Origin of the sequence: Streptomyces sp. NPDC045431 (assembly GCF_040646655.1) — a bacterium.
GTDB lineage: Bacteria > Actinomycetota > Actinomycetes > Streptomycetales > Streptomycetaceae > Streptomyces.
Genome location: NZ_JBEZAQ010000002.1, coordinates 507631 through 563959, shown reverse-complemented (window position 1 = coordinate 563959; position 56329 = coordinate 507631). Strand labels below are relative to the sequence as shown.

Genomic DNA, 56329 nt, shown 5'->3' with positions numbered 1-56329 from the left:
CACACCAGCGCCGCCCTGCGCAACGGCCTGTCGCCCGCCGAGATCATGGAGGTGCTCCTCCAGACCGCCGTCTACTGCGGCGTCCCGGCGGCCAACTCGGCCTTCAAGGTGGCCCAGCAGGTGATCCGCGAGGAGACGACACCACCCGAGGCGTAATCGTCCGAGGCGTAAGAGGATGCCCTCATGGAGCCGAAGCTGAAGCTGACCAAGAAGTCCCACGCCTGCGTCCGGCTGGAGAAGGACGGGCGGACGCTCGTCATCGACCCGGGCGGGTTCAGCGAGCACGACGCCGCGCTCGGCGCCGACGCGATCCTGGTCACCCACGAGCACCCGGACCACTTCGACGAGGACCGCCTCCGCGCGGCCCTGGAGGCGCACCCCGGCGCAGAGATCTGGACGCTGCGCAGCGTGGCGGAGCAGATCTCGGCGGCCTTCCCCGGCCGGGTCCACACCGTCGGCCACGGTGACACCTTCACCGCGGCCGGCTTCGACGTGCAGGTGCACGGCGAGCTGCACGCCGTGATCCACCCGGACATCCCGAGGATCACCAACATCGGGTTCCTGGTCGAGGACTCCCTCTTCCACCCCGGCGACGCGCTCACCGTGCCCGACCGGCCGGTCGAGACGCTGATGCTCCCCGTCATGGCCCCCTGGAACAAGATCTCCGAGGTCATCGACTACGTCCGCGAGGTCAAGCCGCAGCGCGCCATCGACATCCACGACGCCCTGCTCACCGACCTCGCCCGGCCGATCTACGACCGCCAGATCGGCGCCCTGGGCGGCACGGTCCACGGCCGGCTGACCCCGGGGGACTCCACCGACCTCTGACGGCCGCCGCCGGGTCCACCACCGGCTCCACCGCCGTCTGTCGGTGCCCCCGGTTAGGCTTGCCGTCATGCGCATCGCCACCTGGAACGTCAATTCGATCACCGCCCGGCTGCCCCGGCTGCTGGCCTGGCTGGAGAGCAGCGGCACGGACGTGCTGTGCATCCAGGAGACCAAGTGCACCGCCGAGCAGTTCCCCACCGAGGAGCTGCGCGCCCTCGGCTACGAGTCGTCGGTGCACGCGACCGGGCGGTGGAACGGCGTGGCCCTGGTCTCCCGGGTCGGCCTGGAGGACGTCGTCCACGGCCTGCCCGGCGGGCCCGAGTACGAGGGCGTCGCCGAGCCCCGCGCCATCTCCGGCACCTGCGGCCCGGTGCGCGTCTGGTCGGTGTACGTGCCCAACGGCCGCGAGGTCGCCCACGACCACTACGCGTACAAGCTGCGCTGGCTGGAGGCGCTCCAGGCGGCGGTGGCCGAGGACGCGGCGGGTCCGCGCCCCTTCGCGGTGCTCGGCGACTTCAACATCGCGCCGACGGACGACGACGTCTTCGACGCCGCCGCCTTCGAGGGCTCCACGCACGTCACCCCGCCGGAGCGCGCCGCGCTCGCCGGGCTGCGCGAGACCGGGCTCGACGACATCGTGCCGCGCCCGCTCAAGTACGACCACCCGTTCACGTACTGGGACTACCGCCAGCTCTGCTTCCCGAAGAACCGCGGCATGCGCATCGACCTGGTGTACGGCAACAAGCCGTTCGCCGACGCGGTCAAGGACGGCTACGTCGACCGCGAGGAGCGCAAGGGCAAGGGCGCGTCCGACCACGCACCGGTCGTCGTCGACCTCGACGTGTAGCGACGTGTAGCGGCGCGTGGCCCGACGCGTAGCGCGCGCCCTGTAGTGCCGCCGACCGGTTCGGTGCGACGCTGGTCGGTATGAACATCCCCTTCCTGGACACCTGGCGCAAACGGCGCGGCGATGGGCGCGCCCCCTCCGCCGCGGACGGCGGCGACCCGGACGGCGTGGCGAACATGCTCGCCGAGTGCGCGCTGCTGCGCGCCAGGGTCCAGGAGTTGGGGGTCCGGCTCGACGACACCCCGCGCTCCCTGGAGGCGATCGACCAGCTGCCGCCGCGCTGGCGCGACGACCCGGAGGAGCTGCCCTGGCTCGGCAACGACGCGGGCCTGTACCTCGGTACGGTCATCGTACGGACGGTGCCCGGCGCGTCCTGGCACCTGACGCCGGCCGGCCACCCGGTGGTCACGCTCGCCTCGGGGCGGGAGATCCATGTCGTCGAGGCCGGATTGGAATGGGCGATGAGCGGTTCGCCCCAGTTGTCCCAGGTGTACGCCGAAGCGGCCGAGGCCTGACAGCGCACCGCTCTGTGTAAATACGGCTTATGAGGCTTACGCCGTCTTTATGCGTGTCGGTGGTGTGAAGTCCCTTTCGCGGCTGGATAGTTTGCGCTGACCTCGACACAGCGAGCAAGGGGCAGGGCAGCGCATGGCCGTCGATCCGTTGATCGAGCTGCGGGACGTCAACAAGTACTACGGGCAGTTGCACGTCCTGCAGGACATCAATCTCACCGTCGGCCGCGGGGAGGTGGTGGTGGTCATCGGCCCGTCCGGCTCGGGCAAGTCGACCCTCTGCCGGACCATCAACCGGCTGGAGCCCATCGAGTCGGGCACCATCACCCTCGACGGGGAGAAGCTCCCCGAGGAGGGCAAGGCCCTGGCCGCGCTGCGCGCCGATGTCGGCATGGTCTTCCAGTCGTTCAACCTCTTCGCGCACAAGACCGTGCTGGAGAACGTCTCCCTCGCCCCGATAAAGGTCCGCCGGCGCAGGAAGGAGGACGCCGACCGCCGCTCCCGCGAACTGCTGGACCGCGTCGGCCTCGCCGCCCACGCCGAGAAGTACCCGGCGCAGCTCTCCGGCGGCCAGCAGCAGCGGGTGGCCATCGCCCGGGCCCTCGCCATGGACCCCAAGGTGATGCTCTTCGACGAGCCGACCTCCGCCCTCGACCCCGAGATGATCAACGAGGTCCTGGAGGTCATGCAGCAGCTCGCGCGCGACGGCATGACCATGGTCGTCGTCACCCACGAGATGGGCTTCGCCCGCTCCGCCGCCAACCGCGTCGTCTTCATGGCCGACGGCCGGATCGTCGAGGACCGCACCCCCGAGGAGTTCTTCACCGCCCCGAGCAGCGAGCGCGCCAAGGACTTCCTCTCCAAGATCCTCAAGCACTGACAGGGGGTGTACGACGATGACGCGCGCGCGACACGCCCTCGTGGCCCTCGTGCTGGTGGCGCTCGCCACCGCGGCCACCGCCTGCGGCAAGGACGGCAGCCCGCCGGTCAAGGGGCCGCAGCCCGATGAACTGCCCGTCTACCGGGTGGCGACCGGCTTCCGGCTGCCCGACTCGCCGACCTGGAACCGCGCCAAGCGCCGCGGCCACCTGGTCGTCGGTGCCAAGGAGGACCAGCCGTACCTGGGGGAGAAGGACCCGGCCACCGGCCGCTACTTCGGCTTCGACATCGAGATCGCCCGGATGACCGCCGCCTCCCTCGGCTTCGACCCGGACACCATCGAGTTCCGGACCATCGCCTCCGCCAACCGCGAGACCGCCCTCCAGAACGGCCAGGTCGACTACTACGTCGGCACCTACACCATCAACGACAACCGCAAGAAGCTCGTCGGCTTCGCCGGGCCCTACTACATGGCCGGCCAGTCCCTCCTCGTCCGCACCGACGAGGACGACATCAAGGGCCCCCGGGACCTCGCCGGCAAGCGGGTCTGCTCGGCCGCCGGCTCCACCCCCTACCAGCGCATCGCCGCCGAGTACCCCGAAGCCGACCTCGTCGCGTACGACACGTACGCCGTCTGCGTCGACAACCTGCTGACCTTCCAGGTCGACGCCGTCACCACCGACGACACCATCCTGCTCGGCTTCGCCGCCAAGGCCCCCGACGAGCTGAAGGTGGTCGGCAAGCCCTTCTCCCAGGAGCCGTACGGTATCGGCGTCCCGCGCTCCGACAACGCGCTGCGGTTCGCCGTCGACGACGCCCTCGCGGCCAACGAGAGGAACGGCAACTGGAAGAAGGCGTACGACGCCACGCTCGGCCTCTCCGGCGTCCCGGCGCCGAAGCCGCCGGCCATCGACCGCTACCCGGCGAGCTGAGGAGGCAGCAGTCATGGACGTACTGACAGAGAACTGGTCCGTCTACGGTGAGGGGTTCCTCGGCACCGTCGAACTCACCGTCTACTCCTCGCTCCTCGCCCTCGTGCTCGGCTTCGTCATGGCGTCGTTCCGCGTCGCGCCCGTCCGCGCGCTGCGCGCCTTCGGCGCCGCGTGGGTGACGGTCCTGCGCAACACCCCCCTCACCCTCCTCTTCTTCGCCGTCCTCCTCGGCCTGCCGCGCTTCGGACTGGTCCTGCCCTTCACGCTCTTCGCGGTCATCGCACTCGGCTGCTACACCTCCGCCTTCATCTGCGAGGCGCTGCGCTCCGGCATCAACACCGTGCCGACGGGCCAGGGCGAGGCGGCCCGGAGCCTGGGCATGACCTTCGGCCAGACGCTGGGCAACGTCGTCCTGCCGCAGGCCTTCCGCACGGTCATCCCGCCCGTCGGCTCCACCCTCATCGCCCTCGCCAAGAACTCCGCGATCGCGGGCGCGTTCAGCGTCACCGAGCTCCTCGGGACGTACCGCACCCTCAACGAGCTGGGCTACAGCATCATCTGGACCTTCGTCTGGATCGCCGTGGGGTACCTGATCGTCACCCTCACCATCAGCGCGCTCTTCAACGTGCTGGAGAAGCGCTGGGGAGTCGCCCGATGACCACCACCGCCCTCTATGACATCCCGGGGCCCAGGGCCCGGCGCCGGCACCTCACCTACGGGCTGGTCGCCACCGCCGCGATCCTCGCCCTCGTCGGCTGGGTCGTCCATCTCCTCTTCGACACCGAGCAGTTCACGTACGCCAAGTGGAACCCGTTCGCGTACGAGGGCATCCAGGAGCTCCTGCTGCGCGGGCTGGGCAACACGCTCAAGGCGTTCGCGCTCGCCGCGGTGCTGTCGCTCGCGCTGGGCGCGGTGCTCGCCCTCGGGCGCCTCTCCGAGCGCCGGGTCTTCCGCTGGGCGGCCACGCTCGTGGTCGAGTTCTTCCGCGCCATGCCCGTCCTGGTGATGATCTTCTTCATCTTCGTGGCGCTGCGGGTGCACCCGCTGCCCGCGCTCGTCGCCGGACTGACGCTCTACAACGGCTCGGTCCTCGCCGAGGTGTTCCGTACCGGCGTCAACTCCGTGGAGCGCGGGCAGCGCGAGGCCGCGTACTCGCTCGGCATGCGCAAGACGCAGGTGATGATGTACGTCCTGGTACCGCAGGGCGTGCGCGCCATGCTGCCCGCCATCATCAGCCAGCTGGTGGTCGCCCTGAAGGACACCTCGCTCGGCTTCCTCATCACCTACGAGGAGTTCCTCCACGCGGGCAAGCTGATCGCGTCCAACCTCGACTACGATCTGCCGTTCATCCCCGTGGTGATGGTGATCTCGCCGATCTACATCGGGATGTGCATGCTGCTCTCCTGGTTCGCCACCTGGGTGGCGCGCAAGGAGCGCCGCAGCCCCAAGACCGAGGGAGTGGAGGTCGCACCGCCGTCCGAACCGGGACCCCTGCTGCCGGGGAGGCCCGCCAAGCCCTAGGGGGTGTCTTGCCGATCTTGCCGGGCTCGCGACGCCTGGCACCATGCCTCGCCGCGTTGTCGTCGGTCGCCAATGCTCCGCAGTGGCTCCCTCCTCCGCCTTGCGATGCACGGCACCAGACGCCGCTCCCTGATCCAGCCTGATCGACAAGACACCCCCTAGCCAGAAGGGCCAACCCCGCCCGGCGGCGGCCGGAGATCACTCCTCGCGCAGCGGCACCGACACGTACGACGGGTCGGACGCCGGCGAGGAGAAGGTCAGCCGCGCGCCGGACGGGTTGTGCTCGATGTACAGCGGGTCGACCGTGTCGACGACCAGCGCGAGCCGGTGGCCGGCCGGCACGTCGTACGCCGTGGAGAACAGCTCCAGGTCCACGGCGAACGGCTCGCCGGGCACCTTGTCGTGGAAGGTGTACGGCGCGTTGCTGACCAGCTTGCCCACGCCGAGCGGGCCCACGTCGTAGAGGTACGCGACGAGGGTGCCGCTCGACGCGGTGCTGGTGACCGTGGTGTGCAGCTTCGCCGTGCCCCGGACGCGCTGGGCGGAGTCGTACCGCTCGGACTGCCACACGCCGGCGAAGGCGCGGGGGAGGAGCGGGATGGAGGCGAGCGGCGGGAGCTTGAGGAACTGGTCGAGGGCGTTGGACAGCATGACGATGCCGCCGTTGGCGCCCGAGTCGACGTTCGCGTACACCTTCTGGCCGTCCGCCAGGGTGATCTTGCGCTCGGTCGCGCCGACCGACTTCCAGTCGGGGTAGCCCTCGTAGCCGCCGCCCGTGCGGGACTTCAGCTGGACCGGCCGCTCCCGGTCGATGCCGTTGGCCGCACCCTTGAGGTGGTGGTCGAACCAGCGGTGGGCGTTGGTCCAGGTGTCGTTGGGCAGGCCCAGCAGGCCGGTCGCCTCGGCCGTGGCGTGGTCGCCGGGGCGCAGTTCCAGGCGCTTGGGGCCGGTGAGCTTCTCGTAGAAGGAGGCGTACTGGTTGGGCGGGAAGATGGTGTCGCCCCAGGCGTTGCCGAGCATGATGGCGGTGCCGTTGGCGTTGAACCGGTCGAGGTACGTGACGGGGGAGCGCTTGGCACCCCAGGCGATCATCTCGTCCTCGCGGTCCAGGTTGGAGGCGAGGAAGTCCCTGAGCGTCTGCTGCAGTTCGGCGCTGGGGCGGCCGGTGAGGTAGCCGGTGCCGCCGAGCATCGCGGCGGCCTGGAGGTGCTGCGTACGGCCGCTGTAGATCGAGTCGATGAGGTCGGCCCAGCCGCTCATCGCCACCACGGCCTTGACGCGCTTGTCGTGGGCGGCGGCGAGCAGGCTGATGCCCGCGCCGTAGCTGACGCCCGCCATGCCCACGCGCTCGGGGTCGGCGGGGGTGTGGGCCAGCGCCCAGTCGATGACCTTGGAGGCGTCGGCGACGTCCGGCGGGCCCGCGACCTCGACGTGTCCGCCGGACTGCCAGAAGCCGCGCGAGTTGTAGGCGACCACCACATAGCCGGCGTCGGCGAGCTTCTTCGCCTGGGCGAGGTACTCGATCTGGGGCATGGACCAGCTGGTCGGCAGCACGATCACGGGGTAGCGGCGGGTGCCGTCGGAGTCCGCGGGCGTGACCACGTTGGCCTTGAGCACGGTGCCGCCGTCACCGGTGATGTCGACGAACCGTATACCGCCGGTCGTCTCGCCGGCGGCGGCGGTGGGCGCGAACCCCAGGGCCGTTCCGGCCAGCAGGGCGGCCGAGACGGCGCCGGTCGTCGTGGTGCGCAGGGATGTACGCAGGGCGGTGCGCGGCTTTCCCACGGTTCGTTCCCCCATCGTCGGTCAACGCTTGAAAGGTGAACCGAAGGAAAACACGGCGGGCTTACCCGAAGTAACCCGTCGGTAAGTTACGCACTGGTAACGATATTGGACCTCGTGTCAACGAGGGCCGCGGCGGGCCCGCCCCCGCCGGTCAGCGCAGGGCGCTCTTCGCCTGCCACTCGGCCCAGGAGAGGTTCCACTCGCCGTAGCCGTTGTTCAGCGCCTGCGTGCCCTTGGCGTCGCCGCCCGTGACCTCGAACGGGTCGCCGACCTGCACCTGCTCGTACAGCGACCGGGCGTCGGCGGTCGTCATGCCGAGGCAGCCGGAGCTCTTGTTGGCGTTGCCCATGTAGCGGGCGTTCCACGGCGCGGCGTGCGCGTACATCCCCGACCAGGTCAGCCGCATCGAGTAGTCGACCATCTTGTCGTACGCGTCGCCCAGGCCGACCGTCTCGGAGCGCATGTTGATCGTGCCCTCCTTCGACATCAGGACCGTCTTGCCGCGCCACGACGCCTTCTCGCCGCCCGGCGTGCCGCCCGACATGGGCAGGTCCTCGACCACCCGGCCGTCCCGCAGCAGCTTCAGCCGGTGGGTGTCGAGGTCGGCCTTCACCACCTGGTTCCTGCCGATGGTGAAGGTCGTCGCGTAGTCGCGTACGAACCAGCCGCCGGACCCGCCGGTGTCGATGCCGTTCAGCTCCGCGTTCAGGGTGACCTTGGTGCCGGGCTGCCAGTACTGCTTCGGGCGCCAGTCGACCCGGTCCTTGCCCGACCAGTCCTGCATCCAGCCCCACGAGCCGGTGGTGTTGTTCGACGTCGTCACCTTGAGGTGCTTCTCCACCTCGGCCTTGTTCTTCACCGGGTGGTCGAAGACGATCGACAGCGGCTGGCCGATGCCGACCGTGGTGTTCTTGCCCGGGGCCAGCGTCAGCTTGTTCACCTTGCCGGCGGCGGCGGTGGTGAAGCCCGCCGTGGCCGTGCCGCCGTTCGCGTCCCGCGCCTGGACCGTGTAACCGGTGCCGGGGGCGGCCCTCCGCGCCGACGTCCAGGACCTCCCGTCGGCGGAGAGCGTGCCCGTGAGCGTGGCGCCCTGGGAGTCGGTGACCGTGACCTGCTTCAGGGTGCCCTCGGCGAGCGTGACGCGGACCGGCTCACCCGCGCGGGCCTGCTCGCCGGAGAGGTTCACCGAGATACGGGTCGCGGGCTTGGCGCCCTTGCCGCCCCCGTCGTCGGCCTGGGCGGCGCCGGAGCCGCCCGAGCACGCGGTCAGGGCGGCCATGGCCAGACCCGCGGTACCGGACAGGACGGCGGTGCGGAAGGGGCGGCGGCGCGGGCAGGTGCGGCGGAGCAGGGTCAACGGGAACCTCCGGTGCGATCTTTCGTCCCCGAGTGAGAGGGCGATCGGAGGCGACCGGTTGCGTTAAATCGGAAGATTTCCGCCCGTGCCGGATGTGACGTATGCCGCGGTTTCGCCGGCGGTCCGCGCCGCCCGCGTCACATCGGCGACCAGCTCCACCACGTCGGGACCGTACGCCTCCGAATTGACCACCTTCAGCAGGAGCACGAACGATCCGTCGGCGCCGTACGTGCGGGCCAGCTTCTCGTGGTGGCGCACCAGGTAGCGAGTGGCCGCCTGGTTGGTGATCGCACGCTGCCCGCAGAAGAGGAACACCGGCCTCCGGCCCTCGCCCGCCGTCAGCCGGCCGAGGAGCACGTACTCGCTCACGCCCGGGTCCGCGCGGTAGCGCTCGGAGCCGATGGTGAACATCGCCCGGTCCTCGACGGGCTCCGGAGCCGTGGAGACCGAGAGGCCCGGCAGCAGGGTGCGCAGATGTGCCTCCATACGGCGATTCGACCCCGGCCCGCCGACGCAGAACTCGGTGCGCTCGCCGAAGCCCTGCTGCGCCGAGTCGTGCGACACGATCCGCGCGTGGGCGCCGCAGTCCTTGATGAGCGCCGCCAGTTCGAGCAGCGCGAACACGTCGAAGCGCCGGACGGCGCCGTCGGTGCCCGCGTCGCGGTTGACGACGAGCAGGCACTCGGCGTTCCCCGGCAGCCCGAAGAAGGTCTGCTTGCGGCGGAGCCCGCGGCGCCACAGGGCCGTGCGGGCCACCCAGCCGAGCCCCGCGCTGACCCCGGTGGCTATCACACCGAGCACGATGTTGAGCACGTCGTCATACATGGGCGCGCATGCTACTGGCACCGTGTCGGCGGGGTCCTGGCGAGGGGCCTTCCCCGAAGTTACGCTCGCCGGACGGTCGTTCGACGGTCGTCTGACTGGAGGTACGGATGCGTCGCACCACGGTACGGAACCTCTCGCTCGTCGCGGTCACCGCGACGACCCTCACGGTGGGCGCGGCCGCGCCACCGACACCCGCGTCCGGTACGACGACACCCGTCAAATCACCGGTGGCGGTGGGGTACGGAGGCGCCGTCGCCAGCGTCGACCCCGACGCCTCGGCCGCCGGCATCGAGGTGCTGCGGCGCGGCGGCAACGCCGTCGACGCCGCGGTGGCCACGGCCGCCGCGCTCGGCGTCACCGAGCCGTACTCGGCGGGCATCGGCGGGGGCGGCTACTTCGTCCACTACGACGCCAAGACCCGCCAGGTGCGCACCATCGACGGCCGCGAGACCGCGCCGCTCTCCGCCGACGCCTCGCTCCTCCTCGGCGCGGACGGCAAGCCCCTGCCCTTCGACGAGGCCATGACCAGCGGGCTGAGCGTCGGCACCCCCGGCACCCCCGCCACCTGGAAGGCCGCGCTCGACGCCTGGGGCACCAAGCCACTGCGCGACCTGCTGAAGCCCGCCGAGCGGCTCGCCCGCGACGGCTTCACCGTCGACGCCACCTTCCGCGCGCAGACCGCCGCCAACGAGGCCCGGTTCCGCGACTTCCCCGCCTCCGCCGAGCTCTTCCTGCCGGGCGGCCGGCTGCCCGAGGTCGGCTCGACGTTCAAGAACCCCGACCTGGCGCGGACGTACGAGAAGCTGGGCCGGCACGGCACCGGGGCGCTGTACCGGGGCGAGCTCGCCCGCGACATCGTCCGCACCGTGCAGGACCCGCCGGTACGGGAGGGCGCCCGGCGCACCGTACGGGCCGGGGACCTGACGGAGCGTGACCTCGCCCGGTACGAGACGGTGTGGCGCAAGCCCACGAGGATGTCGTACCGCGGCCTCGACGTCTACGGCATGGCACCGTCGTCGTCGGGCGGCACCACCGTGGGCGAGGCGCTGAACATCCTGGAGCGCACCGACCTGTCGTCCCTGTCCCAGGCCCGGTACCTGCACCGGTTCATCGAGGCGAGCCGGATCGCGTTCGCGGACCGGGGGCGCTGGGTCGGCGACCCGGCGTTCGAGGACGTACCCCTACGCGGGCTGCTGTCGCAGAGGTTCGCCGACGCGCGCGCGTGCCTCATCCGCGACGACGCCGTCCTGACCAGCCCCCTCGCACCGGGCGACCCGCGCCACCCGCAACCGTGCGCGGCGGCCGGCACCGCGGCCCCGACGACGTACGAGGGCGAGAACACCACCCACCTGACGGCGTCCGACAAGTGGGGCAACGTCGTCGCGTACACCCTGACCATCGAGTCCACGGGCGGCAGCGGCATCACCGTGCCGGGGCGCGGCTTCCTGCTCAACAACGAGCTGACCGACTTCTCCTTCGCCCCGGCGAACCCGGCGGTCCACGACCCGAACCTCCCCGGCCCCGGCAAGCGCCCCCGCTCCTCCATGTCCCCGACGATCGTCCTCGACGGTCACGCACGGCCGGTCCTGGCCCTCGGCTCGCCGGGCGGCGCCACCATCATCACCACCGTCCTGCAGACCCTGACCGGCGTGGTCGACCGCGACCTGCCGCTGGTCGAGGCCATCGCGGCGCCGCGCGCCAGCCAGCGCAACCAGACGACGACCGAGCTCGAACCCGCCCTCTACGGCAGCCCCCTGCGCACCGAGCTGGAGGCGCTGGGCCACCGCTTCCGCGAGAACCCCGAGATCGGCGCGGCCACCGGCATCCAGCGCCTGTCCGACGGCCGCTGGCTCGCCGCCGCGGAGACGACCCGGCGCGGCGGCGGCTCGGCGATGGTGGTCCGGCCGGCCCGATAGGGCCGGCCGTCCAGGCTGCTACCAGGCGACCGGCAGCGTCTGCGGCCCCCGGATCAGGCCCTTGCTCTGCCACACCATGTCCTCCGGCTCCACCGCGAGCCGGAGGCCCGGGAACCGGCTGAGCAGGCTGGAGAGCATCACCTCCGACTCCATGCGGGTGAGCTGGGCGCCCATGCAGTGGTGCGGCCCGTGGCCGAACGCCAGGTGGCCCAGCTCGCTGCGGTCGAAGTCGAGCGCGTCGGGGTCGTCGAAGACCTCCGGGTCGCGGTTGGCCGCCAGGTACGAGGCGTAGACCACCTCACCCGCCCGGATCAGGACGCCGCCGACCTCCAGGTCCTCCGTGGCCACGCGCGGCAGGCCCACGCCGTTGCGGTGCGGGATGAACCGCAGCAGCTCGTCCACCGCCCGCGGCAGCAGCTCCGGCTCGGCGCGCAGCCGGGCGAGGTGCGTGGGGTGTGTGAGCAGCGCGTACACCATGTTGGCGCTGTTGTTGCGGACCGCGTGCGCGCCGCTGACCTGGATCGCGGTGGTGACGGAGACGGCCTCCTCCTGGTTGAGCTCCCCGCGGTCCAGGGCCTCCGCCAGCACCGTCGCCAGGTCCTCCCGGGGCTCGCGGCGGCGCAGCTCCAGCAGTTCGTTGATGTACGCCGTCAGCTCGGCCTTCACCTGGCGGCTGCGCTCCGGGCCCGGCCCGGTCGACATGATCAGGTCGGGCCAGCCCGCCAGCCGGGACCGGTCCTCCTCCGGTACGCCGAGGAGGTCGCTGACCACCGACAGCGGCAGCGGCCCGTGGAGCATCGCCATGAGGTCCGCGGGCGGCCCGTGCCGCTCCACCTCGTCGAGCAGGCGGTCCGCGGTCCGCTGAGCCAGCGGGCGGAGCCGCTTCATGCCCTGCACGGTGAACGCCCTCGCGACGACCTTCCGCAGCCGGGAGTGGTCCGGCGGGTCGACGTAGTTGAAGCCCGCGCTGGACGCGATCTGGTGCGCCGTCATCCCGGTCGCCTTCGCCGTCCGCTCCACCAGCGCCCGCCGGCTGAACCGGGAGTCCGACGTCACCAGCCGGACGTCCTCGTACCGCGTCACGAGCCACGCCTCGCCCTCGCCGTACGGCAGGCGGATGCGGGCCACGGGCTCCTCGCGCAGCACCTCCTCCAGCAGCGGGTCGAACTCCAGGCCGGGCAGGTCGTCGATCGCCCAGAAGCGCGCGGGCGGGGTCTCCGCCGTGGTGGTCTGTGTCATCCCGGTGCTCGCTTTCCCGTAGGTCCGTTCAGGCCGGAGACATCTGTTCCCGGACCGGCCGCGGGCCCCCGCGGCACCCGGCGGGCTCCCCCCGGACGGACCAAAGGGAAAATAAACACACTTGATCGTATGAATGGGTGACTGTGCGTCGGATTCCCGTGGGACGGGTGGGCCCGCCGGGCAAGGACGAGCTCGTCGGCACGAGCAGCCACAGGAGATCAGGAATGCCCAGAACTTCCCGCACGTCCCGCGTCGCCGTGCGCGGCGCGTTCGCCGCCTCCGTCATCGCCACGTCCCTGACGGCGTTCCCCGCCCACGCCGAGGACGCCCACAGAGCCCTCCCCAGCCACCAGTGCACCGTCAACGGCAAGACCGTGGAACCCGGCGAGCGCGTCAACGGCACCAGCCGGGACGACAAGATCGAGTGCGAGAACGACATCGAGAACGTCATCATCTGGGGCGGTGGTGGCAACGACAACATCCGGGTCAAGGGACTCATCCTCGACTCCCAGGTGCTCGGCGGCGACGGCGACGACACCATCCAGACCAGCCACCTGATGCCGCGCCACGGCTACTCGACCGTCCGCGGCAACAGCGGCCACGACACCATCATCGTCGCCACCGTCCGCGGCACGGCCGACCACGGCGCCACCGTCTACGGCGACATGGGCAACGACCGCATCACCGTCGGCAGCGTCCACGGCGCCCCCGGCGACTACGCCCGCGGCGGCGGCCAGGTCTTCGGCAACGACGGCACGGACCGCATCTCCAGCGGGACCATCGACTTCGGCGGCCGGGTCCTCGGCGGCTCGGAGAACGACCTCATCGAGGCCAAGGCCGTCGGCCCCGAGGCGGGCGGCACCATCCAGGGCGGCCCCGGCGTCGACACCATCCACGGCACCGACAACTCCGTCCTCTCCGCCGGTCCCGGCTGGGGCGTCGTGGACGGCGGCCTCGACGTCGACAAGTGCCGGGTCGAGCACGCCGCGCCGGACCGCGCCCGCAGCACCATCGCCAGCTGCCCGTGAGGCGCTGACGCGACACACTCTCGCCCCCGGCCGGTGCACCGGCCGGGGGCGAGCCTTTCCGTGGCGGGGGGGCCTTCGGGCCGGCCTCCGGGCGAGCCTTTCCGTGGCGGGGGCGGTCGGGGAAGATGTGGGCAGCATCCGTCTTGAGACACCCGAGCGAGGAGCCCCCACACAGATGCCCCCCTCCGGATCCGCTCCCGGCCCCGTCTCGCGGCCACCGACGATCGCCGACGTCGCCAAGGCGGCCGCCGTGTCCCGTACGACCGTCTCGCACGCCCTCAACGGGCTGGGCAAGGTCGACCCCCGGACCCGGGAGCGCATCAAGAAGGTGGCCGCGGAGCTGGGCTACCGGCCGAACCTGCGGGCCCAGCGGCTGCGGCGCGGCGAGGCCAAGGCGATCGCCCTCGCCTCCTCCATGCCCTTCGCCGTCGCCGGCGGCCCCTCGCGCCTCGGGTTCTACATGGAGGTCGCCGCCGCGGCCGCCGAGCGGGCGCTCGTCCACGGCTACGCGCTCGTCCTCGTCCCGCCCGTGCGGACCGGTTCCCCGCTGTACTCCGTCGACATCGACGGCGCCATCGTCGTCGAGCCCGACCGGGACGACGTGGCCGTGGCGCAGCTGCGCGAGCGCGGCCTGCCGTACGTGGCGCTCGGCCGTCCCGTCGCGGCCGGCGACGAGGCGCCGTACGTCGACCTGCGCGCCGGGCTCGTCGCCGCCCTGCTCCTCGACCACCTGCGCGAGCAGGGCGCGCGCCACCCGGCCCTCATCGTCGGCGCGGGCGCGCGGCACTCCACCGTGGACGCCCGCGCCGCGTACGAACGCGCCGCCGCCGAGCACGGCTGGGCGCCGGTCGTGGCGACCGCGCCCGAGCAGGGCGGCGAGGAGGCCGGTTACGCCGCCTGCGCCGCCCTGCTCGCCGAGCACCCGGACGTCGACGCGGTCTGCGCGCTGGTGGACGTCTTCGCCGTCGGAGCCGTACGGGCCATCCGGGACGCCGGGCGCCGCGTCCCGGACGACATCATGGTCGTCACCCGCTACGACGGGCTGCGCGCCCGCACCTGCGAACCGCCGCTGACCGCCGTCGACCTGCACCTGGACCGGGCCGCCGACGACGCCGTCGAGCTGCTCCTCGGCCGGCTGCGCGGCGAGCCGACGGCGTCCGTCGCCACGCCCCCGGAGCCGCGGGTGGTCCCTCGCGCCTCGTCCCTGCGCCGCACACCGGGTGTCGCACCGGGTGTCGCACCGGGTGTCACACCCCCAGCATGAGCACCGCTCCGGAGACGAGCGCGAAGACCAGCACGAACAGCCGCATCCGGCGGGCGTCCAGCCGGTGGTGCACCAGCCGGCTCAGCCACGCCCCGGCCGCCAGCGCGGGCAGCAGCGCCGCCGCCCAGCCCAGCTGGCCCACGTCGCCGCCGCCCGTCGCGAACAGCAGCGCCAGCGACGCCACTTCCCCGACGAGGAAGCAGACGGCGACCGTCGCGCGCAGCTCCGCCGGCGGCCGGTGCTGGTAGACCAGGGCGAGCGGCGGCCCGCCCACCCCGGTCGCGGTCTCCGTCAGGCCGGTGACCAGGCCCGCGCCGACGTACGCGCCCCGGCCGGGCGTGAACGCGGGCGCGGCGAGGCTCACCACCGCCGCCAGCACGGTCGCCGCCCCGACGAACAGACCGAGCCGCCGGTCCGGGATCACCCACAGCAGCACCAGCCCGCCGGGTGTGGCCGCGAGCCGCGCCGCCGTGATCCAGCCCGCGCCGCGCAGGTCGAGCGAGGCGCGCTCGCGCCACGCCACGTACAGGTTGAGCGGGATCATCGACGCCAGGACGAACACGGGGACCAGCCCCGGGTCCAGCAGCCCGGCGACCGGCGCGACGATCAGCGCGAAGCCCAGGCCGCTGGCCCCCTGGACGAACGCCGCGACGGCCACCGTGACGGCGAGGACGATCAGTGTCTCCGTGCTCACGGCCGGGCCGCCCACCCCTCGGCGGCCGTCGGGTGGACGCGGGTCACCGGCGCCCGGAGCAGCACCTCCTGGGCCAGCTCGGCCGCCCGCCGCACCAGCGCCGGGCCGTCCCAGTCGACCGGCCAGCCGCCGTACAGCCGCAGCCGTCCGGCCACGAACACGGCGCCGATCTGGTCGCGGTTGCCGCGCCGCACCAGCTCCCACGGCAGGTCCCAGCTCAGCCGCACCTCGGGCGTGTCCACGTTGACCAGCAGGAAGTCGGCCGCGGCGCCCTCGGTGACCGTGCCCGTACGGGAGGCGAGGCCGACGGCGTCCGCGCCGCCCCGATTGGCGCGGTCCAGCCAGGTCCAGCCGCCGCCGCACGACGAGTCGCCGGTGGCGATCCCGTACGTGAGGCGCTGCGCGAACTCGGCCGCCTCCGCCAGCCGGAACGCGTCGCCGCGCGTGCCGTCCGTGCCGAGTCCGAAGCGTATGCCGCGCTCCGCCATCGTCGTCGCCGGGGCGACGGCGTTGCCCTTCCAGGCGCTGGCGACGGGGTTGTAGCTGACCGCCGCCCCGCTGTCCGCGAGGAGCGTGACCTCGCGGGGCGTGAGCAGGGTGGCGTGCGCGGCGAGCAACTGCGGGCCGAGCGCGCCGACTTCGTGCAGGTACTCCAGTGGCCGCAGCCCGTGCTGGACCAGCGAGCGCTCCACGGACGCCAGGTGCTCGTTGACGTGGATCTGCACCACCGCCCCCGCCTCGGCGGCCAGCCGGGCGGTACGGGCCAGGGCGCGCTCCGTCGCCGCCTCGGGCACGGAGACGGCGAGGGACGGGTGGACCAGCTCCTCGGTGCCATACCGCGCCAGATGCTTCTCGGCCGCCGCCAGCGTGGTGTCGGTGTCGCCGTCGAGGTCGTTGCAGACCAGCCCGAGGACGCAGCGGATGCCGGCGTCCCGGGCCGCCGCCGCGACCAGCTCGACGTCGACGGAGGCGCGGGTGCCCGCCTCGGCGACGGTGGTGAAGCCGCCGCGCAGCGATTCGAGGGCGGCCAGCTTCGCCGACACGTACACCGCCTCTTCGTCGAGCGCCCCTTCGAGCGGCACCCACACGCGCCGGAAGATCTCCGACGGCTCACCGAAGGCGAGCGCGGCGCCGAAGCTCTGCGTGAGGTGGTGGTGGGCGTCGACGAACCCGGGCATCAGGACGTACCCGGGCAGCCGGACCGGCCGCAGGTGCGGATGCGTCCGCTCCAGCTGCTGTACGGGCCCGACGGCGCGGAAGGTGTCGCCCTCGACGACGGCCGCGTAGTGGTCCATCAGCCCGTCGGGCGTGAGGACGGCGTCGGGCGCGAGTAGCAGTGCGCCGCCGTCGTCGGTGCGGAGGCGGTCGGGGGTCAGGTCTCTCATCGGTCGCTTTCGGTACGCGTACGAGTACGGGCCAGGGACAGGGACTGGGGCAGGCGGACGTGGTGGAACAGGACGTTGAGGACGGCGGCGACGCAGGCGCCGACGGCGACGCCGCTTTCGAGGAGGATCCGGGCGTTCGGCGGGAAGCCGCCGTACACGCCGGGGATGAGGATCGGCAGCAGCCCGAGCGCGAGCGCGACGGCGCAGATGAAGGTGTTGGTATGGCGGTCGAGGTGGGCCCGGCCGAGCATCTGCACGCCCAGCACTGTGATCACGGCGAAGACCACCATGGCCGTGCCGCCGACGACGGCCGACGGGATGACGCTGATGGCGCGGGTGACGGGCGCCAGGACGCCGATGAGGATGAGGACGACGCCCGCGGCGGCGGTGACGAACCGGCTGCGTACGCCGGTGACGCGGACGATGCCGATGTTCTCGCCGCTGGTCACCATCAGCGGCAGGCCGAAGAACCCGCCGACGAGAGAGGTGACCGCGTCACCGCGGATGGTCTTCGGCACGTCGGCCCTCTTGTCGATCTCCTTGCCGACCGCCTCCGCGTTGATCACCGTCTGGCCGGTGGCCTCCGCCATGGAGGCGAGGCTGTACAGCATCAGCGGCAGCGCCGCGATCAGGTTGAACTCCGGCGAGCCGAAGGGCAGCGCCTGGGGCAGGCTCACCAGCCCGCCCTCGGCGGCCTGGCCGAAGTCGACGCTGCCGAGGACGAAGGCGAGGACCGTACCGGCGATCAGGCCGAGCATGACGGCGAGCTGGCGCAGGACGCCGCGGAAGAGGGCGTAGAAGGCGACGGTGAAGCCGATCGTCGCCATGCCGAGGAGCAGGTTGGTGGGGTCGGCGAAGCCGGGGGTGCCGGGGCGGCCCGTGACGAGCACGGCGCCGACCTTCACCAGGTTGACGCCGACGATCACGATCATCGTGCCGATGACGAGCGCGGGGAAGAACGCGAGCAGGCGCGAGAAGACGGGCAGGACGACGAAGTAGAACGCGGCGGTGAGGATCACCGCCCCGGTGGCGGTGGGCAGGCCGTGCTGCTCGGCGATGGCCAGGAAGAGGATGAGCGGCGCGCCGCCCGGCAGCATGACGAACGGCAGCCGGGGGCCGAACTTCCAGGGACCGAGCGACTGGATCAGGGACCCGATCCCGGAGAGCACGAAGGCGGCCGAGAGCAGGTTGACGGTCAGGCCGGCGTCGAGCCGGAGCGTCGCGCTCATCAGGAAGATGGCCGAGATGGGGGTCGCGGCCATGACGAGCACGTGCTGCACCCCGAAGAGCAGGATGCGGCCGAGGGGTCGGGACTCGTCCACCGGATGGACGGCGGCCGTGGCAACGGCCGTGGCGGTGCCTGCGGTAGCGGTAGCGGTGGCGGTGGCGGGTGCCGTCGCGGCGTCGGGGGAGGGGGCGGTGGCCTCCGGTGGCGAGGGGACGGGGGGCGTGGGGCGGGGACTGGACACGGGCGAGCTCCGTTCGGCGCACTCCGACATCGGCTGAGGTCCGGCCCGGACGGGGGCCAAATCGATTTGGCCAATCGATGTGGCGGTCAGTATTGGGACCCCGCGAGGGTCGCGTCAAGAGATGCGGGCGGATGGAATGTCGGGGACGCGCCGGGACACGCCGGGGGTGCGCACAGAGCGACGCCCGCAGACGTACGAGCGTCGTCGTCCCCGGGCGTGATCGTGCGTCGGATGCCGCGTGCGGTGAGGGGTGGGCTTACGGGTGCGGTTACGGGTGCGCGTCGACCCCGTCGTAGCCGCTGCGGCTCATCCCCTCGTTGGCGGCCTCGATGAACTCGGCGTGCTCCACGCACAGGTAGCGCAGATTGCGCCAGCGGGGGAGGTACTCGGGGTGGTCGGCGAAGTGCTGGGCGTTGGCGACCAGCCGGTTCCACCAGTGGGGCAGGTTCTGGCGCAGGGTCTGGATGTGGCCGGGCTGGTCGTGCCGGCCCGCGACGATCACCCGTCCCCATTCGGAGAGCATGTCGGCGAGGTGCACCGAGTCCGACACGGTGATGTCCCGCAGCCGGACGGCGGCGAAGTGCCCGTCGCTGCCCTCCTCCTGGGCGGCGATCATCTCGGCCAGCCGCGCCTCCAGGAAGCGGCGCAGCGGGCCGACGTCCTCGTACCGCAGGTCGTCGGAGAATTCCAGCACCACGGCGGGTGCCAGCAGTTCGGACTCGGTCGGGCGAGTGGTCATGGCAGTACTTCCCCTCCAGCCCGACGGGCCGGCGCCGTGGCGTCATAAACACCGATTTGTCGCTGAGGACAGGGGGAGGCTAGCCGACCCCGGAACCGCCGCGCAGCCGGTTCGGGAGGAAGTCCCCGGATCAGATGGCGGTCCGAAAGGCCTTCCGCATGGCTTCTTGGCCCGAGCTCTCAGTTTGTCACCGCGAGCTGCACCCGGCTGTGGCGCGGGGTGTCGATCTCGTCCAGCAGCGCGAGCGCCAGGTCCGCGTGCGCGAGGTGGCCCGGACCGTCCAGCACCCGGCCCACCGCCGTCCGGTAGCGGCCCGTGCGGATGCCCGCCGCGTCCAGGTCCAGCGGCGGCACCACCATCAGCCAGTCCAGCTCGGGACCGGCCGCCGCCGTGAGGAGCTCGTACTCCGCGACATGGCCCTGCGCGAACCGCCGGTACGCCTCCGGGAAGCCGGGCGCGTCCATCAACCGCACACCGGGCGCCGTCTCCAGGGTGGTGGCGATGCCCAGCACCAGCAGCCGCCGCACACCCGCCTCCGGCAGCCCGGCCAGCAGCGCCTTCGCCGCGGCCGTGAAGTGCTCCTCGGACGGCACGTCCAGGCGCGCCGAGGCGTTCAGCGCCGCGTCATGCCCCGCCGCGAGGCCGGCGACCGACGCCGGGTCCGTCACGTCGCCCCGTACGACCGTGACGGAACGCCCGCCCAGATCCTGGTACTTGGCGGGGTCGCGCACCACCGCCGGGCGCGGGGGCACGGGGCGCGGGAGTCTTCGGGGGCGTGGCGCCGGGGGTCTTTGGGCGCGCGCCGGGTTCCGCCGGGCTCGGCCCCGCAGTGCCCCGGCCGCCGCCGCCCCGCGGGGCGCCCGCTGCGGAGGCGTTCCGCGGGCCGGCCCGGCGGGTGCCGGTGCGGACGCGCGCTGCGGGGCGGTGCCGGCCGGGCGAGGTGGGCGGCCCGGCGTCTTGGCGGTTCGACGGCTGGGCAGCCGGGCGGCCGGAGCGCTGGGTGACTGGGGGCCGGGCGGCCGGAGCGCCCTCGACGAGACGCCCTCGCCCAGCCCACCCGAAAACGCCCGAGAAGCACCGAGTGTCGACCACTCGGGTGCGAAACGTGATCGACTCCGTCGGTTCACGGCGGCGGTCTTGCCCCGTGATGTGACGAGGCTTACGTTCACTGTCTACGCACCGCGTCTACGTGCGTAGAGACTCGCAGAGGCTCGTCGACGCCGTGCCGAAGGAGCAGCTCATGTCCCACATCGTGCGCGCCGCCCTCGTCCAGGCGACCTGGACCGGCGACACCGAATCCATGATCGCCAAGCATGAGGCGCACGCCCGCGAGGCTGCCCGGCAGGGCGCCAAGGTCATCGGCTTCCAGGAAGTGTTCAACGCCCCGTACTTCTGCCAGGTCCAGGAGCCGGAGCACTACCGCTGGGCCGAGCCCGTCCCCGACGGGCCGACCGTCACCCGCATGCGGGACCTCGCCCGCGAGACCGGCATGGTGATCGTCGTTCCGGTCTTCGAGATCGAGAGCCCCGGCTTCTACTACAACACCGCCGCCGTCATCGACGCCGACGGTTCGTACCTCGGCAAGTACCGCAAGCACCACATCCCGCAGGTCAGGGGTTTCTGGGAGAAGTACTACTTCCGCCCCGGCAACCTCGGCTGGCCGGTCTTCGACACCGCCGTCGGCCGGGTCGGCGTCTACATCTGCTACGACCGCCACTTCCCGGAGGGCTGGCGCCAACTGGGTCTCAACGGAGCGCAGTTGGTCTACAACCCGTCCGCCACCCACCGCGGCCTCTCCTCCCACCTCTGGCAGCTGGAACAGCCCGCGGCCGCCGTCGCCAACCTCTACTACGTCGCCGCCATCAACCGCGTCGGCCAGGAGGAGTACGGCGACAACGACTTCTACGGCACCAGCTACTTCGTCGACCCGCGCGGCCAGTTCGTCGGCGACGTCGCCTCCGACAAGGAGGAGGAGCTGGTCGTCCGCGACCTCGACTTCCGCCTCATCGACGACGTACGCCAGACGTGGGCGTTCTACCGCGACCGCCGCCCCGACGCGTACGACGGGCTGGTGAAGCCGTGATGGGCAACAGCACCCCCGACCTCCACGCCCGCCACCGGGCCGTCCTCCCCGACTGGCTCGCGCTCTACTACGCCGAGCCGATCGAGATCACCCACGGCGAGGGACGGTACGTCTGGGACGCGAGCGGCAAGCGCTACCTCGACTTCTTCGGCGGCATCCTCACCACCATGACCGCCCACGCCCTGCCCGAGGTCACCAAGGCCGTCACCGAGCAGGCCGGCCGGATCCTCCACTCCTCCACCCTCTACCTCAACCGCCCCATGGTGGAGCTCGCCGAGCGCGTCGCCCACCTCTCCGGCATCCCCGACGCCCGCGTCTTCTTCACCACCTCCGGTACGGAGGCGAACGACACGGCGCTGCTCCTGGCCACCGCGTACCGCCGCACCAACCAGATCCTGGCGATGCGCAACAGCTACCACGGCCGCTCCTTCTCCACCGTCTCCATCACCGGCAACCGCGCCTGGAGCCCGACGACCCTCTCCCCGCTGCAGACGCTGTACGTGCACGGCGCCGTCCGCAGCCGCGGCCCGTACGCCCACCTGACCGACGCGGCGTTCACCGAGGCGTGCGTCGCGGACCTGGAGGACCTGCTCGGGCACACCGGCGAGGTCGCCGCGCTGATCGCCGAACCCATCCAGGGCGTCGGCGGCTTCACCTCCCCGCCCGACGGGCTGTACGCCGCCTTCCGCGAGGTGCTCGCCCGGCACGGCGCCCTGTGGATCGCCGACGAGGTGCAGACCGGCTGGGGCCGTACCGGGGAGCACTTCTGGGGCTGGCAGGCGCACGCCGCGAGCGGCCCGCCCGACATCCTCACCTTCGCCAAGGGCATCGGCAACGGCATGTCCATCGGCGGCGTCGTCGCCCGTGCCGAGGTCATGAACTGCCTGACCGCCAACTCCATCTCGACCTTCGGCGGCTCGCCCATCACCATGGCGGCCGGCCTCGCTAACCTCTCGTACCTCCTGGAACACGACCTCCAGGGCAACGCCCGCCGTGTCGGCGGCCTGCTCATCGAGCGGCTGCGCGCTATCGGCGCCGGCGTCGCGTGCGTACGGGAGGTACGCGGCCGGGGCCTGATGATCGGCGTCGAACTGGTGCGGCCCGGCACGGACGAGCCGAACCCCGAGGCGGCCGCCGCCGTCCTGGAGGCGGCCCGCGAGGGCGGACTGCTCATCGGCAAGGGCGGCGGCCACCACACCACCGCGCTCCGCATCGCCCCGCCGCTCACCCTGACCGTCGCCGAGGCCGAGGAGGGCGCCGCCATCCTCGAACGGGCCCTGCGCTCGCTCTGAGCCGAAACCCGAACCCGATCCAGCCGCCGAGCCGCCGAAGGGGGCCGCACCATGAGCAACACCCGCACCCTCATCCGCAACGGCCTCGTCATCACCGCCTCCGACGAGACCCACGCCGACGTCCTGATCGAGGACGGCCGCATCGCCGCCCTCGCCGCCCACGGCACGGACATCGCCGCCTCCTGGACGGCGTCCGCCGAGCGCGTGATCGACGCGACCGGCAAGTACGTCATCCCGGGCGGCGTCGACGCCCACACCCACCTCGACTTCCCCTTCGGCGGCACCTTCTCCTCCGACGACTTCGAGAGCGGCACGCGCGCCGCGGCCTGGGGCGGCACCACCGCCGTCGTCGACTTCGCCGTCCAGACGGCGGGCCACGCGCTGCGCGAGGGGCTCGACGCCTGGCACGCCAAGGCCGACGCCAAGTGCGCCGTCGACTACGCCTTCCACATGATCGTCTCCGATGTGAACGAGTCCTCGCTCAAGGAGATGGACCTGCTCGTCGAGGAGGGCGTCACCTCCTTCAAATTGTTCATGGCCTACCCCGGCGTGCTCTACAGCGACGACGGCAAGATCCTGCGCGCCATGCAGCGGGCCTCCGTCAACGGCGGCCTGATCATGATGCACGCCGAGAACGGCATCGCCATCGACGTCCTCGTCGAACAGGCCCTCGCCCGCGGCGAGACCGATCCCCGCTACCACGGCGAGGTCCGCAAGGTCCTGCTGGAGGCGGAGGCCACGCACCGCGCCATCCAGCTCGCGCGCGTCGCGGGCGCCCCGCTCTACGTCGTCCACGTCTCGGCCGAGGAGGCCGTCGCCGAACTCGCCGCCGCCCGCGACAAGGGCCTGCCGGTGTACGGCGAGACCTGCCCGCAGTACCTGTTCCTGTCCACCGACAACCTCGCCGAGCCGGGCTTCGAGGGCGCCAAGTACGTGTGCAGTACGCCGCTGAGGCCGCGCGAGCACCAGGCCGCTCTCTGGCGCGGGCTGCGCACCAACGACCTCCAGGTCGTCTCCACCGACCACTGCCCCTTCTGCTTCAACGGGCAGAAGGAGCTCGGGCGCGGCGACTTCTCGAAGATCCCCAACGGCCTGCCGGGCATCGAGAACCGTATGGACCTGCTCCACCAGGGTGTGGTCGACGGACACATCAGCCGGCGCCGCTGGATCGAGATCGCCTGCGCCACCCCGGCGCGGATGTTCGGCCTCTATCCGAAGAAGGGCACGATCGCCCCGGGCGCGGACGCCGACATCGTGATCTACGACCCGCACACCGAGCAGACCATCTCCGCCGAGACCCATCACATGAGCGTCGACTACTCCGCCTACGAGGGCAAACGGGTCACCGGACGCGTCGAGACCGTCCTCTCGCGCGGCGAACCGGTCATCGAGGACCGCCGCTTCACCGGACGGGCCGGGCACGGCCTCTACACGCCGCGCTCCACCTGCCAGTACCTGAACTAGGAGGCCGGGACAGTGGACTTCGGACTCGTCCTGCAGACCGACCCGCCCGCGTCGCAGGTCGTCGGGCTCATGCGGCGCGCGGAGCGCAACGGCTTCCGCTACGGCTGGACCTTCGACTCCGCCGTGCTGTGGCAGGAGCCCTTCGTCATCTACAGCCAGGTCCTGGAACACACCCGGAAGCTGACCATCGGCCCGATGGTCACCAATCCGGGCACCCGGACCTGGGAGGTGACCGCCTCCACCTTCGCCACCCTCAACGACATGTTCGGCAACCGCACGGTGTGCGGCATCGGGCGCGGCGACTCCGCGATGCGCGTCGCGGGCCGCAAGCCCAACACCCTGGCCCGCCTCGGTGAGGCGATCGACGTCATCCGCGACCTCGCCGAGGGCCGCGAGGCGCTCGTCGACGGCAAGCAGGTCCGCATCCCCTGGGTGAAGAACGGCAAGCTCCCGGTCTGGATGGCGGCGTACGGCCCGAAGGCCCTCGCCCTGGCCGGGCAGAAGGCGGACGGCTTCATCCTCCAGCTCGCCGACCCCTTCCTCACCGAGTGGATGGTCGCGGCAGTACGCAGGGCCGCCGAGGACGCCGGCCGCGACCCCGCCTCGGTCACCATCTGCGTCGCCGCGCCCGCGTACGTCGGCGACGACCTCGCGCACGCGCGCGACCAGTGCCGCTGGTTCGGCGGCATGGTCGGCAACCACGTCGCCGACCTGGTGAGCCGCTACGGCGAGCACTCGGACCTAGTGCCCGAGGCCCTCACCTCGTACATCAAGCGGCGCGAGGGCTACGACTACAGCCACCACGGCCGCGCCGGAAACCCCTCGACGGACTTCGTCCCCGACGAGATCGTCGACCGCTTCTGCCTCCTGGGCCCTCCGGCCGCCCACATCACCAAACTGAAGGCGCTCCGGACCCTGGGCGTCGACCAGTTCGCGGTGTACGCCATGCACGACGCGAAGGAGGCGACGATCGACGCGTACGGCACCGACATCATCCCCGCACTCCGCACCCTGGATGAGTTCTAGCGCCGGTGCCGCCGGAGCGAAGCTCAGCGGCAGCCCATCCACCGCTGTTTGCCCGGTTTCCTCCATGGCGGGCGGTGGCCTTTGGAGTGGTTGTCGTGCCGGTACTCGTGGAGGTGGGCGAACTGACGGTCGGCTGGCCGTTGGGTTGCTCATGGCCTCGGTGGCCTGCCGCGCGGTAGATGGCCTCGTCGGGGTGGAGGCGCACACGGACGCTGCGCCAGGCTGTGTCGAACGGGATGTCGCCCTCACTGCGCCGGGAGAGGACCCAGGCGAGCCAGCTGGTGCGGGGAGAGAGCAGCCAGCGCCACACGACGGTCTTCATGGCCATCACCGCGCGGTTCCGCTACTCATGCCACCTGCCGCTTCAGCGGGGAAGTGCTGGTACAGCGATCTCGCCCGGTCAGCGTGCAGGGGACGACCTGCGGCCTCCATGCCGCCGGCCAGTAGGCCGTACAACATCTTCTTCTGCGCTGGGTCGGCGAAGGAGTCGAGGAATTGACGGACCACCTCGACCAGGGCGTACTCCGCACCGTTGCGTTCGGCAGGCTGGTATCGGGCGAACAAATCCGCAATGGCCGTGAGCCGCTTGTCGTCCGGAGCCTTTTTCTCGTCCGCCCACTCCCCGGATTGCTGGTCCAGCCACAGCAGGAGCACTGCGGCCGGGTCGGACAGCTCCGCGATGCGTGCCTCCCATTCCTGACGGCGCACCGCGTCCTGTGCTGTTCGGGCGCGCTTCGCCGTCAGCAGCTTCTCCGCAGCTGCCCGGTCCGAGGGGAGAAGCGTGACCTGGACATCGAAGGCGCTGTACTCCACAGGCGGGTGCGTCGGCAGGAATCGCCGTCGGCTTAGTTCCCGGGCACAGACATCCTGTGCTTCGGACAAGTCGAAAGCCTCGCAATACTGGAGTGCATCCGCCGCTGCACGGCGCAGTGCGATACGGATATCGCGGGTGATATCCGTTGCGTCCGCCTCAATCGATGGCCCACTGTGCACGGTGGCAGCCATTGCCACGTGAAAGCCGATGCCTTCGTGGCGGCTCCCGGCGCGGCCCTCGATCCGGGCCAACCCCTTGCGTAGCTGTCTGCGGACCTTCCTCGGGAGCTGGTCGCTCGGCTTCACGGTCATGACTCCATGGACGACTCGACCTGGAAGCGCCTGAGTTGCGCCGGCAGAATCAGGTCTCGGCGAAGTGCGATCACCGCCTCGCCATCGGCCGCTGCGGGATCCCCAAAGAGCAGCGCGGAGATGGGTACGCTCATCAGGTGTCGCCTGATGACCTGGTTGAGGATCGCGATGACCTGGTCGGGGCGTACGAGGTTTTCAGCTCTGGCATGTGCCCAGCCGTCGATCAGGCGACGGCATTCGGCGTGCACCGACGTGTTGTCCAGCGCCGCGCTCCAGCCATTGACCAGGGCCTCCTCGACTTCCTTGTCGTTGTGGGCGGCCTCCAGCATGACCTGCAGCAGGAAGGGGTCGCCGTGTGGGTCGAGGAGAGCCAAGAAGGCGCGGTGGCCGCCGGTGTTCTCGCCCCTCCCGCCGGTGGCCCACCGGCTCACGGTCCGCCACACACCGGGCAGCTGGTTCTCAGCGGCGGCCACCTTCCGCAGTGCCGCCTCGGCGGTTTCCACGGCGCGGTCGCGCTCGGGCCGGCTGAGGATGTGCTTCAGGCGTACGAGGGCCTGCCTGGGGAACCGGGTCGCGAAGTCACCCTGGCAGACCAGCGCCACGACCCTTGCCACGGACTCGGATTCGTCCTGTGACCATGTCAGGAGCCGGGCTCGTACGTCTGGGCCCAAGGCGTCGGCTTCGGCTGCCCGGGACAGCACCGTGGCGATCAGCTGGAGATGTTTGTCCTGATCGCTTTCATCGATCCACTTACGGAACTTGTCGATCACCCGGATGTCGTTCTCCGCGATCGCCAGTTGGACCAGCAGTTCGCTCACGGCCCCTACGCGGCCCGTGTTGCCGGCTCTGCTCACCACACGGTCGAGCCATGTCAGCAAATGGTCGTGGATGTCGGCGCGTTGATGCCACAGATGCAGCAACACCGCCCGTGAGTACCCGGGCTTGTGGGAAAAGCTGATCTTTCGCTCACTGACCTTCGCTCCGACCCTTTCCAGACGGGTCGTCAGGTCAGGGCCGGACAAGATCTCACGCACGCTTTGCTGAGGTTTCTCACCGAGGAGCTCGCGGGCCCCTTCCTGCGCAGCTAGGGCTTCGTCCCCTTCCAGGAACAAGCCGGCCACCAGGAGTGCTCGGTCCTCGGGTTTGTCCTGGGTCTCCTCGAACACCTGGCGGACATCATTGCGCCACTCCTGGAACTCGCTGATCGCCCGCTGCAGGCTGTCCGGGGAGCCGTCGACCGCCGCGAGGGTGGCTGCCAGCTTCGCCCCGTCCGCTGGGCTGGAGTCGTCTGTCAGCAGCCCGGCCGCTTGTCCGCTGCTCTGCTCGTCCTTCAACGGCAGTACCCAGGACGCGCGTGTCGATTCCCGTACAGGTACCGGAGGTGCGCAACTGCCACTTCACGGGCCGGAGGCCGGACCTTTGCGCGGACCAGTACGCGATTGGCCGCGCCGGAGGCGCTCTCGGGCCAGCTGCGCTCATCCGCGACGACGACGAGGCACGATCCGACTCGTGCCAGCTTCTCGGCGTGCACGAGCAGTGCGTTGGCGACCGTCGTCGGTGATGACCACGCGCTCACCTCAGATGCGACGTCCAGCAGGTAGCCGGTTTGCGGCTCCTCCGGCAGTAGCGACGTGTCCGGGACAGCGGGGTCCTCCCAGTCGGGCCTGACCTCCTTCAGCGTGAAGGACCTGCCTTCGGCTGCCCGCGCACGCGACACCCGCCACAGTGCCCGCACCGCAGTTGTGCGCTTTCCGTAGCCGGGTAGCCCCGCGATCACCGCCAGGGGAGGGCCGTCACCCGACAGCAGGGACGTCACCTCCGCAGCCGTAGGGATCGGCTCTTCTCCGGATCCATGCCCCACCCAGGCCATACTGACCGCGCGCAATTCCGCGTCCGCGATAGCCGTCACGGTCAGAGGCTGCTTGCTGTACATCGACACCGGACCGGCGGCGAGAATGATCTGGGAGTGCGACACGTGGGACACCCGGAAGTCCAAGGGAGGCCGCACCTCCGACTCTTCCGCCGCCTCGTCGCCGGCCTGTGCCTTTTTCGCTTGGTCAGGCGTCGACTCCTGCCCAGCAGTGGCTTGCTCCTCGGGCGGCCCTGAGCTCGCGTCGCCTTCGGTCATTTCCCCTGTGGGCGGCTCCGGCCTCGGCCCACCGACGGTCTCGAAGGGCCCGGTCACTTCTTCGGCTCCGCTCCGTAGGTGAAGCTGCCACCGCTGATCCCGCCGCCAGACATGATCACCTGGCTGTTCGTGTTGTGGGCAGCGCTCATGCGTGGACCAGCACCATCTCCTGTTTCCCGGCTGTGCTCGCGCACCAGAGCCAGCAGGCCATGCCCGTCCCCCTCCTGACTTCGTGCGATGAATTGGATAGCTCAGCGTGCGAGCGATGAAAGCGTCAGGCAATCGAAACTTTATCTTCGGCTGGAAATGATCGAGCCTCACGCATCGCAAAACGGCCAGTCGGCAAGCCGGTGGAGCGTCTGTTCGGGAAGGAAGCCTTGTGTAACAGCCCGGGTTGCCGTCAGATGGCTAATACCGGCTGCACTCCGGAGTGGGGTGAAGATGGCTGATTGTGGACCGGTCGTGCAAAGTGGCACGGCCTATAGCATGTTATTGGGTGGATCGAAAATGGTTTCCCATTTTCCGCGTGTCGCGTCTGAGTGGAGTCTCCATAATCCCAGTGAGGGTTGCCGGCACAGGGAAGAAAAATCGATTATGCGAGGTGGTTGTCCGAGGAAGTCATGAGTTAAGGCTCGACGCCAAAGGCTTGGTCGGCCGTGCCCACGCCGTCCTTGCCCCTTCCTCCGCTGGTGCCCCGGCATCGGCGTCGGCTCGATTGGTGCAGGACGCCACGTCTCCATCTGAACGGGAGACGACTGCTGTGATCGACGCATGGCGGGAGCAGCACGAACCGCGTCGTTTACCCTCCTGGCGCATGCACCGTGGCGCTCAGTCGGGAATGTCGAGCGACGGGCCCAGTTGGGAACGGGCGGTGGCGGCTGAGGTTGCTGCCTCGCACCGTCAAGGACCTGTCAACAGCGCGTAGGGAACGTGTAAGGTCGCAGCTGGTGTGCCGGGAAGCCTGGTCGGCGAACAAGGGACAGTTGTCTTTGCCGATCGGGAGATCCGACTCATGGTGCTCGTTGCCGTCTTCGGTGCTGCTCTGCTCGTCGCGGTTCTGCTCTCCGGGCTCGCGGCCCGGACGGTGCTCTCCACCTCCTTCCTCTTCCTCGTCGGCGGCGCGCTCGTCAGCGACGGGTTCCTCGGGCTGATCCACATCACGCCGGACAGCGAGATCGTGGCGGTCACCGCCGACCTGGCGCTGTTCGCGGTGCTGTTCACGGACGGCATGCACGTCTCGTTCCCCAAGCTGCGTGCCAACTGGAAGAACCCGGCCCGCGCTCTGGGCCTCGGCATGCCGCTCGCCTTTGTCGGCATGGCCTTGGTGACCCACTACTTGGTCGGCCTGGACTGGACGACGTCCTTCCTCGTCGGTGCCGTTCTGGCGCCGACAGACCCGGTGTTCGCCTCGGCGATCGTGAGCCGCAAGGAGGTCCCCGCCAAGCTGCGGCAGCTGCTGAACGTGGAGAGCGGTATCAACGACGGGCTCGCACTTCCGGTCGTGCTGATTCTCATCGCCGCCGCCGGCCCGACCAGCGGGCACGCCGAGGCGTCCTTCGGGAAGATCGCGCTGGAGCTGGGGCTCGGGCTCGCCTTCGGGGTCCTGCTGCCGCTGCTGGTCAACGGGCTTGTCCGCTTCCGCCTGCTGGGCGCGGAGCCGAAGCTGCAGCCACTGCTGCCGCTGGCCACCGGGATCATCCTGTACGCCCTGTGCCACCTGACCCACGCCAACCCCTACCTGGCGGCGTTCTCCGCGGGCGCGGTCATCGTCGCCGTATCACCGGAGGCCAAGACGGCGTTCGAGCCGCTCGGTGAGGCGCTGGCGGAGCTGGCGAAGTTCGCCGCCCTCCTGGTTTTCGGCGCGCTGCTGACGCCGCAGCTCTTCGGCGACCTGTCCTTCGGCGGGTACGTCGCGGTGTTCCTCGCGATCGTGCTCATCCGCCCGGCTTCGCTGCTCCTGTCGCTCATCGGCACCCGCTTCGACCGCCGCGAGAAGCTGGTCGCCGCCTGGTTCGGTCCCAAGGGGTTCGCGTCGGTCGTCTACGGGCTGCTGGTACTGCAAGCCGGGATTCCGCAGAGCGAGCAGGCGTACACCCTCATCGCCGTCTGCATCGCCTTCTCGATCATCGCCCACAGCAGCACCGACGTTCCCATCGCCCGGCTGTTCCATGTCGATGACCTCGCCGGAATTCCGGAGAGCCGGGACGAGGCACCGGTCCGGCAGCCGGCCGCGGACAGGACTGCCGTGCACAGGCAATGAACGGGGGCGGAATCGGTGTCACCATCGCCGCACCACGGTAGGCGCGACGGTGGATCCCCCACAGCCTCTCGGTTCGGCGTGTCCTTAGGAGTGAAGAATGTTCTATTGGCTGTGGATGGCCTTCTGGTCGGCCATCATGCTGCCTCTCGCCGCAGCGTTCCTGGCGGGGCGTGGGCCGGGGTGGATCCGGCGGCAGTCCACGCCCGGCGGGCTCAAGGTGAAAGGGATCGCGGCACTCGTTCTGTACCTGGGCCTGCTGGTTCCGTCCCTCACGGCTCTGTCCGGAATGCCGGCCGAGAGCGCGAACCTCCTGCGCATGGCCCTGGTACCCATGGCCGTCTTCGTGGCGCAAGGACTCATCTTGGGGGCGACCCTCTGCGATGGCTTCAACCGCCGGGAGTCGGAGCGGGCGGCCTCGGCCGCCGTTCCCACGCCCTGGTCGGCTGTCACGTCCGGCAGGCAGGGCGGTGCGTCGTGACCGAGCGGCCGAGGCGCGCGGCCCGTCGGTTGTTGGCCGCGGCCGGTGTGGTTCTCCTGGTTGCCGGGAGCGTGATGTACGTACTCCCGGGGCCGGGCTCGCCCCTGCTGGGCGCTGGAGCGGTGCTTCTGCTCATCGCCGCGGTTCCGGGCCTGTTCGGCGATAGACGGTGACGACCGTGGACCGGCGCAGCGCACAGCGGCGGAAGCGGCGGGAGCGGCGGGAGCGGCGGCTGCGCATCGAGGAACTGGCGGTCGGCATGGAAGCACCGTCCGGGCCGCTCGTCTGGCGCGCGGGATGGATCGGCGGGGTCGCAGCCGCGGGGTGGTGTGTTCTGTTCGTGGCGTTCGTCGATCGTCCGGCCGGTGGGTTCCTGGCCGATCCGCAGCCCGGCCCGTTGTTCTTCGCGGTGTGGACCTCGGTGGTCGCCGCGTGGGTGTGCTGCCGCTTGCGCATGTGGCGCATCGCCGCCGACTGGAACGGGGTGCACATCCGCAGGTTCTGGGCGGTGAGATACGTGCCGTGGTCGGTGATCGATCGCGTCGAGCTTCGCCGCGACGGATTTCTCGAGTTCTTCGGCCCCGGTACGGCGCCCATGGCCGGCTTCTTCCTGCCGCTGTGGGCGAGCCGTCCGCTCCGCCGCACCAGCGTCGGCACGCAGGCGGCCGACACGCTGACGGTGCTGTCCGGACGTCCCGACCTGCGCCCCAAGGGCCAGGCCGGCCGGGCTGTGACGGGCGGGGCGTTCGCCTGGTGGGCGCTCCCGCTGGCGGCCGTGCTCTTCGCCGCGGCAGAACTTGTCCACCGGTGATGTCTTCGGCCGGGAGGAGGCCGGGTCAGTCGGCGGGCTGGAGCGGGCGGGACGGCCAGTCGAGGAGACGGGCGCCCAGTGTGGCGGTCTGCAGTACGTAGCGTTGTTCGGGATCGGTCGGGTCGTGTCCGGTGAGCTGCCGGATCCGGCCGAGCCGGTAGCTGACGGCTCGTACGCTCAGGCCCAGCAGCCGAGCCGTGGCGGTGTTCAGGCAGCCGCTGGCGAAGTAGCCGGTCAGTGTCTCCAGAAGTGGCTGGGGGCCGCCGCGGGCGTCTTCCAGCCCGCCCAGCACCGTGGCGACCAGGTCGGTGATGGCTGCGCGGTCCCTGCCGAGCACTTGGTAGACCAGGACGTCCGAGGCGACGACCCGGGGGCCCAGGCCGAGGGTGGCGGCGAGGTCGAGGGTGCTGCGGGCCTCCTGGTAGGAGCGCACGATGCCGCTGGGGCCGGGCCGGGGCCGGCTGACGGCGATCCGGTACTGCTCGCCGACCGCGTTCCGTACGGCTGCGGCGAGGAACGGCGGAAGCTCCGCCGTCGCGCCCGGTGACACGCACACCAGCAGGTCGTCCTTGGTGGTGGTGAGCACATCCCGGGCGCTGAACCGGGTGGTCAGCGCCTCCTCGACGTAACGGGTGGCCGCATCGCCCGCTCCGAAGGCGTCCCGGGCGCGCACGACCGCGACGACGTGGGGGCCGAGCAGGCGGAGACCGAAGCGCTCGGCTCGCTCGGCGAGCCGGCCGAGGTCGGTGCGACCCTCCAGGAGGTCGTCGACGAACTCGCGCCGCGTCGCCTCCTCCTCTCGGATGGCCGCCCGGTGAGCGGTCTCGTACCCCTCGGTCAGTGCCACCGTCGTATCGCCGACTGCCCACAGGAGTGCGGACACCACCTCTTGCAGGGCTTCTAGGTCCCGCGCCTGCCTCGCGCCGGGCAGCCCCGCCCAGATGCGGCAGGCCGAGGTGAGGTAGGTGCCGACGAGGGTCCGCAGGGGTACGTTGTCGGCCGCCGCAGTCGCCGCCAGGTCCTTGAGGGGCGCGAGGTCCGCGTCACGCAGTCGTCGTCTGCTCAGGGAGATCCCGGCGAGCTGCTCCACGTAGCGGTCCAGCGCAGCGGCCGGTGGCAGACGGTCCTGCGCTGCGGCCGTACGTGGATCGAGGCGTCGCTTGCCTGTCGGCATAGGCCCATTTTGCCGTAGGTCGGCAAGTTATGGCGGTACGAGTCGGCCGTCCTTGTACGCCTTCGGCAGGCGTCCCCCCGACCGGCACGGGAACTCCGCGAGTACAACGCGCACCTGCGAGGTCCGCGCCCCGGACTCAAAGGGGGTATCGCGCCGTGCCTCGAAGCCGCTGCCCAACCCCGATGCGGAGGCCGGCCCAGGTTCTGCTGCTCGTACTGGCCTGCCTGTTCGCCGCACCGGCCTTCAGCGCGGCGCAGGCGCCGACGGTGCTCGTCACGCGGGTCGACGACACCATCACCCCCGTGGTCGCCGATCACCTCGCCGAAGGGCTACGTACCGCCGAGCGGGAGCGGCACGCGGCGTATGTGGTGGAGGTGGATACGCCAGGCGGGCTGCTGCAGTCCACCAGGGAGATCGTCCAGGACTTCCTCGCGTCGGACGTCCCCGTCGTCGTCCACGTCACGCCACCGGGAGCGCGAGCAGCGTCCGCGGGCGCCTACATCGCCATGGCCGCGCACGTCGCCGCCATGGCGCCCGGCACCCACATCGGGGCCGGCACGCCGGTGACCGGCCAGGGCGAGGAGGCGAGCGACAAGGTCGTCAACGACTCGGTCGCCTTCGCGGTGTCGATCGCCGAGCAGCGAGGGCGCAGCACGCGGTTCGCCGAGGACATGGTGCGCAAGGGGACGGCGGTGTCCGACCATGAGGCCGTACGGACGGACGTGGTCGACCTGGTGGCGCCGTCTCGGGACGCCCTCCTCGCCGAGCTGGACGGGCGCCGGGTCGTCGTGGGTCCGGCGGATGCGGCGCACGAGGTCGTCCTGCACACGGCCGGGGCCCAGGTGGTGGAGTACGACCTCGGGTTCTTCGGTCAGCTGCGGCAGCTGCTGGCCAGCCCAGAGCTGGCGTTCCTCTTCCTGTCGATCGGCACGCTGGCCGTGATCTACGAGCTGGCCAGCCCGGGCATGGGCCTCGGGGGCGTCACCGGAGCGATCCTCCTGGTCCTCGGGTTCGTCGCGCTCAGCGTGCTGCCGTTCAATGTCGGGGGCCTGCTGCTCCTTGGGCTGGCCGCCGCGCTGTTCGTCGCTGAAGTGCTCACACCAGGGGTCGGGATCTTCGCCGCCGGGGGGACCGTGTCGCTGGTGTTCGCCGGTGTGCTGCTCTTCCGAGGAGAGCTGGGTGTGGATCCCGCCGTGCTGTGGCCCACCGCCGTGGTGGTGGGAGGCGGCGCAGTGTTCGCCGGCCGGCTGGCGTGGCGTGCCCGTCGGGCTCCCGCCACGACCGGAGACGAGGGGCTGCTGGGACTCGAAGCCGTTGTGCGCCGTGTCGATGCCCGCACGGGGACCGGCCAGGTGCTGCTCGAAGGCGCCTGGTGGACAGTGCGCGGCCGCGAGGCCGCTATCACCCCGGGTCAGCGCGTCCGCGTCGTGGACCGGGAAGGGCTCGACCTGATCGTCGAACGCGCCGACCCCGAGGAGGGCCGGGGCACCGAACAGGAGGATGGATCATGAACTCAGGACTGATCGGCATCATCCTTGGCGCAGCCGTCCTGCTCCTGCTGCTGATGGCCGCCGTGAAGGTGGTACCGGAGTACGAGCGCGGGGTGATCTTCCGGCTCGGACGGATCATCGGCGCCAAGGGGCCGGGCCTGTTCGTCATCATTCCCGTGGTGGACCGCATGGTGCGCGTCTCGCTGCGGACCGTGACGATGGACATCCCGCCGCAGGACGTCATCACCAAGGACAACGTCACGGTGCGGGTCAACGCCGTGACGTACTTCAACGTCGTCGACCCCAACCGTTCGGTCCTGGCGATCGAGGACCACATCAAGGGCACCTCGCAGATAGCCCAGACCACGCTGCGCAGCATCCTCGGGCAGGTGGACCTCGACGAGCTGCTGATCAACCGCGACGAGATCAACCAGCGGCTCCAGCAGATCATCGACGACGTCACCAACCCGTGGGGCGTCAAGGTCACCCTGGTCGAGGTGAAGGACGTCGAGCTGCCCGAAGCCATGCGCCGCGCGATGGCCCGGCAGGCCGAGGCCGAACGCGACCGGCGCGCCAAAGTCATTCACGCCAAGGGCGAGTTCGAGGCCGCGGAGACCCTCGCGCACGCCGCCGAACGGATCGAAGGCCACCCGGCCGCCATGCACCTGCGGATCCTCTCCACCATGGCGGAGGTCTCCTCCGAGCGGAACTCCACCCTCATCTTCCCGCTCCCCATGGAGATTCTGCGCCTGGTCGACATGCTCCGGCCCCCCGACGGCGGGCCGCAGGCACCGCGCCCCGTACAGGCATGAAAACGTGGGAGGTCGTCATGAACCCGTCGATGGACGACCGGCGCATCCTCGCGGAAATGGAGAGGCATCTCGCCCGGGAGGACCCCGAGCTCGCCTCGCTGATGGACGCTCTCAACCACCAGTTCTCCGACGGCGGTGACGAGGAGGCCGGCGGCGACAAGGCCCCGCACGACTGGCACTGGAAGCTGGCCATTGTCTTCGCCGTCGTGGCGGTGGTGGGCATGATTCTCACGGCGATCTTCAGCCGCCAGGCTCCACCCGACGACAACAAGGGCCCGCCGAACGGCATCACTCCGGCCCACTCGGTACAAGGCCGGCGCAGCACCGCGGCGGGCACACCGATGAGGCGGCGGCGCACGAGCCCCACCGCCACGGCGCGCCCCGCTGATCCGTCGTACGGACTGGAGTGGGTCTTCGCACTCGTGTGGGCCGACGCCGACGACCCCATGAGTACCTGTCGAGACCCCGGTGAGCCCGGCGTCCACCACCGAACACGCCTGACCGGGCGGCAGGACCCTCTCAACAAGGCGAACATCGGCCGGCTGGACCAGTTCGCATGGAGCCACAAAGGACGAGTCCCACGAGGCCACCAAGGCCCAGGCCCGCGTCTTCGCCGCCGGAGCCGCGCTCTTCCACGCCGTGGGCGGCTTTCTGATCCTGGTCTCCGCCTCGCCGGCTGCCGCCCCGCGTGGAGAGACCGGATCGCAGCGGGTGGCACGAACGGACTGAGCCCTGGCCGGCCTTTCCAACACCCTGGGGTCCCGACCGAGTCCGGGACGCAGGCCGCACCGCTGTCAGCCATCTGCCGGCCTGAGCGTCGGAAGACCGCTTCCTGGCCACCGAGAGGTCAGCCGCATGCCCCGGGACGACCGTAGGACCCGCACCTTCCTCGGGCGGCTCCCCCTGCCGGAGCGCACCTTCGTGGCAGACGCTCTGCGGACGGAGACCGTCGGTGGCACGGTCCTGCTCGCCGCGGCGGCCGTCGCGCTGGTGTGGGCGAACACGCCGCTGAAAGGTGCGTACGAGTCGGTACGGGACTTCCACTTCGGCATCGAGGCACTGGGCCTGGACCTCTCGGTGGCCCATTGGACGGCGGAGGGGCTGTTGACCATCTTCTTCTTCGTCGCCGGCGCCGAACTCAAGCGGGAGCTCGTCATCGGAGAACTGCGCCATCGGGAAACCGCCCTTCTGCCCGTCGTCGCGGCCGCCAGCGGCATGCTCGTACCGGCACTCGTCTACGGGCTCGTCGCCACCTCCATGGGCGGTACGTGGAACGGCTGGGCCGTCCCCATGGCCACGGACATCGCCTTCGCGCTGGGCGTGCTCGCGGTGATCAGCACGCACCTGCCCTCCGCCCTGCGCGCCTTCCTGCTGACCCTCGCGGTGGTCGACGACCTCGGGGCCATCGTCGTCGTCGCCATTTTCTTCACGTCGACGATCCACCTGCCCGCACTCATCGGAGCCGTACTCGGCCTCGGGCTGTTCTTCCACCTCCACGACCGGAGGCGCGTGCACGGCTGGTACTGGTACCTGCCGCTGGCGTTGGTCATCTGGGGGCTGACGCACGCCAGCGGCGTGCACGCCACCGTGGCCGGGGTCGCCATGGGGCTGCTCCTGCGCGTGGCCAGGGACGGCGAGAGTGGCAGACGTCCGGCTGAACGGATCGCTCACCTGATACGTCCCGTGTCCGCGGGCGTCGCGGTTCCGCTCTTCGCTCTCTTCGCGGCCGGAGTGAGCATCTCCGGCGACACCCTGGGCCAGGTCGTCGGACGCCCCGAGCCCTTGGGAGTCGCACTCGGCCTGACCGTCGGCAAGGTCGTGGGCATCGCCGGCGGCTCCTATCTGGCCGTGCGCTTCACCCGCGCCCGCCTCAGCGCAGACCTCGCCTGGGCCGACGTCGTGGCCGTGGCCATGCTGGCCGGCATCGGATTCACCGTCTCCCTGCTCATCGGCGAACTCGCCTACCCCGACCCGGCGGAGCTGGAGCCCATCAAGGCCGGCGTCCTCCTCGGGTCGCTGACCTCCGCCGTCGTGGCGTGCCTGTTGCTGAGGCTGCGGAACAACAAGTACCGGCGGTTGTACGAGGCCGAGACGGTCGACGAGAACGAGGACGGTATCCCGGACATCTACCAGCAGGACGATGCACACGAGCAGGAGCCCGGTTCCTCACCGGAACCCGGGGAGGCGGCAGGGCCCGATTCCGGCGGCGGTCCCGGCGGCTCCTCCAGTCCGACAGGTAATGAACCGCGCCCTCAGGGCGGCGCTCAGTCCTGAGGCGGGCGGCGGTTCACGATGGAGGCGACGAGGACACCGGCGAGCGTCGACCGCGACCGCCGCGTAGCCCCTCGCCCGCCACCCCACGATGCCGAGAAGGAGCGCTGCCACCGTACCCGCCGCCATCGCGTGGGAGGTGGTGACGAAGGCCCATTCCCGCCGAGCGCTACCTGGCTCCCGTAGCTCCGCAACGGTGGTTCTGACGACCAGAGCGGCGGCGATAATCGCGACCGTCACCACGGAGGGGTCCATGGCGTCCCCGTCAGCGCTCGGTGGTCGCGGTCCGCTGGTAGATGTCGGGGATGCCGTCGTGGTCGTCGTCGCGTGTCTCCTCCTCGTACAGCCGCCGGTAGATACCGTTGCGGCGCTTGATCAGGAGAGCGGCGAGGCAGGCGGCGATGAGCGAGCCGACGAGGACTGCGGCCTTGATGTGTTCAGCGGCAGCCGGGTCGGTGAAGGCGAGTTCGCCGATCAGCAGGGCGACGGTGAAGCCGATGCCGGCGAGTACCGCGAGGGCGAAGACGTCGGCCCAGGCGAGGTCGGGGTTGAGGCGGGCGCGGGTGAAGCGGGCGGCGAGGTAGGTGCCGGCGAAGATGCCGAGGGTCTTACCGACGACCAGGCCCAGGACCACGCCGAGCGGCTCCGGGTCGGTGAAGACGTGCCCCAGAGACGCGGCCGTCACGCCGACGCCGGAGGCGAAGAGCGCGAACAGCGGCACAGCGACACCCGCGGACACAGGGTGGAGGAGGTGGGAGGTGCGCTCGGCGGGGGAGGCGGTCTCGTCCTTGTCGCGGGTGGTGCGCAGGATCAGGCCCATGGCGACGCCCGCGACGGTGGCGTGGACGCCCCCGTTGTACATCAGCACCCAGATCGCGAGGCCGAGCGGGACGTACCACCACCAGCCGCGCACGCGCAGACGCTGCAGTATGTAGAAGACGATCAGGCCCGCCAACGCGCCCCCGAGGGCGGCGAAGTTCAGGTCACCGGTGAAGAAGATCGCGATGACGAGGATGCCTCCCAGGTCGTCGACGACGGCGAGGGTGAGCAGGAAGGCGCGCAGCGCGGCCGGCAGGTGGCTGCTGAGGACCGCGAGGACGGCCAGGGCGAAGGCGATGTCGGTGGCCATGGGCACCGCCCATCCATTCAGGCTGCCGCCGCCCGCCGCTGCGGTGGTGGCGTAGAAGGCGGCGGGGACGACCATGCCACAGACGGCGGCGACAACGGGCAGGGCTGCGGTGGCTGGGGTGCGCAGTTCGCCGACGACCAGCTCACGCTTGAGCTCGATCCCGGCGACGAGGAAGAAGATGGTGAGCAGTCCGTCGGAGGCCCAGTGGCCGGCGGAGAGGTCCAAGCCGAGTGCGGGTATCCCGAAGTGGAAGTCGCGTATTCGCTCGTAGGTGTCTCCCCACGGGGAGTTGACCCACATCAGGGCCACCACGGCTGCGGCGAGGAGCACGAGCCCGCCAACCGTCTCCGTCCTCAGGGCCTGCACGACAGCGTTGCGTTCCGGCAAAGGCAGCAGGCCGAGGAAGGGCGAACGCTCGCGCGGGGCAGCAGCCATCGGTGAACCTCCGGGAGATCGGCTTGAGGGCATACGCGCCCCTTGGACGCCGACCAGACTTCCCGGCACACCGCGCGTCCACTCGAGCCCATGTGGCGGGCGTTGACGCGTTGTTCACACACTAACGGCGTCCTCCGTATGCCACCAGACCCCGTTTCACGTGCTGAAATGCCGTGTGCGGGCATGACGAGCGGGCCCGACCGCGCCAAGGCGCGAGGCGTGTCCGGGCCCGGTCAGGAGCCGGGCCGCCGGGGGCGGTCAGACGGTGGTCTTCACCGACTCCTGGTCTTCGTCGTCCTCGGTGATCTCACCGGCGTCGCGGGCGCGGACGACTCCAGGAAGGAGGCGAGCCGGCGCTTGACGACCAGGGTGAGGAGGTGCAGGCCGATGATGTTGATGACCGCGAGCATGAAGAGCACCGCGTCGGCCATGTCGATCTGACGGTGAGGGCCGAGCCCGACCGCAACGCAATAAGCGCCGATGGCGCACGAGGTCGGCATCACGGAGGCGTAAAGACTGCCGGTGGACGGCAATGAATGCGGGCGTGTGTACGTGGGATCATCCGGTTACCTCGGGGAGCACCCGCGGTAGGGAGGTGGGCGCATGGGCTTGTTTCTCGGTCTCGGCATAGCGGGGATCGTGCTGCTCGTTGCCTCGCTCGTCCTGGACGGAGTGCTGGAAGGTTTCTTCGACGGGGCCTTGGACGGGCTCTTCGATGGCTGGCTGTCGCTGCCGGTCATCGCCGGGTTCGTCTCGATGCTCGGCTTCACGGGCGCGATCGTTCTCGGCAGCACCGGTCTGGGGGCGGGCCCGGCCACGGGGGCCGGAGCGCTCACCGGCATCGGCGCCGGATGGCTGACCTGGAAGCTGAGCCGGAGCCTCATGAGGGACCCGAGCGCAAACGCTCCTCGCGGTGATGACCTCATCGGCACCACGGGATCCGTGGTCACGGCCATTCCGGCGGACGGTTACGGCGAGGTGCTGCTCAGGGTGGCCGGCCAGCCGGTGAAGTTCGCCGCCAAATCGGACGCTCCCGTTCAGCGGGGCGCCGAGGTCTGGGTCGAGGAAGTGCTGTCGCCCAGTTCGGTTCGCGTACGTCTCGTCGAGCGCTGACCGGCCCGTCCCCCTCCCGCTAGACCACCCCACTCGATCTGCCCTCCTCAGGAGGCAGGAGGGATACGCCATGAGTCCAGTCGTCATCGCAGTGGTGGGAGTCGTCGTACTCCTCGTACTGCTCGCCCTCGTCGTGATCACGCGGTACAAGGTCGCCGGTCCGAGCGAGGCGTTCATCATCACGGGCCGCCGGGGGAAGAAGTCCACCGACCCGGAAACGGGGCGTGTCTTCACCGACAACAGCGGCCAGAAGGTCGTCGTCGGCGGCGGTGTCTTCGTCGTGCCCTTCGTCCAGCAGAAGTTCACCCTCGACCTGTCGTCCCGGCACATTCCCGTCGCCGTGCGCGGCGCCGTCACCCTGCGCGGGGTGAAGGCCAACCTCGAAGGTGTCGCCATCGTCAAGGTCGGTGGCGGTGAGGACTCGATCCGAGCGGCCGCCCAGCGGTTCCTCATGCAGCAGGACGGCATCGTCGGCTTCACCCAGGAAGTGCTGTCGGGTGCGCTGCGCTCCATCGTGGGCCGGATGTCGGTGGAGGACATCATCCGCGACCGGGCCGCGTTCGCGGGGCAGGTCGCCGAGGAGGCCGAGGCCAGCCTGTCGGGGCAGGGCCTGGTCCTGGACGCCTTCCAGATCCAGGACATCACCACCGAGGGCTCCTACCTGGAGGACCTCGGCCGGCCCGAGGCCGCGCGAGCCAAGCAGGAGGCCGACATCGCCGAGGCGGTCGCCCGCCGGGCCTCCGAGCAGGCCCGGCTGAAGGCCGAGGAGGAGATCGCGATCGCTCAGCGGACGTTCGCGCTCAAGCAGGCCGAGATCAAGGCCGAGACCGACGAGGCGGCGGCGAAGGCGGCGGCCGCCGGGCCGCTCGCCGAGGCGGACCGGCAGCAGGAGATCCTCAGCCAGCAGGAGAAGGTCGCCGAGCGGCAGGCCGCGCTCACCGACCGCGAGCTCGACACCAAGGTCCGCAAGCCCGCCGACGCCGCCCGCTACCAGGCCGAGCAGGAGGCCGAGGCCCGTCGTATCGCCCAGGTCAAGGAGGCCGAGGCGGAAGCGCAGCGAGCCCGGCTGACCGGTGAGGGTGAGAAGGCGCACCGGGCGGCGCTCGCCGACGCCGTACGGATCGAGGGCGAGGCCGAGGCCGCCGCGATCGCCGCCAAGGGGGCGGCCGAGGCCGAGGCCATGCGCAAGAAGGCCGACGCCTTCGCACAGTACGGGGACGCGGCCGTGCTCCAGATGCTGGTCGAGGTACTGCCGCAGGTCGTCGGCAAGGCGGCCGAACCGCTGAGCGCCATCGACAAGATGACCGTCATCTCCACCGACGGAGCGGGCAAGCTGCCCCGCGCGGTCGCCGACAACGTGGCCCAGGGCCTGGAACTGCTCGGTGCCACCACAGGCGTCGATCTCCCCCAGCTCCTCAAGGGCATCACCAACCGAGGCGGCGGTACGACGCCGACCCCCGAGCAAGCCGCATCACCCAACGGAAAGATCGAGATCACCGACTAACCGCACTACGCAGTCGTGGCGACGAGGCCGCTGCTGTTAGGGCCTGTCTTTTGCCGGGCTCGCGGCGTCTGGCACCGCACCCCCAGAGCTTCGCCTGGGGGTGCCCCCACGCCGCGTTGTCGTCGGTCGCCAATGGCCCCCGTAGCCCTTCGGGCGACGGGGGAGGCTCCCTCCTCCGCCTTGCGATCCGTCCCCTCGGCCCCAAGGGGCCTGGGGAGACCCCATGCACCAGACCCCGCTCCCTGATCCGGCCTGATCCGAAAGACAGGCCCTAGCTGGCCGGCGCATGGGTGGGGATGCCGAAGTGGCCCAAAGGGCTGCGATAGGTGTCCCCACTCGCAGCTGCTTCCTCGGGATGGAAGTCGCTGGAGGACAGCGACTCGGTAGTCGTACTGGCCCGGTCGTGAAGGGCCAAACCGATGACGTGTCATCCGGCGCCACGAAGGACTTGAGATGACGCTCACCACGGCATCATGCCCGACCCCCCAACCATGATCGACCGGGCAGGCGGCCTGGGCTGCGCCGGATGTCATCAGCATGCGGGCGTCCCTCGCGGGTTCGCCACACAGGAAAGGAGCCATGGTGCGCTACCTCGCCATACCTCTTGTTCTGCTGGCGTTGCTCATCGCCGCCTCCGGTGTCGCGGCAGTGACCCACGGCTGGGTACTCCCCACGAACCGGAAAGCGGTCCACCGACCTCGCCTCTACGGCTGGGGCCAGTTGACAGTCGCGCTCGCCCTTTGCTGTCACACGCTCGTCGGGCTCGTGATCACCGAGCTCGGCACCCGGCAGTGGGGAACCCTGACGGGCAGCGCGCTTCTGCTGACCGGCCTCATGGTGATGATGGTGAGCCAGCGCCAGCTTGGTCGCCGACAGGGCAACGGCTCGCTCTCGGATTGATCGGGCGGTCAAGCTCGTAGCCGCGGGTCTGCTGCCGTCGCCCCCTTTATCGCTCCTGATCGATGCTCGGGCTCCGAGTGTCGTACCTCGCGGGCTGACTGAGGCGCGCGTGAGTCGATCAGCCCGGAGGAGGCCATTACCCGCCTGCCTTCAGAGCTCCTGGTTCGGCCAGTCCAGCAGGCGGGCGCCGATGACAGCGGTCTGGAGCGTGTAGCGGTGGACGGGGTGCGCGGCATCCGAACCGGTCAGCTTGTGGATGCGCTCCAGGCGGTACGTCATCGCCCGGACGCTCAGGGCGAGGCGCCGGGCGGCTTCGGCGGCCACGCAGCCGGTGTCGAAGTACGCGGTGAGGGTGTCGATGAGCGGCTGTGGGCCGCCGCGGGCCTGCTGGAGCGGGCCGAGGACCGTGCGTACGAGGTCGGCCATGGCCTGGCGGTCGCGGGTGAGGACGGGGTAGACGAGGAGGTCGGCGGCGTGCAGCACCGGGTCCTCCAGTTGCATGCGCTCGGCCAGGTCCAGGGCGTTGAGCGCCTCTTCGTAGGAGTGGACCACGCCGCCGACGCCCGGGTGGGCGCGCCCGATCGCGACGCGGCCGCCGCCGGTCGCGGCGTACGCCTGCTTGGCGAAGAAGGCCAGTACGTCGGCCTGGTCGCCGGGCGCGACGCAGATGAGGCGGCCGTTCTTCGTGGTCAGCAGGATCCGGCGGTTCCCGAAGCGGGCCCCGAGGAACGCCTCGATACCGCGCGTGACCGCGTAGCCGTCGTCGTACGGCTCCGGGCCCTGAGCCACGGCGACCGCGTGGGCGTGGGACAGCAACAGCCCGAACCGCTCGGCTCGTTCGGCGAGGCGGCCGAGGTCGCTGCTGCGGCCGTGGAGCAGGTCGTCGATGAACTCGCGCCGCGCCGCCTCCTCTTGGCGGATCGCGAGCCGCTGGGCCCGCTCGTGGCCTTCGGCGAAGGCGTCCACGGCCTGCTCCACCGCTGCGAGCAGGTGGTCGGCGGCCGCGCCGCGCAGCCGCGCGCGTACGTCCTGGGCGGCGGAGAGGTGGGCGCGCACCAAGAGGCGCAGGCCGACGCCCGCCTCGGCGGCCCGCTCTCCTTGCGAGCGGAGCGCTTCCAGCTCGTCGCGGTTCAGGCGTCTGCCGGTGGGGCAGGCGTCGGCAAGGATCTTGGCGTACCCGTCCATATATTCCTCGGCTGTGCCGCGCTCCGCCATGGCCCCTCCCCGTTCTTGACGCACTGGTGACGCCTCCCTGACGCCGTGGACGACAAGGGTCGCATGTGGGCACCGAGGTTCGGCTACCGGCATTAAAAGCCCATCAAGATTGCCGGTGGGCGGCAATGCGAACAAGTGTGTCGCGCCTCCATCATCGAGCCTGCCGGCCAGGCGCTCGAGAAGGATGCCGGAGACCGGAAATCACCACATCCATGCCGCGGGAGAGGGGAGAGCCATGGACGAGTTCCTGTGTGTCATCGCCATGTTCCCCAGCGCGATGTTCACGGCGTCCCTCGTGGTCGTCACCGGCTTCTGGTTGCTGGTCCCGCTGGGCATGGCCGACCGGGAAGAATTCGATACGGATGCGGATATCGACGAGTTGGGCCTCGGTGGGGTGCCCGTCTCGGTGACGGCGTCCCTGCTGATCGCTTCGTCGTGGTTCCTCTCCGTGACCGCTTCGATTCTTCTTGCCCGTACAGGGTGGCCCGAGGCTCTGGTGCACATGCTGGGCGCCTCCCTGCTGTGGGCCTCACTCTTTGGATCGTGGCGTGTGACCCGAGGTCTGGTACGCCCGCCGGCCGAGGTATGCCCCGGCAAGGCTGCGGAGGCCGCCGAGCAGACCGCGGTCCACCGTGCGGCGGAGGAACTGACGGCGGCGGAGGCCCGCCACAAGGTTGCTGACATGGACACCCGCGCCACGATGCGCCCGGCGTCCGCAGAACACCCTCCGCGCCGGACGTCGTCGTCATCACGCTGCGCGGCCAGACCGATGCGCGGAACGTCGAACGCACGATCCGCACCCTGCTGAACGCACTCGACACCTCCCCGACGGCACTGCGGATCGAGCTCTCCGGCGTCGAGCACCTGAGTGCCGACGGGGCGGGCGCGTTCCTCGCCGGCCTGAGAGCGGCCCGCTCGCGCGGCACGCACCTGACAGTGACCAACGCAGCTCCGCAAGCGGCCAAGATGCTCGCGCGAGTCGGACTGCGCGGCATCCTGAGCGCCGATGAAGGGCGCGACAGTCCAGACGCATGACCCTACGGGAGGATCTGGCCATGAGCACCGAAAACGATCACGAGCCGGTCTTCGTCCGCTCCAAGTGGGGGACCAACCGCTACGTCTACAACCCGCGCAACCCGGTCGGCGTCGCGCTCATCGTGCTCTCGCTGCTTTTCGCCGCCGGCGCGATGTACTCCCTGAGGGCCTCCTCCCAGTGGAGCGAGGACGAGCTGCGCGACGCCGTCCACCGGGCGGCCGGGACACTGGACGGATCCCCGCAGCGGAAGTACGACTGGACCGGGCACAGCGACTACAGCTCACTCATCGACGACGCGATCAGGAAGACCGGTGTGGGCCCGCGATTCGGGGCCCGGGTGTCCGAGGTGGGCGATGAAACGCACCTGTACGAGATCGGCTCGGACGACACCGAAGACGTTCACTGCATGACGATTACGGAGATACCGGGACCCAAGACCGACGCCGTCTCCTGGGAGGTCCATCTCGACGTGTCCGTGGAAGACCACGGATGCGAAGAGCCCGAGCGTTGAGGGGACTTGGCGGAACCCGCAGTGATCAGCGCCAATCCCTCGGCAACTCACCTACAACAAAGATCGGGCGTGGCCATCTCTCCGCTCATCTGTGTAGCGTGGCGAGCGCAAAGCTGTCATGTACGAGCAATGCAACGGGGGAGTCGTAGATGTCTTTCGACGAGGAGTGGGCCCAGGCGAAGGCGGCGGCTGCCATGCGCCTGAACGGGGCGCCGGGTGGGTCGGCCAAGCCGGGATCCGCGGATTATGTCGTTCACGATGACGAACTGGGTGACATCGGTCATGCGGCCCACGGGCTCTTCAACGGTTTGGAGTCGGGCGGGAAGCACGCGCGGGCGGCCAGCGAGACGGCGGGGTCGAGTCTGAAGGGTGACGGGTTCGTCACGGGTGCGGCGCTGAGCGAGGTGAACACCACCTGGGAGACCCAGGTGAAAAGCCTGCTGCAGGCGTGCGCGCACATCTCCAACCATCTGGATTACACCAAGGCGTCCCGCAAGGCGGACGACGAGTGGATCGGCGCCCAGATGCGCATCGTCGGGCCGGTGGTTCCGGGTGATGACGGTGCCGTGCCCGTCTCGCAGATCAGCAAGTACTTCCGGTAAGGGAGCGGTACGACATGCCCACGTTCGAGCAGCTCCTCAACGCGAAGCTCACGCCTCTCGACACCGCGGTCGCCCAGTGGACCGAGATGATCACCAAGCTGACACGGCTCCAGACCGATGCCAAGGCGATGAAGTCGAAGGCCGACAAGTCCACCTGGAAGGGTGAGAACGCCACCGTCACCAAGGAGTTCGTCACCAAGACGGCCAAGGAGTTCGACGACGCCGTCACCGAGGCCGAGTCCATACGCGACCTTCTGAAGGACGCTCACACGCTGTTCAAGACCGCCCAGGACGACCTCAAGGCGGTCTACGAGAATCCGCCGCCGGGTATCACGATCCACCCCGACGGGGTGATCAGTCACCGTGTCCACCCCGACCGCCGGGCGAAGGACAGCGCCGATCCCCTCGCCACCGAGGCGCAGTTCGACGCCCTGCGCCAGAAGCTGGAGGGCATCCTCAAGCGGGCCGCCGAAGCGGACGAGATGTGCGCATGGGGCCTGCGTGCCCTGATCAAGAACCACCCCAACGACTTCGGCAGCACCGACCTCGGCGGCATCGCCGACGCCAAGCGGATGCGCGCGGAGGAGCAGCAGCAGGCCGAGAACGGCCGTGAGGCCGCCAAGCTCTACGCCCGCTGGGACCACCTCGATGACGAGGAGCGCGAGCGGCTGCTGCGACTCGCCGAGGGCGGCAAGGACTCGCCCGCCTTCGCCGAGCAGCTGGTGACGAACCTCAGCTACCGCGGCCGCGACCAGCAGGAAGCGGTGCTCCTGCTCGCCGGCAGCCTGGAGGCCGGCGGCCGCGACGGCCAGGTCTCCAGTGCCGACGCCCGCCTCTACAAGGCCCTCTCCGGCTCCCTCGCCACCGCCACCGGACCCGACTCCTCGATCGGCACTCCCGGCGGCGTCACCTCGGCCTGGACCGACAAGCTCATCACCACGGCCCGCGACGGCAACGGCCTCTCCAACCGCCACCCCGGGTACATCGGGGGCGGCGCCGCGAGCCTGAAGAACCTCACGGACCTGATGGCGGCCGACGTCGGAGACAAGGCGTACGACCCGAATGACAAGAAGTCGTCCGCGTACGACAAGGACAAGGACGACCCGCGCTACAGCGAAGCCTTCCTGACCGAGGTCGGCGACACCATCCGCGAGTGGGAGACGAACAACGAGGACGCCTACGACGGCGTCATGAAGAACTGGCAGGGCACTCAAGAGGACCCCATGAAGGGTCTGATGAACGCCATGAGCCGCAACCCTTCCGCGGCCACCCACTACTTCGACCCGAACACCACGGACAACCTCGAGTACTTCCTGGAGGACCGCAAATGGCCGGGCGGTGACGTCGAGTTCGAGATGCCTGACGAGCTGCAGGGCACCTCGGCCCGTACGGAGTTCGGCGCCGCCCTGGAGGCCGCGGCCACCGGCCGGGAGCCGGGCAGCCCGCTCAATGGCGTGCCCGCCCACCACGACGGCGCGCAGACCGCGATCTTCGAGCGCGTCGTCAAGGAGTACAGCGGCGACGAGGCACAGAAGAACCAGAGCGCCGTGCCCCTGTCCATGCGCACGAGCATGGGCAACATGATCGGGGACTACGCCTCGGACGTGCACCAGATCCTCGGCAAGAACATGGACGGGCGTACCGACTTCAACAACCTCGCCATCGACCGGGGCGACCTCACCCGCGTCATCCGCGGCGTCGCTGAGGACCCCAGGGCGTTCGGTGTCATCCACCACTCGCAGAGCGTGGTCATCGCCGACGGGCTGAACCGGTTCCCGGACGACTCGTTCCGCAAGGAGGACCCTGAGCTTCGTGCCTGGGTCAAGCAGTCGGCGTCGGTGCTGGGCCACCTCGACGGCGTGCGCGGCGACGTCATCTACGACCTCGGCCAGGCGCAGAAGGACGCCAACGGCTGGAACAAGATGATGAACTACCACACCATCGGCGCGCCCCTGACGGCCATTCCCATCGTCGGCGACGCGATCCAGCGCTCGGTCGACGTCGGCACGGCCGCGTACATGAACGACCTCAACGCCAAGGTTGACGCGGAAACCCGCAACAACATGGTCAACCACTACGAAAACGGCGAGAACCAGCTGTACGCCATGATGCGCAGAATGGCGATGGAGAAGGGCCTCTCGGAGAGCGAGCTGGACCTGAGCCCGGGAGAGTACGAGGACGGCCTCCAGCCGACCGCCGAGCAGTGGTACCAGAACGGCATCAAGGACGCCGACATGAAAATGGGCGAGCGGTACTGATGAACAAGAAGTACCTGCTGCTGCCCGTGGCGGTCGTCGTCGCGGCGGCCGTCGCCACCGCGGTCAATCTCTGGCCGACGGAGCGCAAGGAGCTGCGCAAGCAGAACCTGTGCCTCGGGATGCTGACGGAGAAGACCGCGGGCCTGCTCCAGGACGGGAAGGGCGGGGCCGTCGTTGCCGACGAGTTCGCGCCGAACAGTTCAGGATCCGCGGCCAAGCGAGCGGACCCGATCTTCTCCACCATCTGCTTCGTCAATCGGAAGAATGCCGACGACAGGATGCGCGGCATGTACTCCCTGGACGTGAACGACGCCAGCACGCTGCACGATGCGCCGGAGGGCGCCACTGCCATCGGGGAGGGCCTCACGGGCTGGGTGGGCGGGCGCCAGAGTGAGGTCCAGTTGCCGGCCGGGTGCCCGAAGAAGATGGGCACTACCGCCGACGTCACCGTCGCGCTCAAGGTCTCGCCGGTCGTCATCGTCGGACGGGACTGGAACTACGCGTCGATCGCCAAGGACTCGCGCACCATCATCCTTGAGGCCGTGGACAACCTGACCAAGCAGTACGACTGCGCCTAGGAGTGTCCTCCGGCCAGTCACGGTCGCAGCAGCCGGTTTCGGGGCAAAGTGCAAGCGGCTTCAGAACCAGCGGGGCGTGGTGGTAGCCCATGCCGTACGGCGCGACACGGACGTGGCGGTGTGCCGCCTGTGCTTGCGGCTCCAGGTGCATCAACCACGCGCTGTGTTGACGCGGTCTGGCGCGATCAGGCGGAGAAGACCTCCGCTGCGGTGGGGCTCCGGGCTCCACCGCAGCGGAGGTCTTCATGTCCACCCGATGGCAGGCTGAAGGCGAGGCTGGTGTGCACGACCGCTCCAGCAGACCCGGTATGACGCCGGGCCGCGTCCGCCGGAGGTCGACTGCCGGGTCGGGGAGCGTCCGCGGTCAGGGCCTGCCGGAGCTGCCCGTGGAGCGGTGACGCGGCCGGGGTTCAGGCCATCAGGTCCCGCCGCCGCAGCCCCGTCAGCCCCGTGGCCACCAGCGCGGCCGTCAGCGCCCCGAGGATCAGCAGCGGCGGCCAGGACACCACCGCGCCGGGGAGCTTGGGGAGGTGGCCGAACGGCGAGACGTTCAGGACGGGTTGTGGCAGGTCCAGCGCCGGGCCGATCCAGCCGAGCGCCAGGCACAGCCCGGCGGCCGCCCACGCCGCCGGGGCCGCCTTCGGCAACGCGCCGTACAGCAGCACCGCCACGCCCCCGAGGGTCCACACCGCCGGGAGCTGAGCGAGCGCGGCGCCCAGCACGGACCAGGGCTCCTTCCCGTACGACAGGGTCAGCCCGGCAGCCGCCGCGACCATGAGCAGCACCGCGCCGCCGAAGGCGACGAGCAGGTGGCCCGCCGCCCAGCGCAGGCGGCTCACGGCGCACCCGAGGATCGGCTCGGCGCGGCCGGCGCTCTCCTCGCCGTGCAGGCGCAGGACCGAGCCGACGACGTACAGGGCTGCGACCATGCCGAAGAGGCCGGTCATCGCGGCGAGGAAGGCGTTCTCCAGGCCGGACTGTCCGCCCATGCGTGCGAAGATCTGCCGGGCCTGCGCGTTGTCACCGACGAGGTCGCTCGCGCCCTCCACCATGCCGCCGAAGACCAGCCCGGCAACCAGGAAACCCAGCGTCCAGCCGAGGACACCGCCCCGCTGGAGCCGCCACGCCAGCGCACCCGCGGTGGCGAGGCGGCCGGAGGCCGGCCCGGGACGGGCGGGGAGGAAGCTCATGCCGATGTCGCGGCGCCCGGCGAGCCCGTACGCCACGGCCGTCTGGGCGGCGACCGCGGCCACCATGAGCAGGAGCACCCACCAGCGCTCGGAGGCGAAGGCGCGGACGTTCCCGGACCAGCCGACGGGGGACAGCCAGGTCAGCGCGGACACGCCACCCGCGTCGCCCGCTGCCCGCAGCAGGAACGCCAGCCCCAGTACCGCTGCCGCCAGGCCCTTCGCGAGTCGCGCGCTCTCGGTGAGCTGGGCGACGATCGCGGCCGTGGTGGCGAAGACCATGCCGGTGCCGCCGACCGCGAGACCGAGCGCCACCGCCCCGGAAAGGCCCTCGCCGGAGAGCCCGGCGGCGATGAGGAGCGCGACGGCGGTGTTGGCGGCCAGCGCGGTCGACAGTGCGGCCGTCAGCGGCGCCCGGCGGCCCACCACCCCCGACGACAGCATCTCCTGACGCCCGGCCTCCTCTTCCTCCCGCGTGTGCCGTACGACGATGATCAGGCTCATCACAGCCGCCAGCGCCGCCGCGAAGACCCCGAACCGCCACGCCACCAGTGCGCCGGTCGAGTCGCCGAACACCGGCCCGTACAAGGACCGGATGGAGCTGTTCGCGTTCATCGAGGCGGCGACCTCGGCGCGTGCGGCGGGCGTGTCGTAGAGCGTCCCGATGGAGCCTGCGCCGCTTGCGACCATGCCGCCGACGACCACTACCCACAGGGGCAGCATCAGCCGGTCACGGCGCAGCGCGAGCCGGGTGAGCGAACCGGTACCGGTCAGCGCGCTCATCGCCCGGCCTCCTCGGCCACGGCGTAGTGCCGCAGGAACAGCTCCTCCAGGGTGGGCGGGGAGCTGGTCAGCGACCGCACGCCGGAGTCGGCGAGGGACGCCAGCACCGCGTTCAGGTGGTCGGTGTCCACGTGGAGGCTGACGCGGTTGCCTTGTACGTCGAGGTCATGGACGCCCGGGAGGTGCGCGAGCCCGTTGGGAGGGCCGAAGAGCTCGGCGGTGACGCTCGTGCGGGTCAGGTGGCGCAGCTCGGCGAGTGAGCCGGTCTCCACGGTCCGCCCCTTGCGGATGATGCTGACCCGGTCGCAGAGGCTCTCCACCTCGCTCAGGATGTGCGAGGAGAGCAGGATGGTCCGGCCGCGCTCGCGCTCCTCGGCGACGCACCTCTGGAAGGCCGCCTCCATGAGCGGGTCGAGGCCGCTCGTCGGCTCGTCGAGGATCAGGACGTCCACGTCGGAGGCGAAGGCCGCGACGAGGGCGACCTTCTGGCGGTTGCCCTTGGAGTACGTACGGCCCTTCTTGGTGGGGTCCAGCTCGAACCGTTCGATGAGCTTCTCGCGGCGGGCGGGATCGAGGCCACCGCGGAGCCTGCCGTACAGGTCGATGACCTCGCCGCCGGAGAGGTTGCGCCACAGCGTGACGTCGCCGGGGACGTACGCCACGCGCCGGTGCAGTTCGACGGCGTCTTGCCAGGGATCGCGGCCGAGGAGCTGGGCGGCGCCGGAATCGGCGCGCAGCAGGCCCAACAGGACACGGATGGTGGTGGACTTGCCGGCCCCGTTGGGGCCGAGGAAGCCGTGGACCTCGCCGGTGGCGACGGTCAGGTCGAGCCCGTCCAGCGCGTGCGTCCGCCCGAAGGACTTGCGCAGTCCGGAGACGGTGATGGCGTTCGTCATGCTTCAGAAACTACGCGCATTTCACAAACTTGTGAAGTTAAGGAACCGTATAAAGTCGGGAGGTGCACCGGACGACGGGAGACGATGAGCCCATGGGGAACGAGGAACAGGTGAGCCGCTTCGTGGAGCGCTTCGCGGCCGAGCTGACCGAGGCCGGGATGCAGCGCATGGCGTCCCGCGTCTTCGCCGCGCTGCTCGCCTCGGAAAGCGGTTCGCGGACCTCAGCCGAACTCTCCGAGCAACTGCGGATCAGCCCAGCCGCCGTGTCCGGCGCCATCCGCTACCTCAATCAGGTCGGCATGGTCAGCCGCGAACGGGAGCCCGGCTCGCGCCGGGACCGGTACGTCCTGCACAACGAACTCTGGTACGAGACCTTCACCCGCCGCGACCAGATCCTCACCCGCTGGGAGGCGATCTTGCGTGAGGGCGCCGAGAGCCTGGGCCGGGACTCGGCGGCAGGGGCGCGGGTGGCGGAGACGGCGGAGTTCTTCGAGTTCCTCCAGAAGGAAATGCACCAGATGCTGGACCGCTGGCGCGAACATCGCGCGACGCGTCCGCAGCCCGACTGACCGCGTCCCGGAGCACCGCGATGATGCGGCCGGGCGGCGAGCCTCTCCTCGTACGCCACCAAGGCGCGTGGTCCATCGGACCGCCGTTGTACGCGCCACCGGAGTGCCGGTGGCGTAGCGGGTCGGTAGACCACCTCGGGAGTCACCTGCGGCAGGGACGGGGTATAGGCTCCGGCACGGCCAGGTCCATGGTCACCGCCGTCCCGGTGGACGGGCGCGACGCAGATGAGGCGGCCGTTCTTCATGGTCAGCAGGATCCGGCGGTCGCCGAACCGGGCCGCGAGGAACGCCTCGATACCGCGCGTGACCGCGTAGCCGTCGTCGTACGGCTCCGGCCCCTGAGCCACGGCGACCGCGTGGGCGTGGGACAGTAACAGCCCGAACCGCTCGGCTCGTTCGGCGAGGCGGCCAAGCCCCGCGCCGCCGTGTGCGGGCGGCTACTACGCCACCAAGGGCGCGTCGGCTGCCTACTACCAGGGCTCATGGTACGGCAAAAATGTGCCAATTTGGTCGGGTCAGCACTGGATCGGACCGTAGGATCGAAGGAAAACACATGAAAAAGGCAGCATTGGGTGTAGCGGCAGCCCTACTGGTCGCAGGCGGTGCTGCGTCGGTAGCGATGGCTTCCGGCGGCACAGCCCGGCCGCCCGCCCCGCAGACGCCGGAGTGGGTAAACTCGGACGGGACCATAAATCCGGCCAAGATGCCGAAGGACTTCCCCGTAACGGGCCCTGACGGAAAGCCCCTTAAGGACGCCAACGGGAAACCCGTGAGAGTCAAGTCGGACTTAAACCTTCCGCTTGGTCTGCCGCCTGTTCCCCGGTCCAATCCCGCTGAGGAACGCTGGATCGAACAGGGACCGAACGGCGAGAGCACCGAGCACGTGCGGATCAAGCCGGGCACCCCGGCCGCCGACTGACCACCACCGGGGCCGTCACCACAAGTTGCCGGCCCCGGCCATCCGGAAGGACACGCGTGGCGATCCCGCCCCTCATTGCCGGTGTCTGGTACCTCGGGCTGTCTTACTTCCTCGTCGCACGTAACGGCACGGTTGCCCTCGGTGTACCAGTGTTCGCTGTCACCGGGGTAGTTCTGCTGATCGCGGGGATGCGCATGTCGGCAGGCCGCCCGTGGACGGTGAGCGCCGCACGGTGGGCCTCGTCAGTGGCTTGCTCTATGGCCCTAGTACCCGCGGTATTCCTGCTGGCCGTAAGCATCTATTCGGGGGACACGGTGCGCTTGGAGATGGCCGTCGCTGATGGTTTCGTCGCCCAGTCCGTGGTCGGAGCCGTCCCAGCTGTAGCTGTACTCCTGCTCACGCGTGAGCGATCCAGGCACCGCTGACTGATTCCGCGCCTCTCCGTAGCGGCCCGGCCCTGTTAGCACTCCAGTCGTAGATCGTCATGTGCCCTGGTGTCTTGGAGCTGCGGCCACCTCCCACGACAACGCCGCGTCCCAGAAAGTTTTGGCCAAGGCCGGGTTCGTCCCGGTTGGCCCTGCCACCCCGGCCGATCTCGGCGGCAAGTCAGGCACCTGGTACCAGCGCGACCTCCAGCCATAGACCTTGATCTTGCTCGTGGGTCGGCTGCGGGAAGGCTGCGGCCACCGCTGATCATCGGTGTGTGAAGACTAACGTTCTTGCGATGGCCGCAGGTCACAGCGTAGACCCTGCCCGCTGGCAGGAAGCGTTCGAGGGCCTGATGAGCCGGATAGCCGGCCGGTTCGCCCGGGTCGAACCCCGGCGTCGGGTACGGGATCTGATGCTGGGGCTGCTGTCGGACCTGCCACGCAAAAACTGCTGGAGCATCGCCGAGTGGGCCGGAGAGGACACCCCCGACGGCATGCAGCCCCTGCTCGGCCGGGCCCGATGGGATGCCGACGCCGTGCGCGATGACGTGCGCGAGTACGTCCTGGAGCACCTGCACGACGAGGGTGCAGTGCTGGTGGTCGACGAGACCGGGGACGTGAAGAAGGGCACGCACACCCGGTCGTTGACAGGCAAGAGCAGCCGGTGGGCGCCGGGCGTCAGTTGGAGGGCGGCCTCGCACACGGCGGTCCGGTGGGCGCGCCGCCACATGCTGTCGGGGCGGAGCTGGCGGTCCTTGTCCCAGACCACGGTCGGCGTCTTCCGCCGCACGGTGTACCGGGTGACCAGTTCGGCCTGGCGGTGCAGGTCGCAGGTGTGACCCTCGGCACCGCACGGGGTGGTGTTGCGCCCGTCGATCGACCAGCGCCACTCCAGGAACAGCACGTCGACGTCCGGGGTACCACTGTGGAAGGTGTAGGCGTTGCCCAGGTTGTCGCCGGCCTCGATCAGGTCGCGGTTGGCCTGCAGGAAGAAGATCTCGTGGCCGCGGCCGAGGAGGGCGTCGACCAGAGGGCGGCGATGGCTGCGGCCACCGCCCGGGGTATCGGTGACCCCGTTGCCGAGGAATCCCCAGAAGCTGTATCCGATCGTCACTTGGTGATCCACCGGCCTTCCAGCAGGCAGCAGGGCGTCCAGTCCGGAGTTGACCAGGCAGTCCAGGGCCATCTCCGGCGTCCCGCAGATCGGCTTGCCCTTGATGTTGAGCGAGGTGTTGATCAGGACCGGCACCCCGGTGCGGCGGGCAAAGGCGCTGCACGTCGTGCATGAAGGGGTTCTGCGAGCGGGTGACGGTCTGAAGGCGCGAGGTGCCGTTGGCGTGCACGATGGCCGGCACGCGCTCGCGCGCCTTGTCGGTCACGCCGGATGCCATCGACATGTACGGCGCTTCCTGACCGAGGGTGAAGAACTCTGCGGCGCGTTCGGCCGGGGCCATGGGGGCGAAGGGGCGGAACGGCTCCCGGAACTTCACGGTGGCGTTCAGCCGCTCGACGACGCCCGGCTCCAGAGGGGAGGCCAGGATCGAGCGGTTCCCCAGGGCGCGGGGGCCGGCCTCGACCCGGCCCTGGAAGAGGCCGACGATCATGCCGTGGGAGAGCTGGTCGGCGAGGAACTCGGCCGTCTCGCCGCCCAGCGTCTTCTGCTGGAGGTCGGGCCACGGGCGTGAGGCCAAGGGCCTGATACTGGTACGACGGGCCGACGTAGCAGGCCCGCGCGACACCGGACAAGGGCCGACTGCGGCTGGCGGTGTGCACGGCGATGGCGGCCCCGATGGCGGTGCCGGCGTCGCCGGGGGCGGGCGGGACGAAGACCTCGTCGAAGACGCCGTCCCCGATGATCCGGCCGATGCTCACGCAGTTCGTGGCGACTCCACCGCCGACGCACAGACGGCGCGATCCTGTGATCACCCGTGCCCGGCGGGCCAGGTGCAGCATCACCTGCTCGGTGCGCTCCTGGAGTGCGGCGGCCAGATCCCGGTGGACGTCTTGGAGCGGCTCGCTCGGGTGGCGCTCGGGGCTCGTCTCGGCGATGAAGCGGCGGGAGGCCCTCGGGTAGCCCGAGGTCAGCACGCGCGGCGGGAAGTACGAGGGGTCGACCGTGAAGCCCGTGGGCGTGATGTGCACAGCCCGGGCGAAGAGGTGCCGGAACCGCTCCGGGTCGCCGAGGGCGGTGAGCGCCATCACGGTGCCTTCCTCGTCACCGCGTCGCCACCCGAGGTGCTCGGTGATCGCACCGTACACGTAGCCCAGGGAGGCGGGGTCGTTGATCGCCTCCCTGGTGCGGGTGGATGGGTGGAGCGCGTCGAGCCCGTGGGCGATGGTGGTGGTCTGCCGCTCGCCGAGGCTGTCGACGACGAGAACGGCGGACTCGCTCCACCCGAAGGCGGCGAAGGCCGCCAGCTGGTGGGCGCGGTGGTGCGGGACGGGGGAGACACGGGCGGCAGGGAATCGCCGGCCGAGCGTGCGCGTGCGCAGCTGGGTGCGCCGCGCCACCTTGGCGAAGCCCCGCGCCCTCGGAAGAGCCCGGTCGCGCGTCGTCGCCGACAGCGCCAGGCGCAGGGCGGCCGGGGACTCAGCCAGGTAGTGGGCGGGCTGGCAACCCCTGCGAGCTCAA

Annotated in this window: 50 protein-coding genes and 5 pseudogenes (1 of these 55 cut by a window edge); 34 read left to right on the top strand and 21 right to left on the bottom strand. The window is 70.4% G+C overall.

Features of this window, described 5'->3' with window-relative positions:
• The 8 genes from pcaC to AB0A69_RS07010 form a co-directional block, all read left to right on the top strand.
• Window positions 1-156 carry the 3' portion of a 4-carboxymuconolactone decarboxylase gene (gene pcaC / locus AB0A69_RS07045; RefSeq protein ID WP_361416178.1) on the top strand. The gene continues 1329 nt to the left of window position 1, outside the view, so only the last 156 of its 1485 coding nucleotides appear in the window; its start codon lies off the left edge, out of view; its stop codon occupies window positions 154-156.
• Window positions 157-183: 27 nt separating this feature from the next.
• Window positions 184-828: an MBL fold metallo-hydrolase gene (locus tag AB0A69_RS07040; RefSeq protein WP_361416176.1), complete on the top strand. Its 645-nt coding sequence runs from the start codon at window positions 184-186 to the stop codon at window positions 826-828.
• 67 nt (window positions 829-895) lie between these two features.
• A complete protein-coding gene (locus AB0A69_RS07035) occupies window positions 896-1675 on the top strand; it encodes an exodeoxyribonuclease III (RefSeq protein ID WP_361416174.1) in 780 nt (259 codons plus the stop codon).
• An 80-nt stretch (window positions 1676-1755) separates the two neighbouring features.
• Window positions 1756-2190, top strand: coding sequence for a DUF6278 family protein (locus AB0A69_RS07030; RefSeq protein WP_361416172.1), 435 nt, complete (start codon window positions 1756-1758; stop codon window positions 2188-2190).
• A 133-nt stretch (window positions 2191-2323) separates the two neighbouring features.
• Window positions 2324-3067: an amino acid ABC transporter ATP-binding protein gene (locus AB0A69_RS07025; RefSeq protein WP_361416170.1), complete on the top strand. Its 744-nt coding sequence runs from the start codon at window positions 2324-2326 to the stop codon at window positions 3065-3067.
• Window positions 3068-3083: 16 nt separating this feature from the next.
• Window positions 3084-3998, top strand: coding sequence for a glutamate ABC transporter substrate-binding protein (locus AB0A69_RS07020; RefSeq protein ID WP_361416168.1), 915 nt, complete (start codon window positions 3084-3086; stop codon window positions 3996-3998).
• A 13-nt stretch (window positions 3999-4011) separates the two neighbouring features.
• Window positions 4012-4656, top strand: a complete 645-nt coding sequence (locus tag AB0A69_RS07015; RefSeq protein ID WP_361416166.1) for an amino acid ABC transporter permease — start codon at window positions 4012-4014, stop codon at window positions 4654-4656.
• Window positions 4653-5519 carry an amino acid ABC transporter permease gene (locus AB0A69_RS07010; RefSeq protein ID WP_361416164.1) on the top strand — a complete coding sequence of 289 codons (867 nt, stop codon included), beginning with the start codon at window positions 4653-4655 and terminating at the stop codon, window positions 5517-5519. Before AB0A69_RS07015 ends, AB0A69_RS07010 begins: the two co-directional genes overlap by 4 nt.
• Window positions 5520-5717: 198 nt before the next feature.
• Here the strand turns inward: AB0A69_RS07010 and AB0A69_RS07005 are convergent, their stop codons facing one another.
• The 3 genes from AB0A69_RS07005 to AB0A69_RS06995 all read right to left on the bottom strand — a co-directional run bounded on the left by AB0A69_RS07005 (window position 5718) and on the right by AB0A69_RS06995 (window position 9486).
• A complete protein-coding gene (locus AB0A69_RS07005; RefSeq protein ID WP_361416162.1) occupies window positions 5718-7319 on the bottom strand; it encodes a CocE/NonD family hydrolase in 1602 nt (533 codons plus the stop codon).
• A gap of 136 nt (window positions 7320-7455) precedes the next feature.
• A complete protein-coding gene (locus tag AB0A69_RS07000; protein ID WP_361416160.1) occupies window positions 7456-8661 on the bottom strand; it encodes an Ig-like domain-containing protein in 1206 nt (401 codons plus the stop codon).
• Between the two features lie 63 nt (window positions 8662-8724).
• Window positions 8725-9486, bottom strand: a complete 762-nt coding sequence (locus tag AB0A69_RS06995; RefSeq protein ID WP_361416158.1) for a hypothetical protein — start codon at window positions 9484-9486, stop codon at window positions 8725-8727.
• A 107-nt stretch (window positions 9487-9593) separates the two neighbouring features.
• On the opposite strand from AB0A69_RS06995, the gene ggt reads away from it, so the two are divergent.
• Window positions 9594-11402, top strand: coding sequence for a gamma-glutamyltransferase (gene ggt, locus AB0A69_RS06990; protein ID WP_361416156.1), 1809 nt, complete (start codon window positions 9594-9596; stop codon window positions 11400-11402).
• Window positions 11403-11420: 18 nt separating this feature from the next.
• Here the strand turns inward: ggt and AB0A69_RS06985 are convergent, their stop codons facing one another.
• Complete coding sequence (locus AB0A69_RS06985) at window positions 11421-12641, bottom strand: cytochrome P450 (RefSeq protein ID WP_361416154.1); 1221 nt, start codon at window positions 12639-12641, stop codon at window positions 11421-11423.
• Between the two features lie 224 nt (window positions 12642-12865).
• On the opposite strand from AB0A69_RS06985, the gene AB0A69_RS06980 reads away from it, so the two are divergent.
• Window positions 12866-13669, top strand: coding sequence for a hypothetical protein (locus AB0A69_RS06980; RefSeq protein ID WP_361416152.1), 804 nt, complete (start codon window positions 12866-12868; stop codon window positions 13667-13669).
• Between the two features lie 175 nt (window positions 13670-13844).
• Window positions 13845-14933: a LacI family DNA-binding transcriptional regulator gene (locus AB0A69_RS06975; protein WP_361416150.1), complete on the top strand. Its 1089-nt coding sequence runs from the start codon at window positions 13845-13847 to the stop codon at window positions 14931-14933.
• Here AB0A69_RS06975 and AB0A69_RS06970 read toward each other — a convergent pair.
• The 5 genes from AB0A69_RS06970 to AB0A69_RS06950 all read right to left on the bottom strand — a co-directional run bounded on the left by AB0A69_RS06970 (window position 14917) and on the right by AB0A69_RS06950 (window position 19972).
• Window positions 14917-15627 (bottom strand): sulfite exporter TauE/SafE family protein, encoded by a 711-nt coding sequence (locus AB0A69_RS06970; protein WP_361416148.1) that lies wholly within the window; start codon window positions 15625-15627, stop codon window positions 14917-14919. The two genes, AB0A69_RS06975 and AB0A69_RS06970, sit on opposite strands and share 17 nt — an antisense overlap.
• Entirely contained in the window at window positions 15624-17012 is a 1389-nt protein-coding gene (locus tag AB0A69_RS06965; RefSeq protein WP_361416146.1) for an amidohydrolase family protein, read from the bottom strand. The genes AB0A69_RS06970 and AB0A69_RS06965 overlap by 4 nt, the downstream gene beginning before the upstream one ends.
• On the bottom strand, window positions 17009-18481 hold the full coding sequence (locus AB0A69_RS06960) for a uracil-xanthine permease family protein (protein WP_361416144.1): 1473 nt from the start codon (window positions 18479-18481) through the stop codon (window positions 17009-17011). Before AB0A69_RS06960 ends, AB0A69_RS06965 begins: the two co-directional genes overlap by 4 nt.
• A gap of 268 nt (window positions 18482-18749) precedes the next feature.
• Entirely contained in the window at window positions 18750-19220 is a 471-nt protein-coding gene (locus AB0A69_RS06955) for a hypothetical protein (RefSeq protein ID WP_361416142.1), read from the bottom strand.
• Window positions 19221-19399: 179 nt separating this feature from the next.
• Complete coding sequence (locus tag AB0A69_RS06950; protein WP_361416140.1) at window positions 19400-19972, bottom strand: NAD(P)H-binding protein; 573 nt, start codon at window positions 19970-19972, stop codon at window positions 19400-19402.
• A gap of 488 nt (window positions 19973-20460) precedes the next feature.
• On the opposite strand from AB0A69_RS06950, the gene AB0A69_RS06945 reads away from it, so the two are divergent.
• From AB0A69_RS06945 to AB0A69_RS06930, 4 genes are read left to right on the top strand one after another with little or no spacing between them, the layout of a single operon-like run.
• Window positions 20461-21303 (top strand): nitrilase-related carbon-nitrogen hydrolase, encoded by an 843-nt coding sequence (locus AB0A69_RS06945; protein ID WP_361416138.1) that lies wholly within the window; start codon window positions 20461-20463, stop codon window positions 21301-21303.
• Window positions 21303-22595, top strand: a complete 1293-nt coding sequence (locus AB0A69_RS06940) for an aspartate aminotransferase family protein (protein WP_361416136.1) — start codon at window positions 21303-21305, stop codon at window positions 22593-22595. Before AB0A69_RS06945 ends, AB0A69_RS06940 begins: the two co-directional genes overlap by 1 nt.
• Window positions 22596-22646: 51 nt before the next feature.
• The gene (gene hydA / locus AB0A69_RS06935) at window positions 22647-24059 is read left to right on the top strand and encodes a dihydropyrimidinase (RefSeq protein ID WP_361416134.1); all 1413 of its coding nucleotides are present in this window, start codon (window positions 22647-22649) and stop codon (window positions 24057-24059) included.
• A gap of 12 nt (window positions 24060-24071) precedes the next feature.
• Entirely contained in the window at window positions 24072-25085 is a 1014-nt protein-coding gene (locus AB0A69_RS06930; RefSeq protein WP_361416132.1) for a TIGR03842 family LLM class F420-dependent oxidoreductase, read from the top strand.
• 327 nt (window positions 25086-25412) lie between these two features.
• Here AB0A69_RS06930 and AB0A69_RS06925 read toward each other — a convergent pair whose 3' ends face one another.
• The 3 genes from AB0A69_RS06925 to AB0A69_RS06915 are packed head-to-tail and all read right to left on the bottom strand — an operon-like array spanning window position 25413 to window position 28338.
• On the bottom strand, window positions 25413-26210 hold the full coding sequence (locus tag AB0A69_RS06925; protein WP_361416130.1) for a hypothetical protein: 798 nt from the start codon (window positions 26208-26210) through the stop codon (window positions 25413-25415).
• A complete protein-coding gene (locus AB0A69_RS06920) occupies window positions 26207-27544 on the bottom strand; it encodes a hypothetical protein (RefSeq protein WP_361416128.1) in 1338 nt (445 codons plus the stop codon). Before AB0A69_RS06920 ends, AB0A69_RS06925 begins: the two co-directional genes overlap by 4 nt.
• Entirely contained in the window at window positions 27541-28338 is a 798-nt protein-coding gene (locus tag AB0A69_RS06915) for a hypothetical protein (protein WP_361416126.1), read from the bottom strand. Before AB0A69_RS06915 ends, AB0A69_RS06920 begins: the two co-directional genes overlap by 4 nt.
• A 1012-nt stretch (window positions 28339-29350) precedes the next feature.
• Between AB0A69_RS06915 and AB0A69_RS06910 the strand changes: the two genes are divergently transcribed.
• The 3 genes from AB0A69_RS06910 to AB0A69_RS06900 all read left to right on the top strand — a co-directional run bounded on the left by AB0A69_RS06910 (window position 29351) and on the right by AB0A69_RS06900 (window position 31887).
• Window positions 29351-30598 carry a cation:proton antiporter gene (locus tag AB0A69_RS06910; protein ID WP_361416124.1) on the top strand — a complete coding sequence of 416 codons (1248 nt, stop codon included), beginning with the start codon at window positions 29351-29353 and terminating at the stop codon, window positions 30596-30598.
• Between the two features lie 97 nt (window positions 30599-30695).
• Entirely contained in the window at window positions 30696-31076 is a 381-nt protein-coding gene (locus AB0A69_RS06905) for a hypothetical protein (protein WP_361416122.1), read from the top strand.
• A gap of 178 nt (window positions 31077-31254) precedes the next feature.
• Window positions 31255-31887 carry a hypothetical protein gene (locus AB0A69_RS06900; RefSeq protein ID WP_361416120.1) on the top strand — a complete coding sequence of 211 codons (633 nt, stop codon included), beginning with the start codon at window positions 31255-31257 and terminating at the stop codon, window positions 31885-31887.
• A gap of 25 nt (window positions 31888-31912) precedes the next feature.
• Here the strand turns inward: AB0A69_RS06900 and AB0A69_RS06895 are convergent, their stop codons facing one another.
• Window positions 31913-33061 (bottom strand): helix-turn-helix domain-containing protein, encoded by a 1149-nt coding sequence (locus AB0A69_RS06895; RefSeq protein WP_361416118.1) that lies wholly within the window; start codon window positions 33059-33061, stop codon window positions 31913-31915.
• Window positions 33062-33243: 182 nt separating this feature from the next.
• Between AB0A69_RS06895 and AB0A69_RS06890 the strand changes: the two genes are divergently transcribed.
• The 4 genes from AB0A69_RS06890 to nhaA (AB0A69_RS06875) are packed head-to-tail and all read left to right on the top strand — an operon-like array spanning window position 33244 to window position 37637.
• The gene (locus tag AB0A69_RS06890; RefSeq protein ID WP_361416116.1) at window positions 33244-34572 is read left to right on the top strand and encodes a nodulation protein NfeD; all 1329 of its coding nucleotides are present in this window, start codon (window positions 33244-33246) and stop codon (window positions 34570-34572) included.
• Complete coding sequence (locus AB0A69_RS06885) at window positions 34569-35363, top strand: slipin family protein (RefSeq protein ID WP_361416114.1); 795 nt, start codon at window positions 34569-34571, stop codon at window positions 35361-35363. Before AB0A69_RS06890 ends, AB0A69_RS06885 begins: the two co-directional genes overlap by 4 nt.
• Window positions 35360-36238, top strand: coding sequence for a DUF3040 domain-containing protein (locus tag AB0A69_RS06880; RefSeq protein WP_361416112.1), 879 nt, complete (start codon window positions 35360-35362; stop codon window positions 36236-36238). Before AB0A69_RS06885 ends, AB0A69_RS06880 begins: the two co-directional genes overlap by 4 nt.
• On the top strand, window positions 36219-37637 hold the full coding sequence (gene nhaA, locus AB0A69_RS06875) for a Na+/H+ antiporter NhaA (RefSeq protein ID WP_361416110.1): 1419 nt from the start codon (window positions 36219-36221) through the stop codon (window positions 37635-37637). The genes AB0A69_RS06880 and nhaA (AB0A69_RS06875) overlap by 20 nt, the downstream gene beginning before the upstream one ends.
• A gap of 262 nt (window positions 37638-37899) precedes the next feature.
• On the opposite strand, the gene nhaA (AB0A69_RS06870) is transcribed toward nhaA (AB0A69_RS06875), so the two are convergent.
• Window positions 37900-39198 carry a Na+/H+ antiporter NhaA gene (nhaA, locus tag AB0A69_RS06870; protein ID WP_361416108.1) on the bottom strand — a complete coding sequence of 433 codons (1299 nt, stop codon included), beginning with the start codon at window positions 39196-39198 and terminating at the stop codon, window positions 37900-37902.
• Window positions 39199-39456: 258 nt separating this feature from the next.
• A pseudogene (locus AB0A69_RS06865) lies at window positions 39457-39635 on the bottom strand (D-alanine glycine permease); the annotation flags it as partial.
• A 166-nt stretch (window positions 39636-39801) separates the two neighbouring features.
• Here AB0A69_RS06865 and AB0A69_RS06860 point away from each other — a divergent pair.
• From AB0A69_RS06860 to AB0A69_RS06850, 3 genes are all read left to right on the top strand, one after another.
• A complete protein-coding gene (locus tag AB0A69_RS06860; RefSeq protein WP_361416106.1) occupies window positions 39802-40311 on the top strand; it encodes a hypothetical protein in 510 nt (169 codons plus the stop codon).
• Window positions 40312-40381: 70 nt separating this feature from the next.
• Window positions 40382-41815: an SPFH domain-containing protein gene (locus AB0A69_RS06855; protein ID WP_361416104.1), complete on the top strand. Its 1434-nt coding sequence runs from the start codon at window positions 40382-40384 to the stop codon at window positions 41813-41815.
• A gap of 579 nt (window positions 41816-42394) precedes the next feature.
• On the top strand, window positions 42395-42715 hold the full coding sequence (locus tag AB0A69_RS06850; protein WP_361416102.1) for a hypothetical protein: 321 nt from the start codon (window positions 42395-42397) through the stop codon (window positions 42713-42715).
• Window positions 42716-42865: 150 nt separating this feature from the next.
• Here the strand turns inward: AB0A69_RS06850 and AB0A69_RS06845 are convergent, their stop codons facing one another.
• Entirely contained in the window at window positions 42866-43930 is a 1065-nt protein-coding gene (locus AB0A69_RS06845) for a helix-turn-helix domain-containing protein (protein WP_361416100.1), read from the bottom strand.
• Between the two features lie 235 nt (window positions 43931-44165).
• Here AB0A69_RS06845 and AB0A69_RS06840 point away from each other — a divergent pair, with 235 nt between their 5' ends.
• From AB0A69_RS06840 to AB0A69_RS06815, 6 genes are all read left to right on the top strand, one after another.
• Entirely contained in the window at window positions 44166-44738 is a 573-nt protein-coding gene (locus AB0A69_RS06840) for a hypothetical protein (RefSeq protein ID WP_361416098.1), read from the top strand.
• Complete coding sequence (locus tag AB0A69_RS06835) at window positions 44678-44965, top strand: STAS domain-containing protein (protein ID WP_361416849.1); 288 nt, start codon at window positions 44678-44680, stop codon at window positions 44963-44965. The genes AB0A69_RS06840 and AB0A69_RS06835 overlap by 61 nt, the downstream gene beginning before the upstream one ends.
• 20 nt (window positions 44966-44985) lie before the next feature.
• Entirely contained in the window at window positions 44986-45477 is a 492-nt protein-coding gene (locus tag AB0A69_RS06830; protein WP_361416097.1) for a hypothetical protein, read from the top strand.
• A gap of 149 nt (window positions 45478-45626) precedes the next feature.
• Window positions 45627-46079 (top strand): hypothetical protein, encoded by a 453-nt coding sequence (locus AB0A69_RS06825; protein WP_361416095.1) that lies wholly within the window; start codon window positions 45627-45629, stop codon window positions 46077-46079.
• 14 nt (window positions 46080-46093) lie between these two features.
• The gene (locus tag AB0A69_RS06820) at window positions 46094-48337 is read left to right on the top strand and encodes a DUF6571 family protein (protein WP_361416093.1); all 2244 of its coding nucleotides are present in this window, start codon (window positions 46094-46096) and stop codon (window positions 48335-48337) included.
• Complete coding sequence (locus tag AB0A69_RS06815) at window positions 48337-48915, top strand: hypothetical protein (protein WP_361416092.1); 579 nt, start codon at window positions 48337-48339, stop codon at window positions 48913-48915. The genes AB0A69_RS06820 and AB0A69_RS06815 overlap by 1 nt, the downstream gene beginning before the upstream one ends.
• A 410-nt stretch (window positions 48916-49325) precedes the next feature.
• Here the strand turns inward: AB0A69_RS06815 and AB0A69_RS06810 are convergent, their stop codons facing one another.
• Both AB0A69_RS06810 and AB0A69_RS06805 read right to left on the bottom strand, forming a co-directional pair.
• Window positions 49326-50885, bottom strand: coding sequence for an ABC transporter permease (locus AB0A69_RS06810; protein WP_361416090.1), 1560 nt, complete (start codon window positions 50883-50885; stop codon window positions 49326-49328).
• Window positions 50882-51781, bottom strand: coding sequence for an ABC transporter ATP-binding protein (locus AB0A69_RS06805; protein WP_361416088.1), 900 nt, complete (start codon window positions 51779-51781; stop codon window positions 50882-50884). Before AB0A69_RS06805 ends, AB0A69_RS06810 begins: the two co-directional genes overlap by 4 nt.
• 92 nt (window positions 51782-51873) lie before the next feature.
• Between AB0A69_RS06805 and AB0A69_RS06800 the strand changes: the two genes are divergently transcribed.
• Complete coding sequence (locus AB0A69_RS06800; RefSeq protein WP_361416086.1) at window positions 51874-52350, top strand: MarR family transcriptional regulator; 477 nt, start codon at window positions 51874-51876, stop codon at window positions 52348-52350.
• 203 nt (window positions 52351-52553) lie between these two features.
• On the opposite strand, the pseudogene AB0A69_RS06795 reads toward AB0A69_RS06800, so the two are convergent.
• Window positions 52554-52778: pseudogene (locus tag AB0A69_RS06795) on the bottom strand (PucR family transcriptional regulator); the annotation flags it as partial.
• Between the two features lie 998 nt (window positions 52779-53776).
• Between AB0A69_RS06795 and AB0A69_RS06790 the strand changes: the two are divergent.
• Together AB0A69_RS06790 and AB0A69_RS06785 are read left to right on the top strand one after the other, a co-directional pair.
• Window positions 53777-53911: pseudogene (locus AB0A69_RS06790) on the top strand (GNAT family N-acetyltransferase); the annotation flags it as partial.
• 139 nt (window positions 53912-54050) lie between these two features.
• A complete protein-coding gene (locus tag AB0A69_RS06785; protein ID WP_361416847.1) occupies window positions 54051-54536 on the top strand; it encodes a transposase in 486 nt (161 codons plus the stop codon).
• Between the two features lie 362 nt (window positions 54537-54898).
• Here the strand turns inward: AB0A69_RS06785 and AB0A69_RS06780 are convergent.
• Together AB0A69_RS06780 and AB0A69_RS06775 are read right to left on the bottom strand one after the other, a co-directional pair.
• A pseudogene (locus AB0A69_RS06780) lies at window positions 54899-55301 on the bottom strand (carbamoyltransferase C-terminal domain-containing protein); the annotation flags it as partial.
• A gap of 184 nt (window positions 55302-55485) precedes the next feature.
• Window positions 55486-56208, bottom strand: a pseudogene (locus AB0A69_RS06775) (carbamoyltransferase N-terminal domain-containing protein); the annotation flags it as partial.
• Window positions 56209-56329 lie beyond the last annotated feature (121 nt).

Bases quoted from the DNA above. Each gene is read 5' to 3' on its own strand.
- AB0A69_RS06830 (WP_361416097.1), top strand. From the start codon at position 44,986: ATGAGCACCGAAAACGATCACGAGCCGGTCTTCGTCCGCTCCAAGTGG.
- AB0A69_RS06800 (WP_361416086.1), top strand. From the start codon at position 51,874: ATGGGGAACGAGGAACAGGTGAGCCGCTTCGTGGAGCGCTTCGCGGCC.
- AB0A69_RS06845 (WP_361416100.1), bottom strand. From the start codon at position 43,930: ATGGCGGAGCGCGGCACAGCCGAGGAATATATGGACGGGTACGCCAAG.
- AB0A69_RS07010 (WP_361416164.1), top strand. From the start codon at position 4,653: ATGACCACCACCGCCCTCTATGACATCCCGGGGCCCAGGGCCCGGCGC.
- AB0A69_RS07040 (WP_361416176.1), top strand. From the start codon at position 184: ATGGAGCCGAAGCTGAAGCTGACCAAGAAGTCCCACGCCTGCGTCCGG.
- AB0A69_RS06905 (WP_361416122.1), top strand. From the start codon at position 30,696: ATGTTCTATTGGCTGTGGATGGCCTTCTGGTCGGCCATCATGCTGCCT.
- AB0A69_RS06915 (WP_361416126.1), bottom strand. From the start codon at position 28,338: ATGACCGAAGGCGACGCGAGCTCAGGGCCGCCCGAGGAGCAAGCCACT.
- AB0A69_RS06945 (WP_361416138.1), top strand. From the start codon at position 20,461: ATGTCCCACATCGTGCGCGCCGCCCTCGTCCAGGCGACCTGGACCGGC.
- AB0A69_RS06840 (WP_361416098.1), top strand. From the start codon at position 44,166: ATGGACGAGTTCCTGTGTGTCATCGCCATGTTCCCCAGCGCGATGTTC.
- nhaA (WP_361416108.1), bottom strand. From the start codon at position 39,198: ATGGCTGCTGCCCCGCGCGAGCGTTCGCCCTTCCTCGGCCTGCTGCCT.
- AB0A69_RS06980 (WP_361416152.1), top strand. From the start codon at position 12,866: ATGCCCAGAACTTCCCGCACGTCCCGCGTCGCCGTGCGCGGCGCGTTC.
- AB0A69_RS06955 (WP_361416142.1), bottom strand. From the start codon at position 19,220: ATGACCACTCGCCCGACCGAGTCCGAACTGCTGGCACCCGCCGTGGTG.
- AB0A69_RS06940 (WP_361416136.1), top strand. From the start codon at position 21,303: ATGGGCAACAGCACCCCCGACCTCCACGCCCGCCACCGGGCCGTCCTC.
- AB0A69_RS06815 (WP_361416092.1), top strand. From the start codon at position 48,337: ATGAACAAGAAGTACCTGCTGCTGCCCGTGGCGGTCGTCGTCGCGGCG.
- AB0A69_RS06860 (WP_361416106.1), top strand. From the start codon at position 39,802: ATGGGCTTGTTTCTCGGTCTCGGCATAGCGGGGATCGTGCTGCTCGTT.
- AB0A69_RS06995 (WP_361416158.1), bottom strand. From the start codon at position 9,486: ATGTATGACGACGTGCTCAACATCGTGCTCGGTGTGATAGCCACCGGG.
- hydA (WP_361416134.1), top strand. From the start codon at position 22,647: ATGAGCAACACCCGCACCCTCATCCGCAACGGCCTCGTCATCACCGCC.
- AB0A69_RS07015 (WP_361416166.1), top strand. From the start codon at position 4,012: ATGGACGTACTGACAGAGAACTGGTCCGTCTACGGTGAGGGGTTCCTC.
- AB0A69_RS07030 (WP_361416172.1), top strand. From the start codon at position 1,756: ATGAACATCCCCTTCCTGGACACCTGGCGCAAACGGCGCGGCGATGGG.
- AB0A69_RS06895 (WP_361416118.1), bottom strand. From the start codon at position 33,061: ATGCCGACAGGCAAGCGACGCCTCGATCCACGTACGGCCGCAGCGCAG.
- ggt (WP_361416156.1), top strand. From the start codon at position 9,594: ATGCGTCGCACCACGGTACGGAACCTCTCGCTCGTCGCGGTCACCGCG.
- AB0A69_RS06785 (WP_361416847.1), top strand. From the start codon at position 54,051: ATGAGCCGGATAGCCGGCCGGTTCGCCCGGGTCGAACCCCGGCGTCGG.
- AB0A69_RS06855 (WP_361416104.1), top strand. From the start codon at position 40,382: ATGAGTCCAGTCGTCATCGCAGTGGTGGGAGTCGTCGTACTCCTCGTA.
- AB0A69_RS07020 (WP_361416168.1), top strand. From the start codon at position 3,084: ATGACGCGCGCGCGACACGCCCTCGTGGCCCTCGTGCTGGTGGCGCTC.
- AB0A69_RS07035 (WP_361416174.1), top strand. From the start codon at position 896: ATGCGCATCGCCACCTGGAACGTCAATTCGATCACCGCCCGGCTGCCC.
- AB0A69_RS06965 (WP_361416146.1), bottom strand. From the start codon at position 17,012: ATGAGAGACCTGACCCCCGACCGCCTCCGCACCGACGACGGCGGCGCA.
- AB0A69_RS06985 (WP_361416154.1), bottom strand. From the start codon at position 12,641: ATGACACAGACCACCACGGCGGAGACCCCGCCCGCGCGCTTCTGGGCG.
- AB0A69_RS06880 (WP_361416112.1), top strand. From the start codon at position 35,360: ATGAAAACGTGGGAGGTCGTCATGAACCCGTCGATGGACGACCGGCGC.
- AB0A69_RS07005 (WP_361416162.1), bottom strand. From the start codon at position 7,319: ATGGGGGAACGAACCGTGGGAAAGCCGCGCACCGCCCTGCGTACATCC.
- AB0A69_RS07025 (WP_361416170.1), top strand. From the start codon at position 2,324: ATGGCCGTCGATCCGTTGATCGAGCTGCGGGACGTCAACAAGTACTAC.
- AB0A69_RS06810 (WP_361416090.1), bottom strand. From the start codon at position 50,885: ATGAGCGCGCTGACCGGTACCGGTTCGCTCACCCGGCTCGCGCTGCGC.
- AB0A69_RS06820 (WP_361416093.1), top strand. From the start codon at position 46,094: ATGCCCACGTTCGAGCAGCTCCTCAACGCGAAGCTCACGCCTCTCGAC.
- AB0A69_RS06910 (WP_361416124.1), top strand. From the start codon at position 29,351: ATGGTGCTCGTTGCCGTCTTCGGTGCTGCTCTGCTCGTCGCGGTTCTG.
- AB0A69_RS06825 (WP_361416095.1), top strand. From the start codon at position 45,627: ATGTCTTTCGACGAGGAGTGGGCCCAGGCGAAGGCGGCGGCTGCCATG.
- AB0A69_RS06925 (WP_361416130.1), bottom strand. From the start codon at position 26,210: ATGACCGTGAAGCCGAGCGACCAGCTCCCGAGGAAGGTCCGCAGACAG.
- AB0A69_RS06850 (WP_361416102.1), top strand. From the start codon at position 42,395: ATGGTGCGCTACCTCGCCATACCTCTTGTTCTGCTGGCGTTGCTCATC.
- AB0A69_RS06805 (WP_361416088.1), bottom strand. From the start codon at position 51,781: ATGACGAACGCCATCACCGTCTCCGGACTGCGCAAGTCCTTCGGGCGG.
- AB0A69_RS06885 (WP_361416114.1), top strand. From the start codon at position 34,569: ATGAACTCAGGACTGATCGGCATCATCCTTGGCGCAGCCGTCCTGCTC.
- nhaA (WP_361416110.1), top strand. From the start codon at position 36,219: ATGCCCCGGGACGACCGTAGGACCCGCACCTTCCTCGGGCGGCTCCCC.
- AB0A69_RS06975 (WP_361416150.1), top strand. From the start codon at position 13,845: ATGCCCCCCTCCGGATCCGCTCCCGGCCCCGTCTCGCGGCCACCGACG.
- AB0A69_RS06890 (WP_361416116.1), top strand. From the start codon at position 33,244: ATGCGGAGGCCGGCCCAGGTTCTGCTGCTCGTACTGGCCTGCCTGTTC.